This window comes from Catenulispora rubra (genome assembly GCF_015356825.1).
Classification (GTDB): domain Bacteria; phylum Actinomycetota; class Actinomycetes; order Streptomycetales; family Catenulisporaceae; genus Catenulispora; species Catenulispora rubra.
In genome coordinates this window covers 57,672-110,483 of sequence record NZ_JAACYW010000006.1, presented here as the reverse complement: position 1 = coordinate 110,483, position 52,812 = coordinate 57,672, and the positions used below count along the sequence as shown (strand labels likewise).

The following is a 52,812-nucleotide window of genomic DNA, read 5'->3' as shown; positions in this document are numbered from 1 at the left end:
TCGGGATGCACCCCGAGCTGCTCGGCCAGACGCCGGACCACCGGCCGGGGCCGGGTGCTGCGATACATCTGGACTGCGCGTTCCCGCAACTCCGGCGGGTACTTCCTCGGCGGTGCCATCGGATCGGTTCCTCTCACGGGATCAATCACCACATGATCTTGAACCTCCGGCAACTCGGGGGACACTCACCCACCCCACCCCAAACTCTCGACGACGGGTTGAGGGTTGACCGGAAACGCCAGGTCAGAGCCGGAACATCAGGCCGCTGCCTGGACCACCGGCCGGGGCACCTGCGCGACCGGGTGCGCGAGCCCGTACGCCGCGAGCATCGCGGCGATCAGCGCGGCCGGGAACCCCTGTTCGGGGTCGCCGGTCCGCGCGATGCACGTCTGTTCCCGCACGGTCTTGGTCGTGGCGGCCGACAGCGCCGAGTCAAGGCGCTCAGACGAGCGATGCAGCACGGTCCCCTCAATCAGGCCGGAGGTGAACTCCGCGTCCGCCTGGAGAAGATCAGCAGCCGTGAAGGGCTCCGACAGCGGCACCGCCGTGTGGTGCTGCTCGGCCAGCTTGGCGTGAATCGACCGGGCCGGGCCGTAGGGGTCGATCACCACCGCCACCGGCCGGTGCCGCCGAACCAGCTCGATCACCCGCGCCACCGCCCAATTCATCTGCCCCCGGAACTCGACCACCTCCACGGCCGCCCGGCCGTCCGGGAGGTACCCGGCGGCGGCGATGACCGCGCCGGAGTGGTCGGGGTAGACCTCCAGCGCGAACGCCACTGGGGAGTCCGGGCCGATCGTGAGGTGAGTCCGGCCGCGTTCCCAGATCGGCGGGGCGATGTAGTACGAGTCCGCAGACACCCACACGTTGCCGTAGGCACGGGCGTACTCGGCGGCGTTCATCACCGCCGGGTCGTGCGCCAGCGCCCGCGAGCTGCGGATGGTGTGGCCGAACGCCGGGTGGTGCGCGCACAGCGTTTCCAGGTCCAGCGGGTCGGCGTCATCAGGCATCGACCACTCGAAGTACGCGGTTCTGCCGGCGGCGCCACCTGCATCACGGCACGCATTCACGATCGGGCGCATGAAGGTGCTGCGAGAAGTGCCGGCGGTGGACACCATCCAGGTCTGCGACAGCGGCCGGGTCACCTGAGTGGGGATGATGGCCTGCATCAAGGCAGCACCCTGGTCCGCGGTGAGGGCCCAGATCTCATCCAAGAACGTCAAGTCACAGGTCTTGCCGTGTAGCGCGTCCTCGGCCGGGGCGAAGATGCGGATCTGCCCGCCGTTGGGGAACTCAATCCCCTCCGACCCGTTGGAGCGCCGGATGGTCGCCGCGCGAGCCAGCGGCGAGCGCTCGATACGGCGCACCGTGGCCATGAACGTGTCCCGCACGTCATTGCGGGTCTGCGCGGACATCCACACCCCGGCCTCCGGCACCAGCAGCGCGCGGTGCACCATCACCGGCCGTAGGAGCGTGGTCTTGCCGGACTGCCGGGGGACCGAGATCAGGACCCGGTCGAACCGGAACGCCCCGCCGGGCTCGATCTCCAACGCGATGTCGGCCACGTGCCGCTGCCAGGGCATGAGAGGCGTCCCCAGCAGCTCGGCTATTCGTCCCACCACCGGGCCGTACGTCGGCGCCCCAGGGGTCCGCAGCGGGCTATACCGGGGGGCCGGAGAGGGCAGAGAGCAGGTCGCCGAGTCCATCGGTTGCCGTCTTGGTGTCGGGGGTGAGCTTCAGCCGCTCCAACAGGTCGATCATGCGCGGGGTCAGCTGCGCGACTGCGTACCGGTCGTCAGCGGCCACGGCCGCGTCCAGCACATGCGCGATGTTCAGCGCCAGCACCTCAAGCGCCGCGTGCGACGGGTCCCGCCGGTCGGCCGACGCCTTCAGCGCCCGCTCAATCGCCAGCTCACCGCGCCGCTTGCGGTTCGCCACGCTGGCCCCCCGCTTCGGTGCCGGGCCCCGTTGCTTCGGCATGTGCGAATCCTTCGATTCGAAACGGTCTTCGGCCGGTTCTCGCGGCGATTACCCCCGGTCCGCCGTCCGGAGAGAGAACAGAAGGGCGCGGGGTGTAGAGGTCTCATCACCTTTCAAAGAAAACGACTTCGTTCACAGTTGTCACAGTCATTCGAGCGCTGATCGTCTCTTCGTTCGTCTCGATCTTCACTCGCGTTCGAACTCGTCGCGACTTCGCGAGCGAACTCACCACGCGCGAGACGGCGGAGCGTTGGGCCCCCCATCCCCCCGCGCCAGGTTGCACGGCGTGCAGCTGGACACCAGGTTCTCGGGGTCGTCGGTGCCACCTCGGGCGCGGGCTATGAGGTGGTCCACGCAGTCGGCCGGGGCCCCGCACCAGTGGCACAGGGGGCTCGCGGCCAGGACGGTAGCCCGGATACGCCGCCAAGCGGGGGTGCTCCCGGACGGGGTGAGGGCAGAGGGGGTCACAGCCCGCCCAGGGGGTGCTCCGGCGGGAAGCCCTCCCCCGGAGGCGGGTAGCCCTGCGGGTGATAGCCCGGCGGGAAGTCGTCCGGCCGGGGCAGCGGCACGGGCGCGGAGGGCACAGGCGGACGCTGGACGCTCCGGAGGATGGTGAGCAGGGTCGCGGTCGGGACGATGGCCAGCAAGGCTAGCGCGATCACTGCCAGGGCTGCGATGAACGTCATGTCGATCTTCATCCCCCATATGCCAGGGCCCGCATGCGGTAGCACACGGGCCCTGTCCCCCACCCGGCCTAGCGGGCGGTGCGCCCTAACGTGGGATTCCTCGTGCTCAATCGGGCGGGGCAGTTTGCACCGGACGTCGCGTTCTGTGAATCTGTGGCGAGGCGTCACGGGGCCGACGGCCCAGCAGTCCTCGGGCAATGAGGACACAGGTCGCGACTCCCAAGACGCTACGAAAAGCCGCTCGGCGGCCGAGCCTCGGGCAATGGGGTTCGGACGCCGGGCGGCGTCATTTTCTTTGCGTCGTTAACTAACTATGTCAGGGCATAGATACCTTGACGGCGTGGCGCGCGGTGAGCTGCGAGTAGTAGCTACCGGGGCGGCCGGTCTGGGACCCGCGCATCGGGGCGAGGTACGTCCACGTGGTGTGTGGGTCAGCGTGGCCCAGCAGGTCCGCGACATCCAGCAGGTTTGCGCCAGGTTCCCGGAAGCGGCGGACGGCCGCAGCACGCCGGAATGAATGGGTACCGAACCGTGGAACGCCCTTGGAGGCAGCCCAGGCGCGAATATGCCAGTAGCCGGAGATGTTCCCGCCGTTGGGCCGCTTGCGCCAACTCGGCGGCGTCAGCGGACAGCCGTGCCGCCTCAACCGTTCGTAGAGCTCGGGATTTACCCGCTTCCACACGGGCGTGCCGTCGCTTCCCTTGGCCCAAGCTACGCACACCTCGAACACGTCGTAGCCGTCACGGTCTACGTATGTCCGCAGCTTGTCCGGCGAGCCGTCGAGCTGGATCGCCTCGGAGACGCGTAGAGCGCAGTCGGCCATGGCGACGAGGATGATTTCGATCATGGCGCCGAGGCCCCGCAACTCGGGGTCGTCCGCGTTTGCATCGTCCTGCGCAGCCAGGATCAGAGACGTGATCTCGAACTCCGAGGCAACCGCCTGCATCGGCATCTCGCCGAAGCCGTCCGCCTTGCCCCGCCGCTCAACACCTGCCGTGGGATCTGTGATCTTCGCCCATTGCGCGAACTGACGCACGGACCGCAGCTTGTCGTCATAGGCCGAGTGGCTTATCTGCCGCACCTCCTCGACCACGTCGAGGAAGTCCAAGACGTCAGCCTGAGTGATCTTCTTCGGGTTGGTCTTGCCCGCCAGTTCCATGCATCGCTGGACGTCGCGCGCCTTGCGCTGGGCCGCCGCCTCCCCGCACGTCTTAGGGACCTCCGCGCCCCGGAAGCTGGTAAGCGATCCGACGCGCCGAAGGTGTTTCTTCCACTCCAGCAGCAGCGGGCAGAGCTTCGGCCCATCAGTGGCGCGCGCCGGGGCCATCAGCTCGTCTTGCACGTAGGGAATCCAGCTGGCGAACGCGCGCCGGAGGTTGTCGTACGACGCGCCGCGTAGCGGCTGTCCGGCGTCGGACTTAGCAAGTGTGAACCGGTCGTAGTCGTCCCAGGTGATCGAGCGGGGATCGTCGATACCTAGTTCGTTCTGGACTGCGCGAATCCATATGGCGCGGGAGTTGGCCGTAGAGGCTTTCAGGCCGTGGCGGTCAGCCGAGTCGCGTCGCATTTGCGCGTTCGCTGCGAGCCACGCCACCAGTTCGGGGTGGAACGGTTTCTTCGGGGCAGCCATGATCGGCTGACTCTCCTTTCAGGGGCAATCTGAATGGACGAGCCGGGCTCACGTTCCGGGGGCATCCGTACCGTGAACCTTGCTGACCTGCGACCCTACCATCTACGACCTACAATCCCGGTGAAGTCGAAGTCGTCGTTGGCGCCGATGGTCAGCACGACCATCTTCACGCTGTCCGTCTTCGCGATGGCGGCCAGCTGCGTGTCCTGCTTCGGCTCGCCGTAGTCGCCGCCGCCGCTGCCGGTGACCGCGGAGTACTGCGGGAGCGAGGCGACGTCCCCGGTCTGCGCGCCGGAGCAGGCGACGTCGAACGGGGTGAGGCCGGACAGCCCCGTGTCGAAGATCTCGGACTTGGTGCTGCGGTGGCAGTAGTCGCCGGGGCCGTCGGTGCCGGCGACGTAGTCGTCGCCGGTGTCGGTCCCGGCGCCCTCGCCGGAGATCGCGCTGTCGCCCATCGCGACGATGGCCGCCGGGCCGGCGTGGGTGGTGGCCTGAGCCGTCCCGCTCCAGGCGGAAACCAGCGCGGCGGTGAGGGTTGTCGCCGCGAACAGGGCGATGACAGGTCTGTTCACAAAGTGCTCCTAGCAGGTGGGAGGTGCTACGGAGGTGGAACATGACGATTCCTCAAATATGACTTACCTGCGGGTAGCTAACAAGGGGCATCGACCGCGCGCCGCGCGCCGCCTCAGGATGGGGGCTACCAACCGGTCACAATGGTGCGAACCGTTATGAATGGACTGATGCTGTGACCGAGAACCCGAATACCCAGCCGGACCCGAACACCGGCCAGCCGCCGGGCGGTCCGGTCGGCGAGCCGACGACGCCGGCTGAGTCGTCCGGGACCGCGAAGGCCGCCAAGGCTGCCGGGGCCGCCGGGGCTGCTACGGCTGCCGGGGCCGCGAAGCCCGCCGAGTCCGTGGAGTCTGTCGAGGCCGCGATGAGCGAGGCGACTGCGCGCACCGCCGACCAGCCCAGCGCCGAAGCTGCGGTGGCGCAGAACCCGGCGACCGGCGCCTTCGCCGAGGACACCTGGGTCTCCCCCACCGACGGAGAGCCCGAGTTCGCCGAACCGGCCGACCCGAACGCGCCGAACACCGGCGTCGCGGCGACCTTCCTGCCCGGCATCGACGCCGCCTCGATCCTGGCGCTGCTCGTCGCGGCCCTGGCCGCCGGCGCCTACCTGCTGGTCTACCCGCTGGTCCAGGCGCACGACGCGGCCCGCACCTGGTCGGACTTCAAGAACAACGTCCCGCGCGCCAAGCAGGACCCCTTCGGCGTGCAGCGCGACTGGGTCTCCTACCAGTCCTGGGCGCACATCATCCTGGGCCTGCTCGCGGTGCTGCTGGCGCTGCTGGTCCTGGGCCTGTGGACGGCGCGCAAGAACAAGCTGCGGTCGCGCTCGTTCGCGCAGGCGGCGCTGGTGCTGGGGCTGGCGGTCGTGCTGTACGGCATCCTGCTCAAGACCGGCGCGGTCGGCTCGGAGATCCCGAGCATGAAGGACATCAGCTCGGGGCTCAGCTCCACGCAGTAGCGCTCGCGGCACGGCTCACAGCAACGCTCCCGCGATTCGCAGCAGCGCTCGCGGGGGCGTCTTGCGCGCTCCGGTGACCCTTCGGTCGCCAGCCCCGCGGCCGTCAGTCGTCAGTCGTCAGCCCGCCAGCCCGGCGCCGCGATCCGTCCGCGGCTCCGGGCGCTCGGCGCTTTATCAGATCTTTGATACCGCCGGTCGATACCGCCGGTCGATACCGCTAGTTCAGATCAGGATCCTCGGTCCAGTTCGCGACCATCGCGATGGTCCCGCCCTGGCGGCGCAGCACCCGGCGCCACAGGTCCTCGGGCTCGGTGGTGAACACGTCGGCCAGTTCCGGCTCAACCACGTACCAGGCCCGCTGCGCGAGCTCGCCGGCCAGCTGCCCCGGGCCCCAGCCGGCGTACCCGGCGAAGATCCGCAGCGCGGTCAGGTCCGGGGCCAGCACCTCGGGCGGCGCGTCCAGGTCCACCAGGCCCAGGCGGCCGGAGAACTGCCGCCAGCCCAGCGGCTCCTCGCCCGGGACCGCCGCTTCGGGGCGCACGCAGGCGATGCCCAGCGCCGAGTCCAGGGCGACCGGGCCGCCCAGGAACACGGTCGGGGGCTCGGCCGCCAGCGGCGCCCAGGTCTCCAGCACGTCCTCGACGTCCAGGCTCCCGGGCCGGTTGAGGACGACGCCCAGGGTGCCGTCGTCGTCGTGGTCGACGACCAGCACCACCGTGCGGTCGAAGTTGGGGTCGACCAGGACCGTGGTGGCGACCAGCAGTTTGCCGGTCAGCCGTTCCAGCGGCACTCTGCCGCCGTCCTGCTCCCCCGCGTCGCGCCCTGCGTCCGTCATGGCACACATGATCCCGCACCCGGACCCCCGCTGGCGCCTTTTGCCCCAAGGCCCGCGCGTCCGCGACCGCCTCTTGACGCTCTGTTGACCTTCCGCCACCCGGCGGGACGGCGATCGGCGACCCTCAGCGTTCGAATCAGTACGTCCTGTTGCCCACACAGGGCTTCCGAGCGAGTGCGGCGCTCGCACCAACTGCGATCTTCGCGAGCTTCGACCGCATGCGCCCCGTGTTCGAGTACCCTGGACCAGCCGCCGACCCGTCCCGCCCTGCGAAGTCCCACGCAAAGGCGGTCCGAAGCACACACCTGTGGAGAACCATGGCCCTGAGCACCGCCTCCGACGTCCTGACAGTGCACGGCGGTGCCGCCCTGTCCGGTGAGGTCCGGGTCCGTGGCGCGAAAAACCTGGTCCCCAAAGCGATGGTGGCCGCGCTGCTCGGACACGGCACGTCGGTGCTGCACAACGTGCCGTCGATCTCGGACGTGCGGATCGTCACCGGCCTTTTGGAGGCGCACGGCGTCTCGGTGACCCGCGGCGCCGCCGGGCCCAACGGGGAACCGAGCGACACGCTGATCCTGGACCCGGTCTCGGTCGAGCGCGCCAGCGACGCCGCGGTCGAGGCGCACGCCGGCACCAGCCGCATCCCGGTGCTGCTGTGCGGGCCGCTCCTGCACCGCCTGGGCCGTGCCTTCATCCCGGACCTGGGCGGCTGCAAGATCGGCGACCGGCCGATCGACTTCCACCTGGACGCGCTGCGGGCCTTCGGCGCCGTGGTCGAGAAGCGCCCCGAGGGCCTGCTGATCTCGGCCCCCGAGCGGCTGCGCGGCACGCAGATCCGGCTGCCGTACCCCAGCGTCGGCGCCACCGAGCAGGTGCTGCTGACCGCGGTGCTGGCCGAGGGCGTGACAGAGCTCTCCAACGCGGCCACCGAGCCGGAGATCGTGGACCTGATCGCGGTGCTGCAGAAGATGGGCGCCATGGTCTCGGTCCACAACGACCGCGTGATCCGCATCATCGGCGTGGACCGCCTCGGCGGCTTCACGCACCGCGCCATCCCGGACCGCCTGGAGACGGCGTCGTGGGCCTGCGCGGCCCTGGCCACCGGCGGCGACATCCGCGTGGTCGGCGCCACCCAGGGCGAGATGATGACGTTCCTCAACGTCTTCCGCCGCATAGGGGGAGACTTCGAGGTCGACGACACCCGCGGCGAGCCCTCGATCCGCTTCTGGCACTCCGGCGGCCAGATGCGCGCCCTGGCGCTGGAGACGGACGTCCACCCGGGCCTGTCCACCGACTGGCAGCAGCCACTGGTGGTGGCGCTGACGCAGGCCCAGGGCCTGTCGATCATCCACGAGACGGTCTACGAGCAGCGGCTGGGCTTCACCGAGGCGCTGAACCGCATGGGCGCCCAGATCCAGCTGTACCGCGAATGCCTCGGCGGCAGCGCCTGCCGCTTCGGCCAGCGCAACTTCATGCACTCGGCGGTCATTTCCGGCCCCACGAAGCTGCACGGCGCCGAGCTGACCATCCCCGACCTGCGCGCCGGCTTCAGCTACCTGATCGCGGCGCTGGCGGCCCAGGGGACGTCCACCGTGCACGGCATCAGCCTGATCCACCGCGGCTACGAGGACTTCGAGGCGAAGCTCTCGGCGCTGGGCGCGGACGTGGAGATGGAGATTCCGGCCTGACCGGGATTCCTCTGAATTCCAGGCCCGGGACGGATTTCCACGTGCACAACCACTTACCAACCCCCGATACTGATGCAGCCGAAGAACGTATCGGCGAGAACTCGGGGGTGACCATAATGAACCTGCGTCGCGAAGCGACACCTCAATGGGTGGCGGTGGGAGACGGGCGGGCGAAAGTGGCTGAAGCACTGGCCCTGCGCGCCGACGCGGCACGCCGCATCGAGCAGCTGAAGGCCCGCATCGTGGCCAACGCGCGCTACCAGGAGGGCGAGGAGCCCTCCGAGGACGCCGCGGCCCTGCTGGCCGAAGCCGGCACCGCCCTGGACCACCTCGAAGACCTGATCCGCCGCATCAACCGCACCAACGCGGCGGCGGCCATCGGCCCCGACGGCACCCTCAGCGACGCCCTGGCCCGCCGCGACACCCTGCGCCTGCGCCACTCGGTGGTCACCGCCGCAGCCGACGCCGCCGCCGGCAAGAACGCGGGCTACCAGCGCCAGCTCCGCTCGGAACTGAAGATGCTGTCAGCCCTCCCGGTCGCATCCCTCCGAGCCCAAGGCGACGCCCTGAGCCGCGAAATCCGCGAACTCGACGTCCGCATCCAACGCGCCAACTGGGAGGTCGACCTTCTGGACTGACCCCGCCCAAAAAAGGCGAGGTCCACCGTGTGAAGCAGGTAGCCGCCGCGGAGGCGTTGCACGACCCCGACGAGCCGACGGGGAAATCTCGGCTCTCCATGGTGCACGGAGGGCAGTGCCGGGGTTCGATTCCCCACCACACAACGCAGCCCAGCACACCGCACAGGTAACAGCGCACAGCGCACACCTCACCACCACGTGCAGATCCGCGACGGCGAGGGCGGGCAAGGGGCACTTCACACGGTCCGCGCGGCGGTCGCGAATTGGGTCGCGACCGCCGCGCTTTGTGTTTCGCGGGGTGCTGCGCTCGGCTCGGCGACCATGCAGCTTCTGCGGCTGATAGCTCGGCGGCGCATAACTCGGCGGCCCGGCTACTCCGCAGCCTGGCGGTTGGGTTGCTTGGTTACTCGGCGGCGAGCTCACCCAACCTGCGGCGTCAACAAAACCGCCCGAGCCCCCAGCCGCACAGCCTCCCGCACCGCCTCCGGATCCGGCGTGCCCGCACCGTCGAAGCCGATGTTGTGGAACTTCGCGAAAGCGTGGTTGTCCCGGCACATCAGCGTGTACAGCTCCGCCACCCGGTCGGCGTCCTCGACCACCTCGACGTCGGCCGAGCGCAGCTTGCCCTTGTACCGGACCTGGATCGGGTCGCCGGTGCGCAGGTTGCGGCTCCAGCCGAACTGGGTGCCGATCAGGACTTTCCCGTCGTGCTCCATGTAGGCGATCGGGATGGCGTAGCGCTTGCCGCTGCGGCGGCCGAAGACGTACAGCAGTATCAGCCTGCGGCCGATCCCCTTGGCCACGCCCGGTGTGCTCAAGGCCGCGCGTGTGAAGGCGTTCACCAGGCCCTGCATCGGCAGCGTCTGAGCACGCCCCGCCGCACGCCCTGCCGGTTTCGTCCCAGTACCCATGGTGCGGACGCTACTCCTGCATCCGCACCACGACCACGCTGACCACGCCGACCACGCGCTACTCCCCCTGCTGGCCCTTCACCGCCGCCACCACGGCCTCGGCCACCGTCTTGGCCAGGTCCTTGTGGAACACGCTCGGGACGATGTAGCTCGGGTTCAGATCGCTGTCGCCCACCGTCGAGGCGATCGCCCGCGCCGCCGCCACCAGCACCTCCGGCGTGACGTTGTTCGACTGCGCGTCGATCAGGCCGCGGAAGACGCCCGGGAAGGCCAGCACGTTGTTGATCTGGTTCGGGTAGTCGCTGCGGCCGGTGGCCACCACGGCCGCGTGCGCCAGGGCGTCGTCCGGGTCGACCTCGGGCTCCGGGTTCGCCAGGGCGAAGACGATCGCGCCCGGCGCCATGGTGGCGATGTCGTCGCCGGTCAGGATGCGGGGGGCAGAGACGCCGATGAAGACGTCCGCGCCGGCCAGTGCCTCCTTCAGGGTGCCGCTGAGGTTGCCGGGGTTGGTGTGCTCGGCGACCCAGCGCAGGTCCTCGCCGCCGTCGCCGTCGTCCCCGGCGGCGCCGTTGACGTCGTCGCGGCCGACGTGCACCACGCCGTGGTAGTCGGCGACCGTGATGTCGGTGGCGCCGGCGGCGATCAGCAGCTTCAGGATCGCGGTGCCCGCGGCGCCCGCGCCGGAGCCGACGATGCGCACGTCCTGCAGCTTCTTGCCGACCACCTTCAGCGCGTTGGTCAGCGCCGCCAGCACCACGATCGCGGTCCCGTGCTGGTCGTCGTGGAAGACCGGGATGTCCAGCTCCTGCCGCAGCCGGCGCTCGATCTCGAAGCACCGCGGCGCGCTGATGTCCTCCAGGTTGATCCCGGCGAAGCCCGGCGCGATCGCCTTGACCACCTTGATGATCTCCTCGGTGTCCTGCGTGTCCAGGCACAGCGGCCACGCGTCCACCCCGGCGAACTGCTTGAACAGCGCCGCCTTGCCCTCCATCACCGGCAGCGCCGCGATCGGGCCGATGTTGCCCAGCCCCAGCACCGCCGAGCCGTCGGTGACCACGGCGACCGTGTTGCGCTTGATGGTCAGGCGCCGCGCGTCCCCGGGGTTCTCGGCCAGCGCCAGCGACACCCGCGCGACGCCCGGCGTGTAGGCCATGGACAGCTCGTCGCGGTTGCGCAGCGCGACCTTGGAGGTCATCTCGATCTTGCCGCCGAGGTGCATCAGGAAGGTCCGGTCGGACACCTTGCCGACCTCGACCCCCTCGATCTTGGTCAGCTCGTCGGTGATCGCCTTGGAGTGCTCCTCGCTGCTGGCCGCGATCGTGACGTCGACCCGCATCCGGTCCCGGCTCGACCCGGAGACGTCCAGACCGGTCACCACACCGCCGGCGTCCTCCACCGCCCTGGTGATCCCGCTCACCGCGTTGCCGTAGGAGGGAGCCTCCAGACGGACGGTGATCGAATAGGACACGCTGGGTGAGGCGGACACGGGCGGTTCTCCTTTGGACTGCCGACTTTCTTCATGTCAAGGGTAGACGCATCCACGCCGACGCCGGGGTGTAGATCGGCCAGTCCGCGGTGCGCATTATGAGCAGAACCGGCCTTCGATGTGATCTAGTCGTGGCTGCATCGTGATCTGAGCGATGATCCACACTCTCGCCGAGGCCGGAATGATCGCGTACACTCGCAGCCAAGGTCGTAGTTCGCGGTGTTAAAAGGCCCAGCGGATCGCATTCCGCCGGGCCCTTCTCGTCTAAGACCACAGACCGACAATGGTTCTTCAAGCAGGAAATGAGAGCAGGATGGCTCAGGGGACAGTCAAGTGGTTCAACTCCGAGAAGGGCTACGGCTTCATCTCGCAGGATGAGGGCGGCCCGGACGTGTTCGTGCACTTCTCCGCCATACAGTCGAGCGGCTACCGCTCGCTGGAGGAGAACCAGCGCGTCGAGTTCGAGGTTACCCAGGGCCCGAAGGGCGCCCAGGCGGAGAACGTCCGTCCGGTCTGAGGGATCCTCTTCGGCAATAACGCGAGCCGCATTCGGAACACCGCTTCCGAATGCGGCTTTTCAGTGTCCGGAAACACCACACTGGATATCAGCCCTGGAAATCGCCCAAGGCCCGATATGAGCGACTAACGACGATAGAAGGCCCAGGCGTCCGCGACGGTCTCGGCCAGCTCCGTCCGCTCCGGGCTCCAGCCCAGCACGGTCCGCGCCCGCTCCGCCGAGGCCACCAGCCGCGCCGGATCGCCCGCACGCCGCGGCTTCTCCGCCGCCGGCACCGCCGCTCCGGTCGCCTTGCGCACGGCCTCCAGCACCTCGTAGACCGAGAACCCGGTCCCGGTGCCCAGGTTGCAGATCAGGTGCTCGCCCTTCGTTGCCGCGCCCAGCGCCAGCAGGTGCGCCTCGGCCAGGTCCCGCACGTGGATGTAGTCGCGGATCGCGGTCCCGTCCGGCGTCGGGTAGTCGGTGCCGAACACCGAGGCCTCCGGCGCGTTCCCGGCCGCGACGTCCAGCAGCCGCGGGATCAGGTGCGTCTCCACCTCGTGCCGCTCGCCCTGCGGGCCGTAGGCGCCGGCGACGTTGAAGTACCGCAGCGACACCGCGGCGATGCCGTACGCGGGAGCCGCGAACGTCAGCATCTGGTCGGCCGCCAGCTTCGAGGCCCCGTAGGGGTTGGTCGGCACCGTCGGCATGTCCTCGGTGATCGGCGTGGCCTCCGGCTCGCCGTAGCAGGCGGCGGTCGAGGAGAAGACGATCGTCCCGATCCCGTGGTCCCGCATCGCCTCCAGCAGATTCGCCGTGGTGGTGATGTTGTGCCGGAAGTAGCGCGCCGGCTCGGCCACCGACTCCCCGACCAGCGAGCGCGCCGCGAAGTGCAGGATCGCGTCGATCGGGCCCTGTTCGGTGACGGCCCGCAGCACGTCCCCGAGCTGCCGTTGGTCCAGCACGTCGGCGTGCCGGAAGGCGGCGCCGGCGGGCACCGCGTCCCGGTGCCCGGTGGACAGATCGTCGACGACGGTGACTTCGTGCCCGGCCTCGACCAGCACCGCGGAGGTGACCGAGCCGACGTACCCGGCGCCCCCAATGACCAGCAAACGCATGCTTGTTCAGACCTCCGCTAAGACCGAGTTGGACAGCCCCAGCCTAGCCGAAGTCCCAGAAATAAACAGACTCACCCAGAAATCAACACAACGGCAAGCGTCCGCGGCCCGTGCACGCCCTCGACCCGGTCCAGCTCGATGTCGGAGGTCGCCGACGGCCCCGAGATGAACGTGGTCGGCCGCTCCGGCACCAGCGTACGGATCGCGAGCGGCACGTCGGCGGCGACCTGCGAGGCCCGGACGACGCACAGGTGCAGGTCCGGCACCAGCGAGAGCGCCCGCCGCCCCTGTCCCGGCCCGGCATCCAGCACGATGGTCCCGGTCAGCGCGATCCCAAGCGCGGCAAGGGTGATCACGCCGTCCGACGCGTCCAGTTCGGCCGGAGTCAGCGGCGGATCGTCCGACAACCGAGAACCCTGATACGCAGCCAACAGCTCGTCCGGGAAGCCCGGCGGCACGACCAGATTCTCGACACCGCGCTCGCCAAGGATCCGCGCGATCGCAGCCGGCGCGTCGGACTCGCCGACCCGCGTGACCGTGGCCCGGTAGTCCTCGACGCGTTCCACGAACAGGTCGACGACGTCCCCGGTCGCATGGCTGTCGACATAAGCGCGAGTGACCTCGACGTCCTCGGGACGTTCGTCACCAGGCACATCGCGCAGCGCCGAGCGAATACGCCCCAGGATCGCCGCCTTCGCCTCGCTCATCCCCGTCCCGCCTTCCGCCACCACGTCCGGAACGACTCCCGCGCCGGCACCGGCACGTCCCGCGCTCCCGTCCACTTCCTCGCCGGCCCCGGCAGCCACCGTCCCCCGCGGATCCCCACGAGCCGACCGCCGATCGCCCCCAACCGCTCGGCCACCGCCAACCGCCGCGGCGAGCCGAACACCATCTGCGCGCCCTTCATCGCCAACGCCTCGGGCTTCGGCACGCCGCCCCGGTGCGAGTCCACAACCTTGGCGCGCAGGTGCACCAGCATCTCGGGGATGTCGATCCGCACCGGACACGCGTCGTAACAAGCACCGCACAGCGTCGAGGCGAACGGCAGCGAATCAGCATGCTCAGACGTCCCGACCCCGACCAACTGCGGCGTCAGCACCGCCCCGATCGGCCCCGGATACACCGATCCGTACGACCGACCTCCGGTCCGCTCATAGACGGGGCACACGTTCAGACACGCCGAGCACCGAATACAGTGCAGCGCCGACCGGCCTTCGGTGTCGGCCAACGTCTTCGTCCGGCCGTTGTCGAGCAGGATCAGGTGGAACTCCTGCGGCCCGTCGCCGGGGGTGACACCGGTCCACAGCGACGTATAAGGGTTCATACGTTCCGCCGTCGACGACCTCGGCAGCAGTTGCAGAAACACTTCCAGGTCGCCGAACGACGGCAGGACCTTCTCCAGCCCCATCACCGTGATCAACGTCTCCGGCAGCGTCAGACACATCCGGCCGTTGCCCTCGGACTCCACGACCCCGACGGTCCCGGTGTCCGCACAGGCGAAGTTCGCCCCGGAGATCGCCACCTTCGCCCGCAGGAACTTCTCCCGCAGGTGCACGCGCGCCGCCTCGGCCAGCACGCGCGGCTCGTCGGTCAGATCGTCCGGCGCGGCGACGCCGTGCTTGCCCATCTCCCGCTTGAAGATGTCGCGGATCTCGGTCCGGTTGCGGTGGATGGCCGGGACCAGGATGTGCGAGGGCCGGTCGTCGTTCAGCTGCACGATCAGCTCGGCGAGGTCGGTCTCGGTGGCCTCGATGCCCTCGTCTTCCAGCGCCTCGTTGAGCCCGATCTCCTGGGTGGCCATGGACTTGATCTTCACGACCTCGGTCGCGCCCTTGGCCCGCACCAGCCGGCTGACGATGGCGTTGGCCTCGCGCGCGTCCTCGGCCCAGTGCACGACGCCGCCGGCCGCCGTGACCGACGCCTCCAACTGAAGCAGGTACTCGTCCAGGTGCCGCATCACGCGGTCCTTGATCTGCGAGCCGGCCTCGCGCAGCGTCTCCCAGTCATCGAGCTCTGCCACAGCCTTCAGCCGCTTGTCGCGGATGGTGGTGGTCGCGTGCTTCAGGTTCCGGCGCAGCTGGGTGTCCTGCAACGCATCGTGCGCGGCCTTGGGAAACGTCGGCGACCCCAGCCACACCACGTTCACTTCATCGCGGCTCATCGCGTCGCCGCCAGGATCTCGGCCAGATGCAGGCTCCTGACACCCGACTTGACCCGCCCCAGTCCCCCGCCGATGTGCATCAGGCAGGAGTTGTCGGACGCGCACAGCGTCTGCGCGCCGGTCTTGCGCACGTTGCCCATCTTGTCCTGGAGCATCGCCACCGACGTCTCAGAGTTCTTCATCGCGAACGTCCCGCCGAACCCGCAACACGACTCGGCCTCCGGCAGCTCGACCAGATCGATGCCCTCCACCGCACGCAGCAACTGCAAGGGCTTGTCGCCGACGCGCAGCATACGCAGGCTGTGGCAGGTCGGGTGGTAGGTGACACGGTGCGGATAGTAGGCGCCGACGTCGGTCACACCCAGGACGTCCACCAGGAATTCCGAGAACTCGTACACGTTCGGCGCGGTCTCGGTCTTGTGGTGGTGCCGGACGTGGCCGCCGCAGGAACCGGAGGGCGTGACGATCGCTTCGTAGCCACGGAAGGCGTCGTTGAACGCCCCGACCAGCGAATCGGCCTCGCGCCGGTACCCGGTGTTGTAGTGCATCTGGCCGCAGCAGGTCTGCGCCGCCGGGAACTCGACCGTGTGGCCGAGCCGCTCCAGCACGGCGGTGACGGCTTTGCCGGTGTCAGGGAAGAGCGCGTCGTTGTAGCAGGTGATGAACAGCGCGACGCGCATCTCAGACCTCTGCCCACAACGCGTCGGGGATCGGCGCCCGCGCCATCTCCACGCAGTCGCGCACCTCCTGCGGCGACCGCGCGCCGATCAGCACCGAACGCACCGCCGGATGGCGCAGCGGGAACTGGAGCGCGGCGGCGCGCAGCGGGACGCCGTGCTTCTCGCAGATTTCCTTGAGCCGCAACGCCTCGGCCAGGATCTCCGGCGGGACCGCCGCGTAGTCGTAGGTCGAGCTCGGCTTCGGATCGACCAGCAGCCCGGAGTTGAACGCGCCGCCGATGACGATGTCCACGCCGTGCGCGGCCGCCCGGTCGAGCAGTTCGGTGCCGGACCGGTCGAGCAGCGTGTAGCGGCCGGCGAGCAGCACCACGTCGATGTCGGTCTCGAGCACGAACCGCAGCGGCACCCGCACCTGGTTCATCCCGACGCCGACCGCCCCGATCACGCCCTCGTCGCGCAGCTTCGCCAGCGCCGGGTACGCCTCGCCGATCGCCTGGTCCTCGTGCTCGTCGGGATCGTGGATGAGAACCGTGTCGACGCGGTCCAGCCCGAGCCGCTCCAGGCTGGCCTCGATCGAGCGCCGCACCCCGTCCCCGGAGAAGTCCCAGACCCGCCGGAACGCCGCCGGCACCACGAACCCCTCGTCGTCGAGGCCGACCGGATCGGCCACCGGCTCCAGGATCCGCCCCACCTTGGTCGACACGGTGAACTCCGCGCGCGGCCGTTCCCGCAGCGCCGTCCCGAGCCGCCGCTCGGACAGGCCGAGGCCGTAGTGCGGCGCGGTGTCGAACGCGCGGATGCCGGCGTCCCACGCGGCGTCCACGGCGGCGCGCGCCTCGTCGTCGGTCACCGCGGTGAACAGGTTGCCGAGGGCCGCGGCGCCGAACGACAGCTCGGTCAGCGCGACGCCGCGGCCGATGGTGTTTGACATGCAGTCACTGTCCCACGGGACGCAAGCGCAACCCTGCCATTCCGCCGTCGACGGCGAGCGCGGTCCCGGTGACCGAGGCGGCCGTCGGCGAGGCCAGGTACGCGATCGCCGCGGCGACCTCGTCGGCCGAGACCAGCCGGCCCATCGGCTGCCGCGCCTCCAGCGCCGCGCGCTCGGCGGCCGGGTCGTCGGCGGCGTCCAGGAGGCGGCCGACCCACGGGGTGTCGGCGGTGCCGGGGTTCACGCAGTTCACGCGGATGCCTTCACGGACGTGGTCCGCAGCCATCGCCAGGGTCAGCGACAGCACCGCGCCCTTGGTCGCCGAGTAGAGCGCGCGCTGCGGCAGGCCGGCGGTGGCGGCGATCGAGCAGGTGTTCACGATCGCGGCGTGCTGCGACTCGCGCAGCGCCGGCAGGGCCGCGCGGGTCACGCGCACCATGCCGACCACGTTCACGTCGTAGACCTTCATCCACTGCTCGTCAGGATTGTCCTCGACGGTGCCGGCCGCGCCGATGCCGGCGTTGTTGACCAGCACGTCCAGGCCGCCGAGCGCTTCCCGCGCCGAGGCGATCGCGGCGCGCACCGAGGCGTCGTCGGAGACGTCGGCCTTGAAGCCGTGCAGCCCCGCGCTGACGGCCGCCGCCGGGTCCAGGTCCAGCACCGCGACCGCCGCGCCGCGGTTGGCCAGCAGCCGCGCGGTGGCCGCGCCGATGCCCGAGCCGCCGCCGGTGACGACCGCCTTGAGCCCCTCGAAGTCCCGCATGTCCTGCATCTCAGCCCTCTCCTGTGCCCTCGCCGCGGTCCGCGCGCCAGAACGACCCGTCAGGGAACGAATACGCCTCCAGGGTCGCCGGGAACATCTCCGCGGAGAAGCCCGGTGCCGTCGGGGCCTGATACGCCCCGCCGGTGACCACGGTCGGCGTCACGAAGTGCTCGTGCAAGTGGTCGACGTACTCCACGACGCGGTCTTCGGTGGTGCCGGTCAGGGCCACGAAGTCGAACATGGACAGGTGCTGCACCAGCTCGCACAGCCCGACCCCGCCGGCGTGCGGGCACACCGGCACCCCGAACTTGGCCGCCAGCAACAGGATCGCCAGGTTCTCGTTGACCCCGCCGACCCGCGCCGCGTCGAGCTGGAGGAAGTCGATGGCCTCGGCCTGAAGCAGCTGCTTGAAGATGATCCGGTTCTGCACGTGCTCCCCGGTGGCCACCTTCACCGGCGCCACCGCGGCCCGGATCGCGGCGTGCCCGAGGACGTCGTCCGGCGAGGTCGGCTCCTCGATCCAGTACACGTCGAACTCGGCCAGCGCCTTGACCCACTCGATGGCCTCGCCGACGTTCCAGCGCTGGTTCGCGTCGATCGCCATGCGCACGTCCGGCCCCACCGCGGCCCGCGCGGTGCGGCAGCGGCGCACGTCGTCGGCCAGGTCCGCGCCGACCTTGAGCTTGATCTGGGAGAAGCCGGAGGCGACCGCCTCCAGCGCGAGCCGGGTCAGCTTCTCGTCGGAGTAGCCGAGCCAGCCCGCCGAGGTGGTGTAGGCGGGATATCCCTGGGCGCGCAGGGTGGTCTCGCGGTCGGCCGCGCCGTCCTTGCCGCGCCGCAGCAGCTCCAGCGCCTCCTCGGCGGTCAGCGCGTCGGCGATGTATCGGAAGTCGACCTGGGAGACCAGCCATTCCGGGTCGCCGTCGGCCAGCAGCTTCCACAGCGGGACCCCGGCGCGCTTGGCGGCCAGGTCCCAGACCGCGTTGACGACCGCGCCTATCGCCATGTGCATGACGCCCTTCTCCGGGCCCAGCCAGCGCAGCTGGCTGTCCCCGATCAGGGCCCGGTTCACGATGCCCGGATCGGCGCAGACCTCCTCGACGTCGCGGCCGAGGACGTGGTCGCGCAGCGCCTCGATCGCCGCGACCTGGACGTCGTTGCCCCGGCCTATCGTGAAGGTGAAGCCGTGGCCCTCCAGTCCGTCGTCCGCGTCGGTGCGCAGGATCAGGTAGGCGGCGGAGTAGTCGGGGTCCGGGTTCATCGCGTCCGAACCGTCGAGCTCCCGCGAGGTGGGGAACCGGACGTCGAAGGTCTCGAAACCGACGATCCGGCTCATGCCCGGACCAGATTCGAGCGCTGCGATCCCAGCCCGTCGATCTCCAGCTCGACCACGTCGCCCGCGCGCAGGTAGGGGTGGTCGGCGATACCGAGCGCCACGCCCGCGGGGGTCCCGGTGTTGATGACGTCCCCGGGCTCCAGCACCATGTGCTGCGAGAGGTAGCGGATCACCTCGGCCACTCCGAAGATCATGTTCTCGGTGTTGCCGTTCTGCCGCTGCTCGCCGTTGACCTTCAACCGCAGACCCAGCTTCTGGAAGTCCTCGACCTCGTCGGCGGTGACCAGGTGCGGCCCGAGCGGGTTGAAGGTCTCACACGACTTGCCCAGGTCCCACTGTCCCGAGCGCTCCAGCTGGTACTCGCGCTCGGAGACGTCGTTGCTGACCGCGAAGCCGCCGACGACACCGAGTGCGGCCTCGTGCGACTCCAGGTAGCGGGCCCGCGCGCCGATGACGACGGCGAGCTCCACCTCCCAGTCGGTCTTGACCGAGCCGCGCGGGATGAGGATGTCGTCGTTCGGGCCGACGACCGTATAAGGGTCCTTCATGAAGACGACGGGCCGCGGCGGGATCGGCGCACCGGTCTCCTCGGCGTGGTCCCGATAGTTCAGCCCGATGCACACCACCTTGCCGGGGCGCGCGACGGCCGCGCCGACGCGCGACCCGGCGACTTCGTCGGCCGGGATCTCGGGCAGGGTGCCGGCCTCGGACGCGGCGCGGACCGCGTCCGCGCCCCCGTCCACCCAGAACGCACGGTCCAGGTCGCCGATGACACCGGTCAGATCGAAGTGGCGGCCGTCGGCGGCGAGCAGCACGGGGCGCTCGCGGCCGGGCTCGCCCAGGCGGAGGAGTCTCACGCTCCGGGACTCTAGGCAAACATCGGATCTATCGTCAAGGGATTCAAGATCCTTCTCACTCCCCGGACCCGGGGTCGGCCTGGCGATTCCCGGAGTGGATCTAGCAATTCCCCGTAACGATTATGTTCCACAGTCTTTACAGCCCCCGCTACCAGGGCTATACATCGGATGACTGAACGGCACGTGACACAGAACACACACGCTTCCCCGCACTTATCCGCACCCCTTCACCAGCGAGGACGGTCATGAGGCTGCACCGTACGTCGAGAACAGTTCTGGCCCTCACGGCCGTCGCGGCGCTCGGGCTGAGCGCCGCCGCCTGCGGCCGCAGCAGCTCGAAGTCCGCCTCCGGCGGCGGCAAGAAGATAGGCATCGACTTCCCGAGGTCGGACTCCGACTTCTGGAACAGCTACGCGAAGTACGTCAACAGCGACATCAGCTCCGGCAAGATCAACGCGCTCCCCGCCACGAACTCCAACAACCAGACCGACGTCCTGGTCTCCAACGTCACCACGCTCACCGGCCAGGGCGCGAAGGTCATCCTGATGGCCCCGCAGGACACCGGCGCGATCGCCAGCACCCTGGAGGACCTGGCGGGCAAGCACATCCCGGTGGTCAGCGTGGACACCCGGCCCGACAAGGGGCAGGTGTACATGGTCGTGCGCGCGGACAACAAGGCGTACGGCACCAAGGCCTGCCAGTTCCTCGGCGACAAGCTCAAGGGCACCGGACGGATCGTGGAGTTCGAGGGCGACCTCACCTCGATCAACGGCCGCGACCGCTCCCAGGCCTTCGGCGACTGCATGAAGCAGAACTACCCGAACATCAAGATCGAGGCCGAGCCGACGAACTGGGCCGGCGACGTGGCCGCCTCCAAGCTCCAGGACGCGCTGAACGCGGGCACCGTCAACGGCATCTACATGCAGGCCGGCGGCGTGTTCCTGGCACCGACCCTGTCCCTGCTCAAGCAGAAGAACCTGCTGGTGCCGCCGACCGACCCCAAGCACATCTTCATCATCTCCAACGACGGCATCCCGGCGGAGTTCCAGGCCATCAAGGCCGGGCAGATCGACGCCACCGTCTCCCAGCCGGCGGACCTCTACGCCAAGTACGGGCTCTTCTACGCCCAGGCCGCCGCCGACGGCAAGACCTTCTCCCCCGGCCCGACCGACCACAACTCGACGATCATCCAGCTGCCCAACGGGCTGGAGGACCAGCTGCCCGCGCCGCTGGTGACCTCGGCGAACGTGGGCGACTCCACGCTGTGGGGCAACCAGGTTGGCAAGTGACAGTCCGATGACGACGCACGACCAAAGGGCGGCCGGGACCACCGGCCGCCCCGTCGCCACGGCGATAGCCGTGTCCAAGAGCTTCGGCGCCACCCGCGCCCTGATCGACGTCGGCATCGACGTCGCCCCCGGCGAGGCGCACGCGCTGGTCGGGCGCAACGGCGCCGGCAAGTCCACGCTGGTGTCGCTGCTGACCGGGCTGGCCCGGCCGGAGGCGGGGCGCATCCTGTTCGACGGCGAGGCCGCGCCGCCGGTGTCCGACCGCGCGGCCTGGCAGGCGCGGGTCGCGTGCGTGTATCAGAAGTCGACGATCATCCCGACGCTCTCGGTGGCCGAGAACCTGTTCCTGAACCGGCAGGCCGACGGGCTGCGCCGGATCAGCTGGAAGGCGCTGCGCTCCCGCGCGGCGGATCTGCTGGCCGAGTACGAGATCGACGTGGACCCGGCCGCGGCCGCCGCGACCCTGGCCGTGGACCAGCGGCAGGTGCTGGAGATCGCCCGCGCGCTGTCCTTCGGGGCGAAGTTCATCATCCTGGACGAGCCCACCGCGCAGCTGGACGGCGCGAAGATCGCAGGGCTCTTCGACCGGCTGCGGCGGCTGCAGGAATCGGGCGTGGCGTTCCTGTTCATCTCGCACCACCTGGCCGAGGTGTACGAGGTCTGCCAGACGGTGACCGTCTACCGGGACGCCCGGCACATCCTCACCGCGCCGGTCGCGGGCCTGGACAAGGACGCCCTGATCGAGGCCATGACCGGCGAGGACCGCTCGGAACGGGCCCAGTACGCGGTCGACACCTACACGCCGACGGCCGACTCCGTCCCGGCGCTGGAAATCAGTGACCTGACTCTGCCCGGCGCCTACTCCGACTTCTCGGTCTCGGTGGGCCGGGGCGAGATCGTCGGCCTGGCGGGGGCCGGCGGCTCGGGCGTGGTCGCGCTCGGCGAGACGGTCGCCGGGCTGCACCGCCCGAGCGCCGGGACCGTGGCGGTCGCCGGGAAGAGCGTTCGGACCGGGAGCGTCCCGGACGCGCTGCACGCCGGGCTCGGCTTCGTCCCCGAAGACCGGCACGCGCAGGGCGTGGTCCCGATGCGCCCGATCGCCGAGAACATCACGCTCACCGCGATGGACCGGCTGGGCCGCCACGGCTTCTTCACCGGCGACTCGCTGCGCCGCGCCGGCAGCGTCCTGATGGCCCGGCTGGACGTCAAGGCCGAAGGACCGGACCAGCCGGTCGGCGCGCTGTCCGGCGGCAACCAGCAGAAGGTCGTGATGGGCCGCGCGCTGGCCAACTCCCCGAAGGCGCTGGTGCTGATCCGGCCGACCGCCGGGGTGGACGTCAAGTCGAAGGAGTCGCTGCTCGGCACGGTGCGCCAGGCCGCCGACGAGGGCTGCGGCGCGCTGCTGGTCTCCGACGAGCTCGACGACCTGCGGATCGCCCACCGGGTGGTGGTGATGTTCAAGGGTGCGATCGTCGGGGAGTTCCCGAGCGGTTGGAGCGACGCCGAACTCATCGCCGCCGTGGAAGGACTCAGCGGCCTGGAAGGGCCCAGCGACGCGGAAGGGCCCAGCGACCCCGCGCCGGACCCCTCCCCCGAAGACCAGACCATCGCGAACGAAAGGCCCGGCCATGAGTGAGGCCACGACGATGACCGACGCGGCCGAGACCCTCCCGGCCGGCCGGACCGGGCGGTCCGGCCGCCCGAGCACCCGCTGGCTGCGCGAGTTCTCGCTGCTGCCGGCGATGGCGCTGCTGATCCTGATCGGCTTCATCGAATCGCCGGACTTCCTGACCTCGGACAACTTCCTGGCGATGCTCCAGCAGTCCACCGAGCTCAGCGTCCTGGTCCTGGCCGAGGCGCTGATCCTGATCAGCGGCCGGATGGACCTGTCGCTGGAGTCGACGGTGACGCTGGCCCCGGTGATCGCGCTGTGGCTGGTGCTGCCGACCGCCGGGAACCGCTTCAACGGCCTGGGCTTCGGCGCCGAGTGGCTGGCGATCCCGGTGTGCCTGCTGGTCGGGGCGGCGGTCGGGGCCGTGAACGGCTTCCTGATCCTGAAGATGAACCTGAACGGCTTCGTCGTCACCCTCGGGATGCTGACGATGCTGCACGGCCTGGTGATCGTCATCGACGGCGGCCAGACCATCTTCACGCTGCCCCCGTCGTTCGCCTACCTCGGGCACACCATCTGGTTCGGACAGCCGGCGTCGGTGTGGATCTGCGGGCTCCTGTTCGCCGTCGGCATCATCGCCCTCGGCTGGTACCGGCACGGCCGCGCGGTGTACGCGATCGGCGGCAACCCGGGCGCCGCCAAGGCCGCCGGCATCCGCGTGGAGCGCACGGTCTGGATCGTCCTGATCATCGGCTCGATGCTCGCCGCCTTCGCCGGCATCCTCTACACCGGCCGCCTGGGCTCCGCCTCGGCGAGCGCCGGCACCGGGAAGATCTTCCAGGTGTTCGCCGCGACCGTGATCGGCGGCGTGAGCATGAACGGCGGCCGCGGTTCGCTGTTCGGAGCGCTCACCGGCGTCCTGACGCTGCGGCTGATCGAGAACGTGCTGACGTTCGGGCACGTGTCGCCGAACGACATCGAGTTCTTCGACGGCCTGGTGATCCTGGTGGCGCTGGTCGTCTCGCGCTACACCTCGGGCGCCGCGCAAGAATGAGTGGGAGCGGTCGGGTATCCGGTTCTCGCAGAACCGGATACCCGACCGCTCTGCTTGTTCACTGGTCCGTGGACCGTCTCTCGCTCAGCGTGTTCCGCAGCCACTGCTCGATGCTCACGATGTGGATCGTCGCCCACGCCCGGGCGCCCTCGGAGTCCCGCTCGGCCAGCGCGTCGAGGATCGCCGTGTGCTCCATCAGCGTCCGGGTCAGCGCGCCCTCCTGCGTCAGCCCGCGCCAGACCCGCGCGCGCGTCGTCGGCCCCGACAGGCTGTCCAGCAGCGAGCCCAGCACCACGTTCCGCGAGCAGGCCGCGATCCGGCTGTGGAACTCCAGGTCGTTGCGCACCAGGTCCTCGACCGTCGGGGCGTTGCCGATCAGCGCCAGGTGCGCGCGCAGGTCGGCCACCTCGTCGTCGGTGATGCGCTGCGCGGCCATCGCGGTGGCGGCCGGCTCCAGGATGCGGCGTACCTCAAGGAATTCCAGAACGGTGTCGTCGCGGTGGAAGTCCACCACGAAGCTCATCGCCTCCAGCAGCCGCGCCGGCTCCAGGCTGGTGACGTAAGTACCGTCGCCCTGCCGGACGTCCAGCACGTGGATCAGCGACAGGGCCCGCACCGCCTCCCGCAGCGAGCTGCGGGAGAGCCCCAGCTCCGCGGCCAGGTCCGCCTCCTTGGGCAGGCGGTCGCCGGGCCGCAGCCGGCCCTTGATGATCATCTCTTTGATCTTCTCGATCGCCTCGTCCGTGACCGCCATGCGGTCATTGTGCCAGCGCCGGGAGCCGGTGGCCTGCGGCGGTTGGATAGGCGACCCTTACCCGGAACTGACGGCACCCCCGCGAAGATCGAGCCCGTGGACGTGTCGTTGCTGGACGGCTGGCTGCCGTGGACCCTGCGGGTGCTCACCGTGGCGCTGGTCGTCGTCACGATCGGACGCAGGCGGCTGCGGGACCGGAAGTTCCTGCTCAAGCGCCTGCCGATCGTGCTCGGGGGTTCTGTTCTGTTCGGCGTGCTGTGCGTGGTGCTGGTCCGGACGGTCGGCGGGATCTCCGATCCGTTGCCGCTCGGGCTCTGGTTCTGGCTCGCGGTCTTCGCCCTGGCTCTGGGCCTGGCGATCGTGTGCTGGCGCGGCTCACGCTGGTGGCAGCGGACGGCGGCGCCGCTGGCGATGCTGCTGGCCGTGCTCACCGCCGCCGACGCGCTGGACGCCGGACTCGGCTACTACCCGACGCTGGCGGACATGTACGGCGAGCTCACCAACCAGGCGCTGCCGCAGCAGGTCACCCTGGCGCAATTGGGCAGCATCCACGGCAACACCAAGACGGGCCGCATCGTCGAGGTCGACATCCCGGACACCGCCAGCGGTTTCCAGCACCGCAGCGAGTACGTCTACCTCCCGCCAGCCTGGTTCCGCTCCACGCACCGTCCCAAGCTCCCGGTCGTGGAGATGATCGGCGGCGAGTACGCGGTTCCCGACAACTGGATCCGCGCCGGCAACGCCATCAAGACCGCCGACGCCTACGCCGCCGCGAACCACGGCTTCGCCCCGGTGCTGGTCTTCGTCGACGCCTCCGGCGGCTTCAAGGTCGACACCGAGTGCGTGAACGGCCCCGCCGGCCAGGCCATGGACCACCTGGTGAAGGACATCCCGCCCTACGTCGAGAAGACCTTCGGCACCGCCACGATCCCCGCCAAGTGGGCCGCCGCCGGCTGGTCGATGGGCGGCACCTGCGCCATCGACCTCGCGCTCACGCATCCCACGGTCTTCGGCCACTTCCTGGACATCAGCGGCGACCTGGGCCCCAACAAGGGCGACAAGAACTCCACCATCGCCGCCCTCTACGGCGGCAACGCGGCCGAGTACGCCACCGACGACCCCCTGACCATCCTGACCAAGCACAAGAAGTGGCCCAAGACCTTCACCGGCATGTTCGCAGTCGGCGACCAGGAGTCGGCGCAGCCAAAGCATGCCCAACAGCTGTCCGCCGCGCTGAACAAGGACCACGTCCCGAACCAGATCTGGACCGGCTCCGGGAAGCACTCGTGGACCTTCGCGCAGGCGGCGTTCACGCAGGAGTTGCTTTGGTTGGCGAAGGCGGTTCAGGTGCCGGGGGCGAAGTAGGCCTCACGACGCCCGCATCACCGCGGATCCGCCCGGATAAGCAGGCGCCATGGAAAACTGATCGCATGACCGTCGAGTACATCCGCTACCGCATTCCCGCCGAACGCGCCGCCGAGTTCGAGGCCGCCTACGCCGATGCGGCCAAGGCGCTGACCGCCACGCCGGAATGCGTCGGCTACGAGCTGACCCGCGGCATCGACGAACCCGACCAGTACGTCTTCCGCACCACCTGGAACTCGACGAAGGCTCCGGCGACCCCGGACGAGGACCACCTCAAGGCCTACGAAGCCGACATCACCGACCGGCGCCACTACGAGAACACAGCCGTCCGAGGCGACGGCGGCGCCGTCCCGAGCCTCTACGAATGGCTCGGCGGCGAAGAGGCCCTCCTGCGCCTGACGGAGGCCTTCTACCGCAAGGTCCTGAAGGACGACCTGCTCCATCCCCTGTTCGCCGGCATGAACCCAGAGCACCCGCAGCACGTCGCGCTCTGGCTCGGCGAGGTCTTCGGCGGCCCCAGCACCTACACGGACTCGCACGGCGGCTACCGCCACATGATCCGGCAGCACCTCGGCCGCGGCATCCAGGAGAAGCAGCGCCGCCGCTGGGTCAGCCTCCTGATGGACGCCGCCGACGAGGTCGGCCTCCCGGACGACCCCGAGTTCCGCGCCGCCTTCACCGGCTACATCGAGTGGGGCACCCGGCTCGCCGTCATCAACTCCCAGCCGGGTGTGAAGGAGTACGACGCCCCGATGCCGAAATGGAGCTGGGGCGGGCACCCTCCGTACCGCGGCTGAGCGGCCGGAGCGGTCTACTTCACGGTCTGCTTCACGGTCTGCTTCACGAACGTGATCGGGTACTGCGACGCGCCACGGCCGTCGAGCAGGTGGTTGTCGTGGCCCTTCAGGAACCGGTCGAAGAACGAGTCCACCAGGGCCCGGTCGGCGGCCACCGCGCGCTGCGCGTCGACGGTCCCGTTGTCGTAGGTCAGCGTCGAGTGCGGAACCTTGCCCTCCAACTGCGCCAGCAGGGGCTCGGCGTCGGTGAACGACTGGTGCTGGGAGTCGTTCAGGGTGATGTCGGCCTTCCACCCCTTCTGGTGCTGCCAGAACGACGCCCACGACGGCTCGATGTGGATGCTGCTGGGGTAGCGGCCGGTGCTGCCCATCAGCAGGAGCGGCTGCTTCAGACCGTGCTGCGCGACGTCGCTCAGGTGGGTGCCGTCGGGGTTCTCGGTGAACTCCAAGGTGCCGTCCAGATTGACGCCGGCCTTGACCCGCGGATCGTGGTACATCGTCTCCGCTGCCGTGAACCCGCCGGCGGAGTGCCCGAACATCCCGATGTCGTTCAGGTTCATCCCGGCGATCAGCCGGTGCGGCAGGCTCGACAGCCGGTTCAGCACGAGCTGGGTGTCGGCCAGGCGGACGTCCATCACCTTGGTGAGCAGGACGGTGGCCGCCGCCTGGTCGTCCCCGACCTGGGCGAAGGCGGCAAGCAGCGGTGCGTTGTCGACCACGTGGCCGTCCGGGAACTCCGTGCCCGGCGCTTCCCCGGTGTGGTCGATGGTGACCACCACATAGCCCTGCGACGCCAGGTTCTCCACCAACGTGATGTTCGAGTCACGCGAGTCCCCGGCCCCGGGCGAGTACAGCACGACCGGGAAGTGGCCCGGCGCCATGGCGGCGTCCTGCACCGAGTGCGTCTTGGTCGCGGCCCAGTTCACCAGCCCGGCGGGCAGGCTGTTGCCGCTGTCCATGCTGGCGCCGATCAGAGCGGACGCCGCGGCCGGGAACTGGTTCGTGAAGGGCTTGCCGCCGGTGTGCACGGCCGGGTAGAAGACGCTGATCATCAGCTCGCGGTAGGGCTGGTTCGGCACCCACGGGTCCGACCGCGAGTTGTCGACGAGCCGGAAGGTCGACTCGCCGGTGGCGTAACGGCCGGTCGGCGCGGGCAGCTTGAGCGTCTCCCCCTGGGCCGGCTTCGAGGACGACGCGGTCGACACGGCCGATGCAGCCGACGCCGGGAGCGTGGTCGAGACGACGAGACCACAAGAGACGGCCCCGGCCAGAGAAGCGGCGACGAGACGAGAAGTTCGCATGAGACGTTCCTTCGGATGCGGTGGCGCGTTGTTCTGACACCTTGATCCTCGCAATTCGCGCACCCCACGAGCCACGGTGCTACCAGGCGTTTCACCCTTCGTGAGAGCCGTACCCGGCATAGGGCGGATAACCGCCCTATGACAGCGCCCGTATTACCGTGCCGGCCCCGCCGATCGCGCTGGCCGCGTCGACCACGCCGACCGCGCCGCTCGGATCAGCCGATCCCGATCCCGTTCAGCATCGCCTTGATCGCCGGACCCGCCTTGTCGTTGCCGAATCCGCCGTTGAGCACCAAACAGGCGACGGCGATGTCGTGCTGCGGGTCCATCGCGATCATCCAGCTGTCCAGATCCCCGTTCTGCCGCTCGGCCGTGCCGGTCTTGGCGCCGAGCGTCGGGCTGACGCCGCGCAGCGAGGTGGCCGTGCCATCGGTGACGACCCCGCGCATCAGAGTCTTGAGATCGTTGTCGACCCCGGCGGGCAAAGGCGTCGCCGCGACCTGCTTCTGCCCCGGCACCAGGATCGGCTGCTTGAACGTCCCGGTCGCGACCGTCGCGGCCACCGACGCCATCGTGAGCGGACACATCGTGATGTCGCCCTGGCCGAAGGTCTCGGCGGCGAACCGCTCCTGGCCGTCGCCCGCGGGGACCTGCTCGCCGCCCGCCGTGCAGTACGTCGCCGAGCCGAGCCCCATGTCCCACGGCTGGTTCAGGCCGAACTGCGTCTTCGCCTCGTTCTCCAGCGCGCCGAGGCCCGACAGGCGGTTGCGCAGGCCGACGTAGGAGGTGTTGCAGGACTGCTCGAAGGCGTCGGCCAGGGTGGCGTTCGGGTAGCCGTTCTTCAGGCCCTCGTCGTTGTGGTAGTGCTGCGACCCCACGATCGCGATCGCCGGGCACGGCGCGGAATCCGAGGGCTTGACGCCGGCCTGGAGCAGAGCCGCCGTCGTGATCGCCTTGAACGTGGAACCCGGCGCCCGCAGCGCGTGATAGGCCAAGCCCGCCGTGCTCTGCGAGTTGCCGGCCATCGCCAGAACGCCGCCGGTACTCGGCTTGATGACCACCATGCCGGACTCCGGGTACGCGGCCAGCGCGTGCTCGGCGGCGCTCTGGACTCGGTTGTCGAGTGTCGACGTGATCTGCAACGCGGCGCCGCCGCTCGGCGCGCCCAGGTTGACCGGCTGCGTCCCGCCGAGCGTCGCGCCGGTGTTGGCGTCGACGAAGTTGATCTGGAGCGCGGTCGGGGCCGGGGCGCCGGACGGCTTGGCGGTCGCCAGATGCGTGAGCACGGTCCCCAGGGTGGGATGCGCCGACGCCTGCAACGGCAGGCCGGTGTCGTCGACGACCGTCGCAGCCGGCGGGGTCGCGGTGAGATTCGCAGCGCCGCCGAGTTGCGGATTGATGACGGCCGAGGACCAGTGGACCAGCGGGGTGCCCGCGTTCCCGCTCGCCGGGACGACCGCGAGGATCGAGTTGTAGGTCCACTGCAAGCCGCCGTCGAAGGTGTCCACGACGCTGAAGTTGTAGTGGGTCGCCGGGTCTGGTGTGGCACCCGTCGCAGGGATCTGCGATCCGAGGGTGAGCTGTGTGGACTTGGGGTTCAGCGACTTCATGACCGATTGCAGCCGCGGGCCGGCGGCGGTCGTGTTGTCGGTGAAGGAGCCGGCCTTGGTGTAGTCGCCGGACGCCCACGCGGCCAGGAAGTCCTTCGCCACCGCGTCCGGCGTCGAGGGCGCGGTGCCGGATCCTGACGCCCCCGCCGACCCCGACGCTCCCGATGACACCGCGCCGCCGCCCGGCCCGGTCTGCGCCGCCGGTGAGGTGCCGGTGCCGTTGCTGTTGTGGTCGGACCGCAGCCAGAGCGCCACGGACGCGGTCGCCACCACCGCGGCCGTGACGACCGCCGCGGTGACGGTCCTTGAAGTGCGGCGTCCCCGCCGTTGCATGCCTGCCATAGTTCGCAAGGAAAGCGTGCGGTTCGCGACTCTGTCCAAGAGTCGTATGGGAAACACTTCCATAGCGAAGTGGCTATGATCCAATGTCATGGACCTCTTGGCGCACCTCCGGTACTTCCGCGTGGTCGCTGAGGAACAGCACTTCGGGCGGGCCGCAAGCCGGCTGCGGCTGGCGCAGCCGTCGCTGTCGCAACGGATCCAGCGGCTGGAGCGGGAGTTCGGGGTGCGGCTGTTCGACCGGGGGCGCGGCGGCGCCGTGCTGACCCCGGCCGGGCAACTGGTGCTGGCGCAGAGCGAGGCCGTGCTCGACGCTGCGGATCGGCTGCGGTCGGTGGTAGAGCGGTTACAAGATGGCGAGGCCGGGACGTTGCGCGCCGCGGTACCGGCGCATCTCGGCGGCGCGGCGGTAGCGGCGCTGCTGACGGCGTTCCAGGAGCGCAGTCCCGGCAGTGAGCTCGATCTACGCGAGCTCACGACGGCCGAGCAGACTGCGGAGTTGGCGGCGGGCACGTTGGACGCGGGGATCGTGCGGCATCCGTGTCTGGCCGCAGGGCTGTCGTTCGGGCCGATGCTGCATCAACCGCTGGGTGTGTTGCTGCGTGAGGACGATCCGCTGGCGGCCCAGCCGGAGGTCGATCTCAGAGCCCTGACGGGGCGCGGACTGGCCATGCCGCCGCGCACGAACAGCCCGGCGCTGCACGACGAGACGCTGACCGCGTGCGCGCGCCACGGTTTCACGCCGACCGCGATCCGCACTGTCGAAGGGCTCGAATTCACCCGCGCGCTCATCCTGTCCGGGGCCGACCTGGTCGCGCTGATCCCCGAGCCGCCGCCGGAGCCCGGCACCACCTGGCGTCCGCTGGCCGGTCGTCCGCTGTCCTGGCGCACGTCCACGGCCTGGCGTGCGGGGCATGACGGGCCGGCCGTGCGTGTCTTCGCCGAGGCCGCCGACCTCGCGCTGCGCGTTCATGCCGGCATGTACGCGGCGTCCGCCGAACATCCGCGTCCGCGCGTCGCCCGACCGGAAACGGAGTTCGCGTTGTGAGTGAAGCCGTTTCGCCTTCCAGCGCCGCTACTCGGCGCGCCGTGACGCGCATCAACGCCGCGTTCGCCGACGCCGGCGTCACCGGCCAACTGCACGCGCTGGACATCGACTCCGGTGCCTCGGTCTCCGTGGCCGCCACGCAGCTGACGCCGACCAGCAGTCTGCACAAGGTGTGCCTGCTCGCGACTCTGTACCGGGAAGCCGCCGCCGGCCGCCTGGACCGTACGCGCCAGATCGACATCCCCGCTGCCGAGCGCACGCCAGGCTTGTCGGGCATTGCCGTGATGCGTGACGCCGTGCGCATGTCCTTGCGCGACCTCGCGACCCTTGTCGTCGCCGTCAGCGACAACGCCGCCGCCGACGCCCTGTGGCGCGAGGTCGGCTTCGACGTCGTCAACCGCACCATGGCCGAGCTCGGCCTGGCCGACACGATCGCGGTCCACGACATGGCGGCCATCAGGGACGCGCTGCGGGCCCACCCGAACCTGACCGATCCCGCCGCCATCGCGAATATCAGTGTCCTAAACCCGTCGCAGACCAACCGCTCCACGGCCCGCCAGATGGCCGAGCTGTTCGCCGCCGTATGGCGCGACGAGGTCTGCACCGGCGACCTGGCCGAAGAGCTGCGCTCGCTGCTCGGCCTCCAGGCCTGGACCCACCGCATGGCCTCCGGCTTCCCATTCGACGACGTCCGAGTCAGCGGCAAGACGGCCACCCTGCCAACCCTGCGCCACGAAGCCGGCCTCATCGAGTACCCCGACGGCGGCCGCTACGCCGTAGCCGTCTTCACCCGCGCCGCCTCCACCGCCTCCATCCTGCCCGCCGCCGACGCCGCCATCGGCACCGCCGCCCGCATCGCGGTGGACGCGCTGCGCTCAGTGTGAGACTCGGTCGAACGGCCACATAGCTGACTCAGAATATTGATTCATCCTTTTCGGCGCATTTCACAACACCTGCGAGCTCCCCGAAACACCGCGCCGCAGGCTGCGGCAAGTCGAATTGTTAGGAACCTTGACAGACCTCTGGTCTAGTCCAATGATGTCCTCCAGGGCGGCCGCCTCTTTCAAGATCCAGTCCTGCTCAACGCCCTGCCATCTGGGAGCAACATGAAACGGACAGGCCGTCATATCCGCGTGCTCGCGACCGCCGCGGCGACGCTGGCCGCGAGCGCCGGCGCCCTGCTGGCGTCGAGCGCCGCGGGCCATGCCGCCACGGCGGTACCGGCCGCGTCGACCGGCACGCCCATTCCGGCGCACGTCTTCGCGCCCTACTTCGAGGCCTACAACGGCCAGGACCCGGCGACGCTGAGCCAGCAGTCCGGGGCCAAGTACCTGACGATGGCGTTCGTCCAGACCGCCAGCGCGGGTTCCTGCACGGTCGACTGGGACGGCGACACCTCGACGCCGATCTCGTCCTCGACCTACGGGTCCTCCATCGCCACGATCCGGTCCGGCGGCGGCGACATCATCCCGTCGTTCGGCGGGTACGCCGCCGACCACGGCGGCACCGAGATCGCGGACAGCTGCACCAACGTGAGCTCGATCGCCGCGGCGTACGAGAGTGTCATCACGACGTACAACGTCACCCGGCTCGACCTGGACACCGAGGACAACTCGCTGACCAACACCGCGGGCATCGACCGCCGCAACAAGGCCATCAAGATGGTCGAGGACTGGACCGCGGCGAACGGCCGCACCGTCCAGTTCAGCTACACGCTGCCGACCACCACGAGCGGCCTGGCCGGCTCGGGGCTGGCGGTGCTGCAGAACGCGGTCTCCAACAACGCCCGCGTCGACGTCGTCAACATCATGACGTTCGACTACTACGACGGCGCCACGCACCAGATGGCGAACGACACCAAGACCGCCGCCACCGGTCTTGAGGGTCAGCTCGCCTCGCTCTACCCGGGCAAGTCCGCCTCGCAGCTGTGGGGCATGGTCGGCGTCACCGAGATGCCGGGCATCGACGACTACGGCGCGGCCGAGACGTTCCAGACCTCGGACGCGGCGCCGGTGCTGAGCTGGGCCAACTCCATGGGCATCGCCGAGATCTCGTTCTGGGCGCTGCAGCGTGACAACGGCGGCTGCGTCGGGACCGGCGGCTCGGACAGCTGCTCGGGCATCGCGCAGAGCACCTGGTACTTCAGCAACACCTTCGAGCCGTTCACCAGCGGCGGAAGCACTCCGCCGCCGCCGACGAACGACTTCTCCGTGGGCGTCTCGCCGACGTCGGCCTCGCTGGCTCAGGGCGGTACCGCCAAGGCGACGGTGTCCACGGCGGTCACCAACGGCAACGCGCAGAGCATCGCGCTGACGGCGAGCGGGGCACCCTCGGGCGCGACCGCGAGCCTGAGCCCGACCTCGGTGACGGCCGGCGGCACCTCGGCGCTCACCGTGGCCACGTCCTCGACCACCCCGGCCGGCACGTACCAGATCACCGTCACCGGCACTGCGGCCTCAGGAAGCCACAGCGCCACGTTCACGCTGACGGTGACCGGTCCGGGCGGCGGGGGCGGCGGCGCGGTGGCCAACGGCGGCTTCGAGTCCGGCTCGTTCAGCCCCTGGACGTGTCAGAGCACTGACGCGGTCGTCAACAGCCCGGTGCACTCCGGGTCGCACGCCGCGAAGGTCTCGCCGAGCGGCAGCGCGACCGGCGAGTGCGACCAGGCGGTGAGCGGGCTGACGCCGAACCACGCGTACAAGCTCACCGCGTGGGTGCAGGGCGACTACGCCTTCATCGGGGTCAGCGGCGGCGCCAGTGCCAGCACTTGGACCTCGGCGTCGAGCTGGACCCAACTGTCGGTGCCGTTCACGACCGACTCCACCGGGAAGGTGACGGTGTTCGTCCACGGCTGGTACAGCCAGGGCGACGTCTACGCGGACGACTTCGCCATTTCCTAGCGGGTTCCCCCCCGCGCCCGCGTGGCGCCCCGGCGGATCAGGGCTCTCATAAGGCCCGCGACCCGCCGGGGCGCCGCGTCAATCCCGGCCGGTGGTTATCACTCGATGTAACGAAGTAACAAACCCGCATATTGCCCGGAGAAGAAGGCCGTTGGTTAGTTGGAGGCATGCCGACCACGGATTCCACGCCCCAGGACCTCGTCCCGCTGGACATCGTCCCGGACAGCCAGCTCAGCCTCAGCACGGCCGCCGCCCGGAACCTGGCGACGACCACCAAGACCGTTCCGCAGATGCAGGGCATCACCTCCCGGTGGCTGCTCCGCAAGCTGCCCTGGGTGCAGGTCTCCGGCGGCACCTACCGGGTGAACCGCCGGCTGTCGCACGCGATGGGGCGCGGCCGGGTCGCCTTCGACCAGGCCGGCGAGGACATCAGGGTGCTCCCCGCCACGCTGACCGAGCTGCCGATCCTGCGCGGCCTGGACGACGACGCGCTGCTGGCCGAACTGGCCGGCCGCTTCGCGCAGCGCCGCTTCGCCGCCGGCGAGCAGCTGGCCGAGGCCGGGCAGCCGGTGACCGAGATCCTGGTGGTCGGGCACGGCAAGGTCGCCAAGGTCGGCACCGGCAAGTACGGCGAGACCACGGTCATCGGGTCGTTCGCGGGCGGCGACCACCTCGGGGACGAGGCCGTGGCCGGCGGCGTCGTGGACTCGGTGCCGTGGGGCTACGGGGCCCGCGCCACCACCTCCGGCGTGCTGCTGGCGCTGCCGCTGAGCGCGTTCCAGGAGCTGCTGGACCGCTCGGAGGCGCTGCGCACGCAGCTCGCCTCGCACGTGACGCGCCGGGCCAGGCCGGTGAACAAGAAGGGCGAGGCGGAGATCTCGCTGGCCGCCGGCCACGAGGGCGAGGCCGACCTGCCGGGTACGTTCGTGGACTATGAACTGCGGCCGCGCGAGTACCAGCTCTCGGTGGCGCAGACGGTGCTGCGCATCCATTCCCGCGTCGCAGACCTCTACAACGACCCGATGAACCAGACCGAGCAGCAGCTGCGGCTGACCGTCGAGGCGCTGAAGGAGCGACAGGAGAGCGAGCTGCTGAACAACCCGGAGTTCGGTCTGCTGCACAACGCCGCCCACGAGCAGCGGATCCACACCCACAGCGGCCCGCCGACCCCGGACGACATGGACGAGCTGCTGTCGATGCGGCGCTCCACGAAGTTCTTCCTGGCGCACCCCAAGGCCATCGCCGCCTTCGGCCGCGAGTGCACCAAGCGCGGTGTGTACCCGACGTCCGGCAACGTCGACGGGAACCGGGTGTTCGCCTGGCGCGACGTCCCGATCTACCCGTGCTCCAAGATCCCGATCACCGACGGCCACACCACCTCGATCCTGGCCATGCGCACCGGCCAGGACGAGCAGGGCGTGGTCGGCCTGCACCAGACCGGCCTGCCGGACGAGTTCGAGCCGAGCCTGAACGTCCGCTTCATGGGCATCGACGACAAGGCGATCATCTCCTACCTCGTCAGCGCCTACTACTCGGCCGCGATCCTGGTCCCGGACGCGCTCGGCGTGCTCGAGAACGTCGAGCTCGACCGCCCGCGCGGCTAGCACCGCGGCGACGGCGGGGTCCTCGGTGGCTCGTGCGGCGAGCCGCCGGGGACGTGTGGGGGCGGCGTGTGGTTTGTGGGCGACACTCAGCTGTCGAACAGCAACGAGTCCAGCCCACGCCGCACCCCGACCGCGTCACCGACATGGCGCACCGCGAGCAGCGTGCCGGCGACGTAGGGGGCGGGATCGGGGCCCGCGTCATGCTGCATGACCAACCGCTCGCCGGCACCCCCGAAGATGATCTCGGTGCTGACCACATAGCTCGGCAGCCGCACCGAATGGACGCGGGTCCCCTCGACGTCGGCACCACGCGCCTCAACCGGCCCCCGCAGCTCGTCGAGCGGAACCGCAGACACCGGACGCCGAATCGCACCCAGCGTCTCGGCCAGCTCGCGGGCCGTCCCACTCGGCACGTCAGGCTTCCCGGCACTGGCGTAGTCGATGATCTCCCAACGATCCAGGTGCTCCGCAGCGAGCGCCGCAGCCTTGCGCAACACCGCAGCCATCACCGAGAAGTTCCCGGCGGCGATCACCCCGACCTCACGATCCCGCGCCGCCTCATCGAGCTCGGCATAGTCCTCGGCGCTGAGGCCGGAGGAACCGATCACCACATGCGCGCCGCCACGCACGGCCCCGAACGCGTTCTGCTTCACGGCCGCCGCACTCGTGTAGTCGACCACGACATCAACCGGCTCCGCAGCCACCGCCTCGGCCACCGACGCATAAACCCGCCCCGAAGCCGCACACCCGACCGCCTCCGCCAGCGACTTGCCCGCCGCCGACCGGGACACCCCGGAGACGAGAACAAGGTCGGCCGAGTCCTCGATCGCCGCCACGACGGCCGACGCGGTCCAGCCCGTGACGCCGGAGAAGCAGATCCTGATCATGTGCTCAGGCTACGGCGAGACCCCCGTTCCTGCCCGCCGCACTGCACCGCGCCATGCCTGCCCTGCGGCTTGCAACGCGCAGCCGCTCTCCCGTTGCGCCGCGCCGCACGATGCCGCGCCGTGCTACATGCACACGCCACACTGCCGACCCGCGTCGCATCGCGCCCTGCCATGCCTGCCGTGCAGCGTGCACCGCGCCGCCGCTCTCCCATTGCGCCGCGCCGCACGATGCCGCGCCATGTTGCATTCACGCGCCGCACTACCGACCCCGCGCCGCCGAGCGCCATGCCGCATGACCCAGCCACCCGGGCTGCATCACGCCGCTCAGTGCCAATCGCGCTGTCGCTCCAATGTGGCGCCGTGCCATGCCGCATGCGCCTGCGCCTCACTGCCGAGCCCGCGCGGCTGAGCACCATGCCGCATGCCCCAGTTGCCCTCGGCCACATCGCGCCGCGCAGTCCCGATCGCGCTGCCGCTCCTACCTTTCGCCGGCGCCGTGCCGCATGCCGCGCGGCCGTTCCCGCGCCACCGCGCCATCGTGCAGCGCACCGCGCCAGCCGATCAGCTCCCTGCAACCCGCAGCACCCCCGACTCCAGCGGCAGCCCGGCAGCGGCCCAGTCCTCGATCCCCTCCCGGTACTTCCGCACGTTCGTGTACCCCAGCGCCTCCAACTTCCCGGCCACCGCCTGGCTGTTCTGGCAGGCCGGGTTCGAGCAGTAGGTGACGATCAGCGCGTCGCGGTCCGGCAGCAGTTCCTCGTGCACCTCCTCCACGTGGTCGGCGTGCAGTGGGATCGCGCCGGGCAGGTGCTGCTGCTCCCAGTAGGCGCCGGCGAGGGCGTCCAGGACGGTGACCGCGCCGCCGTCTATCGCGGCCTTGAGCTCGTCGCGGGTGATGAGGGTGGTCATGGCTGGGCCTCCTGTTTCGTGCGCTAAGTGGACCTGAGTCCGGTTGACTGGTTCCAGAGTATGCGGACCGGGGTCCACTTGTCTACAATGAATCCATGTCCGAACCGTCCAGGCCCGAACTCCCCCTCGCCGGCGAGCCGCCCCGGGAGCGCGCCGACGCCGCCCGCAACAGGGCCCTGGTGCTCCAGGCCGCCTGGCGGCTCTACACGCATGGCGGCGTCGAGGCGCTGACCACTGACGCGGTGGCGCAGGAGGCCGGTGTCGGCAAAGGCACCGTCTACCGGCGCTTCCGGGACAAGAGCGGCCTGGTCGCCGCACTGCTGGACGACCGGGAGAAGGAACTCCAGCTCGCGATGATCAGCGGCCCCGCACCCCTCGGGCCCGATGCGAGCCAGACCGAGCGCCGCGTGGCCTTCGTGCTGGCGTACCTCGACTACCTGCAGGCCCACCTGGATCTCCTGCTCGCCTCGGAGACCGCCGCGCCCGGCGCCCGCTACCGCCTGGGCGTCTATCAGTTCTGGAAGACCCACCTGACCATGCTCTTCACCGAAGACCGCGACCCGGAGTTCCGCGCCTACGCCATCCTGGCGCTCCTCGACGCGGGCCTGGTCAGCCACCTCCTCGCGGACGACTGGCCCTGGGACCGCATCCGCGCCGGCGTCGAACAGGAGGCCCGCCGATGATGCGCGAGCTTGTCATCCTCGGCACCGCCTCCCAGGTGCCGACGCGCTACCGCGCCCACAACGCCTACTTCCTCCGCTTCGACGAGCAGGGCTTCCTCTTCGACCCCGGCGAGGGCACGCAGCGCCAGATGCAGTTCGCCGGCCTGTCGGTCAGCGACGTCACCCGGCTGTGCGTCACCCACTTCCACGGCGACCACGCCCTCGGCCTGCCCGGCGTCCTGCAGCGCATGTCCCTGGACGACGTCCCGCACGAAGTGGTCTGCCACTTCCCCGGTGAACACGAGGAGTACTTCGAACGCCTCCGCTTCGCCACCCCGCACCACGCCCGCGCGAAGATCGCGACGCAGCCGGCCACCGGCGTGCGCACGTACCCCCTCGACGGCGGCCTCACCCTCACCGTCGCCCCGCTGGACCACGGCATCCCCTGCCAGGGCTACCGCATCGACGAGGCCGACGGCATCAGGATGCTGCCGCAGAAGCTGAACGCGGCCGGCATCAAGGGCCCGGACATCGCACGCCTGCGCACCGAAGGCCGCCTCGGCGACGTCCGGCTGGAGGACGTCAGCATCACCAAACCCGGCCAGAGCTTCGCCTTCCTGATGGACACCCGCCGCTGCCCCGGCGCCGAACAGCTGGCCACCGGTGTCGACCTGCTGGTGATCGAGGCGACGTTCCTCGACTCCGAAGAAGCCCTCGCCGGCCAGTTCGGCCACCTCACAGCCCGCCAGGCCGCACGCCTGGCGGCCGACGCCGGCGTCCGCGAACTCGTGCTCACGCACTTCTCGCAGCGCTACCCCATCGACACCGCCCCGGCGCGCTACCTGGCCGAGGCCGCCGAGGAGTTCAGCGGCCGGATCCACATCGCCGAGGACCTGATGCGCATCCCGTTCCCGAAGCGTGTGGAGGCTAAAGGTTCCTGATAATCACCGGCGGCCTGTCGGATCCGGAGCGAGCCGTTCGTGGAGTAGATGAGAGGCGGCCGCGCGAAGCCGCCGGGACAAGGAGGAGACATGACCGAGTACCTCATCGCCTTCAACGAAGAGTGGGTACCCGACCACACCGTCGAGGAGCTGCAAGAGAAGGCCAAGGCTGTCAAGGAACTGGTGGCGGAGATGAAGGCGGCCGGTGTCTTCGTCTTCACCGGCGGCTTGGACGACGCCGCCCCGGTGTTCAGCGTCGACGCGTCGAGCGGCACACCGATGTTCACCGACGGCCCGTACGTCGAGTCCAAGGAGTACCTCGGCGGCTTCGCCGTCGTGGACGTGGCCGACGAGGAGGCGGCGCGGCTGTGGGCCGGAAAGATCGCGGTGGCCTGCGGCTGGCCGCAGGAGGTGCGACGCTTCCGGGTCCCCAAGAACTGATGTGGGCCCGCCGCCGGTCTTGCCCCGGCCCACCGGGGCCGGGCAGGACCGGGCCGGACCCAAACGGACCCGACCGAGTCGGACCGGACCGGCACGTCACAAACTCGCGAAAGGCTTCCCCTCCAACGCAAGCCCCGCCATCGCCTCGCTGAGCCCGATCGCCTCATACACATGCGCCGCCACATCCACATGCCGCAGCGTCCCCATCTCCACACCCGCCACGATCCCCGGCCCGCTCGCGGCGATCCACGCCGTCCGCTCCAGATCGCTGTCGCCGCCGTGCCCGCCCCCGTCGACATGCCCGTGGTCCGTCACCGCGATCACCGTCCACCGCTCCTCGGCATACGAAGACCGGGCCCGCACTGTCGCCAGCAAACGCCCGACCCGCGCGTCGGCACGCTCCACCGCCGCGGTGTACTCCGCCCCGACGCCGAGTTCGTGCCCGGTCTCGTCCACATCCCCCAGGTACACGAACGCCACGTCGTAGTCCGCCGCCAGCAGTTCGCGTTCCGCATCGACCGTCGCCGCCTCGTCCCCGCGCTCGCAGTCCAGACCGTAAGACGTGAACGTCACCCGATCCGGCGCCGCGAACAACGGTCCCCCGCAAGCCGCCGTCGCCAACGGCTCCCAACTCCCGACCGACAGATACGTCCGCTTGCCGGCCAACGAAGCCAGCGTCAGGAAATCCGGGTGCTCCGCGAGCCGGTGCCCGGTGAAGACGTTGTGCATGATCCCGTGCTTGGCCGCCGAGACGCCGGTCGCGACCGTCGCCCAGCACGGCCCGGACCACGTCGGCGTGGCGTCGTCGATGCGCACCGGCGCGAGGAAACCCGCGGCCGCGATCGCGTCGAGGTGCGGGGTGGACACCTCGCGGAGCACGTCGAGACGGACCCCGTCGATGCCGATGACGAGGACGCGTGATGGTGAAGTCATTGGTCCCGATCTACCTGTTCCTTTTAGCGGACGCCGCGAATCCTGTTGATGCACACCGCGCCGGCCACCGAAGCGATCGCCGACGCCCAGAACAGCGCAGCATACCCACCCGCGAACTTGATGAGCAGCGCCGCGATCGGCGGCACCAGCGCGAACGGGATGATCGTCATCAAGTTCGCGAAACCCATGTCGCGCCCCCGGTCGGCACCGGAGGGCAGGGTCTGCGTGACCAACGCGCCGTCCACGCTCAGGTAGACGCCGTAGCCGAGACCGAGCACCGCACCGGCGGCGAGCATCATCCCCCAGGTCTGGTGCACCGCGATCATCGCCGCCGCGACCGCCATCACCGCGGATCCGGCGGCCACCAACGGCTTGCGGCGTCCCCAGCGGTCCGACAGCCAGCCGGCGATCACGACCAGCGCGACCGTCGAGACGCTGTTCACCGCGACCACGATCAGCAGGTGGCTGTCGTTGCTCTTGTCGGACCCGACGTTCTTGAATCCGAGCACGTCGCTCAAGAAGTACGGCGTGTACAGCGTCCCGAGGCCGTAGCCGAGCACCATCAGGAACCGCGTGGCGAGCGCCCACCCGAAGTCGGGGTACTGCCGCACCTGGATCCGGTAGTTGGCCAGATAGGCCTGGAAACTGAACGGCTCACGCCGCTCCCGCGGCAGCTGCGGATCCCCGACCCGCCACGCGAAGAGCAGCACGAACACCATCAGCGAGGCCAACGCCGCGTACTGCCCGACGTACCCCTTCGACAGCGAGACCAGCACCCCGCCGACGATCAGCGCGGCGGCCTGCGGCACCCCGCCCCAGCCCAGGACGATGCCGCGCTGCCCGGTCGGCACCTGGTCCGGGACGATCGTCACCATGCCGGCGGCCAGCGCGGCCACGAACACTGTCTGCAGCAGGTAGCCGAGGCCGACACCCCACACAGAGTTCTGCGTCCCGCTGAAGACCAGCGCACCGGCGCCGGCGACGCCGCCGAAGGCGATCCACGGCCGCCGCCGCCCGAAGCGCGAGACCGTCCGGTCCGACAGCATCCCGAACAGCGGCCCCAAAAACAGGATCGACAGCGTCCCGATCGTGTTCACCCACGCGAAGTCCGCGACGTGCCCGGCCGGGTCGATGTCCTTGATCTGCTGCGGCACCGTGAAAGTGCTGGGCACCTGGCTCGCGACCTGCCAGCCGAGCCCGGCGAACACGAAGCCGGTGATCCACGGCGCCCGCACTTTCGCCGTGGGCTCCGCGTCGAACGAGGATGACGTGGTGCCGGGGCCGGGCGAAGTCTCGGTGGACAAGGCGCGCTCCAGATATATGAATCATCTTCACGTTCTTGGGACGCTCATCGTAGGCGCGTGCGAGTCATCCAACAAGAGGTGAGGCCCTGGCGGGAAGTACCGGCGGGGCATCGATTCCTTCGAATACAAGGGAAAATGGCTGCGGCTTCGCCGCCGGCTTGGTTGGATCAGCCCCGACACTGACATCTGCCGCCCGGAAGGCACAGCGACGGCACATCACAGAGGGGAGTCCCGGCCATGCTGACCCCCGCCGGCCTGTCAGCCTTCGACGAATCGGTCCTGCGCCGCCTGGTCGCCACCGGCGACCCGCACACGCCGGCCACCCTCGCCGCGGATCTCGACGCGCCGCCGGAGCAGGTTCGGCGCAGCGTGCGACGTCTGATCGAGCTCGGGCTGGCCTCGCGCGACGGCCTCGCGGTGCTGCCGGTCGATCCGCGGGTGGCGCTCACCGGGCTGGTGAAGGAGCGGCGGACCGAGTTGGACCGACTGACTCAGACCATTGACGAACTCTCGGCCAGCTTCCACGACCGGGCGATGCGCACCGGGGCGGCGCGGCCGGTGGAGGCGATCGTCGGGCGCTCGGCCATCGCCGCGCGGTTCCACGATCTGGTGGCGCGCGCCGACACCGAGATCCTGGCCTTCGACACCCCGCCCTACGCCGCCTCCGACTACGGCGACTCCGAGGCGGAGATCGGCGCGCTGGCCCGCGGCGTCGCCGTGCGCGCGGTCTACGCCACCGAGGTGCTGGACCACGCCGAGCGCACCAGCCGGGTGCGCGCGCTGGTGGAGCTCGGCGAGCAGGCGCGGGCCGCCCCGACGGTGCCGACCAAGCTGGTCGTCGCCGACCGGCGGGAGGCGATGCTGCCGCTGTCCGAGCCGGGGGCCGGGGACGCCGACTCGCGGTGCGCCGTCGTGCACGCCTCCGGGCTCTGCGAGGCGCTGATCGCGCTGTTCGAGGCGGTGTGGACGCAGGCGGTGCCGTTGTTCGTGCCGCGGGCGCGGGCGAATCCGGATCTACTCGCCGAGGACCACGCGATCCTGCAATGCCTGAACGCGGGGATGAAGGACGACGTCATCGCGCGCCAGCTCGGCATCAGTGAGCGCACGGTGCGCCGTCGCGTCGCCGATCTGGCCGCCCGGCTCGGTGCCGCCTCCCGCTTCCAGATCGGCGCTCAGGCGGCGCGCCGCGGTTGGGTATGAGTTACTGACCGCATGGACATCGCGCAGCTCACCGCCAAAGTCGACGCCCTGATGCCCGGTGTCGCCGCCGATCTCAAGCGTCTGGCCGCCATCCCCTCGATCGCCTTCCCCGGCTATCCGAAGGAGAAGGTCGTCGAGTGCCACGACCTGCTGGTCGACCTACTGCGCGAGGCGGGCGTCCAGGACCTGGCGGACCTGCGGCTGCCCGACACCTCCCCGATCATCACCGGCCACATCCCGCCACCGACGCCGGACGCCCCGACCGTCCTGCTCTACGGGCACTACGACGTCCAGCCGCCCGGGGACGAGGCGGCGTGGGTCTCTCCGCCCTTCACCCCGACGGAGTACACCGATCCCGAGCACGGCCCGGCGATCCGGGGCCGCGGCATCGCCGACGACAAGTCGAACCTGGCCGTGCACCTCGGCGCGCTGCGCGCCTTCGACGGCCGTCCGCCGGTCGGCATCCGCCTGGTGCTGGAAGGCCAGGAGGAGTACGGCAGCGTCCTGGACGACTACCCGCCGCAGAACCCGGACGCGTTCGTCTGCGACGCGATGATCATCGCCGACATGGGCAACATCCGCCCCGGCACCCCGACCTTGACCACCGCCCTGCGCGGGGACGCCGAGGTGCTGGTGGAGGTCCGCACGCTGAAGGAGGCGCGGCACAGCGGCCTGTACGGCGGCGCCGCCCCCGATGCGCTGCTCACGCTGATCGCCGCGCTGGCCACGCTGCACGACGACAAGGGCGACGTCGCCGTCCCGGGACTACTGCGCGAGCCGTGGTCCGGCACCGCGTACACCGACGAGGAGTTCCGCGCGCTGGCCACCGTCGAGCCCGGCACGCCGCTGCTGGGCACCGGCGGCCTCGGCGAGCGGCTGTGGAGCGGCCCGGCGGTCACGGTGGTCGGCCTGGACGCGCCGGCGGTCGACACCGCGGCGCTGGCCGTCGTGCCGTATGCCAGGGCTCTGGTGAACCTGCGCATCCATCCCCAGCAGGACCCGAAGGAGGCGCAGCAGGCTCTGGTGCGCCATCTGGAGGCGGCCAAGCCGTTCGGCGTCGAGCTGATGGTGACGCCCCAGGACGCGGGCCCCGGGTTCGCCGCGCGGACCGGCGGACCTGCGTATCAGGCTGCTGCGACCGCGCTGGAGGCGGCGTGGGGTTCGGCTGCGACACAGGCCGCGAGCGGCGGCGCCATCCCGCTGGTGAACGGGCTCGCGAAAGCCGTTCCGAATGCCGAGATCCTGTTGTTCGGGGCCGAAGACGCAGCGTGCCAGCTGCACGGACCCAACGAACGGGTACTGCTGTCTGAACTGCGGAGTTCGGTGCTGGCGGAGGCAGCTTTCTTCGAGGCTTACGCCAGGGATTATGCGAAGCTCTCCTCATGACCTTCACTGCGTTGGATCACGTAGCGACGCCCGTTCTCGACATCGCCTATGAACACGCAGGGGACCCCTCGGGGATTCCCGTCGTCCTGCTCCACGGGTTCCCCTATGACGTCCGCGCCTACGACAAGGTCGCCAAAGCGTTGGTGGCGCACGGTGGCTACGCGGTATACGCACCGTATCTGCGGGGCTTCGGCCGGACGCGCTTCCTGTCCGAGGCCGATCTGCGGTCCGGGCAGCAGGGCGCCATCGGTCAGGACCTGGTCGACTTCATCGACGCGCTCGGGCTGGTCCGCCCGATCGTCGGCGGGTACGACTGGGGCGGGCGGGCGGCGTGCATCGTCTCGGCGCTGTGGCCGGAGCGGGTGCGCGGGCTGGTCACGGTCGACGGGTTCAACGTGCAGGACATCGCGCACTCCGGCGAGCCGTCGAAGCCGGCGTGGGAGGCGACGTACTGGTACCAGTACTACTTCCACAGCGAGCGCGGGCGGCGCGGGTTGGAGCGGAACCGCGAGGAGCTGTGTGAGCTGCTGTGGCGGACGTGGTCGCCGACGTGGCAGGCCGCTTCGGCCGAGTTCCCGGCGAGCGCGCCGAGTCTGCACAACCCCGACTTCGTGGAAGTGGTCGTCCATTCCTACCGGCATCGGTACGGCCTGGCCGAGGGCGATCCGCGGTACCAGGCGATCGAGGAGCGGCTCGCGTTCGGGACCGAGATCGCGGTGCCGACCGTGGTGATCGAGGCCGGGGCGGACGGCGTCGGCGGGCCGACGTTCGCCGATTCCGGGGAACGGGAGTTGTTCACCGGCCGGTTCGAGTACCGGAAGGTGGAGGGGGTCGGGCACAACGTGCCGCAGGAGGCGCCGGAGGCTTTCGCCGAGGCGGTTCGTTTGCTCGCGTGACCTGCTGATCACGACTCGGCCTCGCCTGCTGATCGTCAAGGACAAAACCGGTCGGCGCCTATTACCCTCGGGGATGTGAGCAGCACCGTTCCCCTCAACCGCACCACGGCTGGCGTCCTGTTCGGCGTGGTCTCCTCGGTGGCCTTCGGGGCCGGCGGTCCGTTCGCCAAGGCCCTGATCGCCGCCGGGTTCAGCCCGCTGCAGGCGGTGTGGGTGCGGTTGATCGGCACGGTCGTGGTGCTGGTCGCGCTGTGTCTGGCGCTGCGGCGGCCCGGGCAGCTGACGACGATGGCGCGGTACAAGTGGCCGATCGCGCTCTACGGGCTGGTGGCGGTCGCGGCGTGCCAGGTGCTGTATTTCGTGGCGGCGTCGCGGCTGCCGGTCGGGATCGCGATCCTGCTGGAGTTCACCGGGCCGGTGCTGGTGGTCGGCTGGGAGAAGCTGGTGCGGCACGCGCACGTGGCGCGGGAGTCGGCGATCGGCGTCGGGGTGGCGATGCTGGGGCTGGCGATCGTGGTGCAGATCTGGTCCGGGGTGCACCTGGACGCGGTGGGCCTGGCGGCCGGGCTCGGCGCCGGCGCCGGGAACGCGACGTACTTCCTGCTGATCGACCGCCTCGCCGGCACGGTCGACCCGCTGACGCTCACCACCGGCGGCATGACCGTCGGCATGGTGGTGCTGACGCCGCTGGCCGCGCCGTGGTCCGCACCCTGGCACGTGCTGGGGCACTCGGTGCCGCTGGGGTCGCACCACCTGCCGGGCTGGACGCTGGCCGCTTTCGTCGTGCTGATCAGCACGATCCTGTCGTACCTCACCGGCGCGGCGGCGGTGCAGCGGCTGTCGGCGACGGTGGCGGCCGGACTGGCGTACGTCGAGCCGGCGTCCGCGACCGTCGTGGCCTGGGTCACACTCGGCGAGCGGCTGTCGCCGACCCAGCTCGCCGGCGGCGTGATCGTGCTGGCGGGCGCGTACCTGGCCCAGCGCGGAATCGGGCGGAACACCGGTGCCGAAGGAGATTCCACCCGGTCTATCCTGGGAACCACGGTCACCACGGAAGCGTTGATCCCATGAAACGTCCCTACTCTGCCGTACCCCGGCCCCGGCTCCCACGGAGCTCGGGCCGTGCCATGCGTAGGGGCCCAGGTATCGAAGGGGGCGGGGAGCGTCTATGAGCGGCGTCATGAAGCGGATGAAGCTGGTCGTCGAGGCCAAAGCCAACGCGGCCCTTGAACGCCGCGAGAATCCGGTCGAACAGCTCGACCTGTCCTACGAGAAGCAGCTGGAGCTGCTGCAGAAGGTGCGCCGCGGCGTCGCGGAGGTGGCGACGAGCCGCAAGCGCCTGGAGATCCAGCTCAAGCAACTGCAAGCGGACTACGACAAGCGCGGCGAGCAGGCCAAGCGCGCCCTCGAGGTCGGCCGCGAAGACCTGGCCCGCGAGGCCCTGGTCCGCCGCGGCCCGCTCCAGCAGCAGATCGAGGACATGACGCAGCAGTACAACGCCCTGCAGGCGGAAGAGGAAAAGCTCGTCCGAGCCTCCCAGTCCCTGCAGGCCAAGGTCGACGCCTTCCGCACCAAGAAGGAGACCATCAAGGCCACCTACGCCGCAGCCCAGGCGACCACCCAGATCGGCGAAGCCTTCAGCGGCATCTCCGAAGAAATGGGCGACGTCAACATGGCCATCGAGCGCGCCGAGAACAAAACGGCCCAACTCCAAGCCCGCGGCGCAGCCCTCGACGAACTCACCGCCTCCGGCGTCCTGAACGACCCAACCGGCTACGGCAAGGACGACATCACCCGCGAACTCGAAGCCCTCTCCGCCGGCCCAGGCGTGGAGAACGAGATGGCGCGCCTGCGCAACGAGATCGCAGCAGGTGACAGCAAGAAGCAGATCGGACCGGGCGCCGGGGCTTAGGCTCAGCGGACGGTTCGACGGCTGGCGCGGCAGGCTTCGGCCTGCCGCGCTTTCGCGTGTCAAGCGCCCACACCTGACGCAACCGGCAGTGTCGGAACCAGGCATCGTCGGCGATCCCCAAGCCTTGTAAAGTGAGCGTTCATTCAGGTAAGACTGAACGTCCATCCCGGGGAGGAGAGGGGATGCCAGGACAGCCGACCATGCGCAGCGTCGCGGAGCACGCGGGCGTCTCGCACCAGACGGTCTCCCGCGTGGTGAACGGCGACTCGACCGTCACCGACGCGGTGCGCGAGCGCGTCGTCACCTCCATGTCCGCGCTCGGCTACCGGCCCAGCGCCGGCGGCCGCGCCATGGCCCGCGGCCGCACCGAGGTTGTCGGCCTGGTGATCCCGCACGACCCCGGCTTCGCCTTCGCCAACGACCACCTGATCCGCATGATGACCGGCGCGGAGCAGGAACTGGCGGCCCGCGGCTACGGCATGCTGCTGTCCACGCGCGAGACCTCCAAGGACCCCGCCTCCGCCTACCGCCGCTTCGACCGGCGCCGACTGGTCGACGGCCTGATCGTCGAGGGCGGCGGCGGCACGGCCGCGCTGCCGCGCCTGGTGGAGCTCGGCTACCCGGTCGTGGTGATCGGCTACACCGAGGACGACCTCGCCATGGTGCACCCCGACGACGAAGGCGGCGCCTACGCCGTCGCGCAGCACCTGCTGGCGCTGGGCCACCGCCGGATCGGCGTGGTCAACGGACCGCAGGAGAGCCGGCTGGCGATGGCCGCCCGGCGGCGCGGCGTCCAGCGCGCCTTCGCCGACGCGCGCCTGGAACCCCCGACTGGCCTGGAGGTCGAGGGCGACTTCACCCTCGAATCCGGGCACGCCGCCGCGCGGCACCTGATGACCCGCCCCGAGCCGCCGACCGCCGTCTTCGCCTTCAACGACGCGATGGCCCTGGGCGTCATGCGCTGGATGCGCGAGAACGGCAAAGACGTGCCCGGCGACGTCTCGATCGCAGGGTTCGACGACACCTCCGCCGCCGTGCTCGGCGAGACCCCGCTGACCAGCGTCGCACTGCAGAGCGTGGACCTCGGACGACGCGCCGCCCAGATCCTGCTAGACCTGCTGGACGGCAAGAACGCGCAGAACACCGAGACGGTCATGGCCGGCCGCCTGATGGTGCGCGCGTCCACGGCCCCGCCGCGCACTGTCATCTGAGAACCCTGATCGATCAAAAGGATGTGGCCGACTCGATGACCCCTCAGACCACGCTCAACCAGCACTTGCCCTTCAAACAGCACTGCGCGTACGTCGAAGACCGCTCCCCCGGCACCGGCCGCCTCGCCCCGCGCGCGGCGTTCGCCTCCGACGCCGCGGTGCTGGGCCTGGACGGCCGGTGGCGGTTCCGGCTGGCCGCCGGGCTGCACGACACCACCGACGGCTTCCACGCCCCGGACTTCGACGACGCCGGCTGGGACCTCATCGCCGTCCCGTCGTGCTGGCAGCTGGACGGCGTGCCCGGTGAGCCGCGCTACGGCGCCCCGGCGTACACGAACGTCACCTACCCGATCCCCCTGAACCCGCCGCACGTCCCGCGCGAGAACCCGACCGGCGAGTACCGGTACGCCTTCGACGTGCCCGCCGACTTCCACGCCGACGGCGCGCGGCTGCGCTTCGAGGGCGTCGACTCCTGCTTCGCGGTCTGGCTGAACGGCACGCCGCTCGGCGACGGCAAGGGCTCGCGGCTGCCCACCGAGTTCGACGTCTCGGCGGTCCTGAACCCGGGGCGGCAGAACGTGATCGCGGTGCGCGTGCACCAGTGGTCGGCCGGCACCTACCTGGAAGACCAGGACATGTGGTGGCTGTCCGGGATCTTCCGGTCGGCGGCGATCCTGGAGCGGCCGCGCGACGGGATATCAGACTTCTTCGTCCACGCCGACTTCGACCCGGCGACCGGCGCCGGCACACTGCGCGTCGACGTCCACACTGCCGCCGGCGCGGCCCGGCTCACCGTCCCGGACCTCGGCATCGCCGACGCCGACCCGGCCGGCCCGTTCGTCATCGCGCACGTCGAGCCGTGGAGCGACGAGCGGCCGCGGCTGTACACCGGCGAGCTGGTCAGCGCCGGCGAGCGCGTCCCGGTCCGGATCGGCTTCCGCCGCGTCGAGACCGCCGACGGCGTCCTGCTGGCCAACGGCAAGCCGCTGAAGTTCCGCGGCGTGAACCGGCACGAGTGGCATCCGCTCACCGGCCGCACGCTGAGTCCGGAGACGATGCTGGAGGACGTGCTGCTGATGAAGCGGCACAACATCAACGCGGTCCGCACCTCGCACTACCCGCCGGACTCCCGCTTCCTGGACCTGTGCGACGAGTACGGCCTGTGGGTCGTCGACGAGTGCGACCTGGAGACCCACGGCTTCGCGCTGGCCGACTGGCGCGGCAACCCGGTCGCCGACCCGGAGTGGCGCGAGGCGCTGCTGGACCGCGCCGAGCGGATGGTCGAGCGGGACAAGAACCACCCGAGCGTGGTGATCTGGTCGCTGGGCAACGAGTGCGACAGCGGCGAGAACCTGGCCGCGATGGCCGCGTGGATCCGGGAGCGCGACCCGGACCGGCTGATCCACTACGAGGGCGACCGGGATTCCTCCTACGTGGACTTGTACTCGCGGATGTACTCGGACTACGACCACGTGGCCGCCACCGGCGTGTATCAGGAGCCGATGACGGTCGACCCGACCGTCGACGCGCACCGGCGGTCGCTGCCGTTCGTCCTCTGCGAGTTCGCGCACGCGATGGGCAACGGCCCCGGCGGCCTGCTGGAGTACCGCGACCTGTTCGAGTCCCATCCCCGGCTGGCCGGCGGGTTCGTCTGGGAGTGGATCGACCACGGCATCGCACAGGGCACGCACTACGCCTACGGCGGCGACTTCGGCGAGCGGGTGCACGACGGCAACTTCGTCGCCGACGGCCTGCTGTTCCCGGACCGCACGCCCTCGCCGGGCCTGCTGGAGTACGGCAAACTCTGCGAGCCGGTGCGCGTCGAGGGCGACGCGATCCGCAACCTGCACCACAGCCGGGACACCGGATACCTGCGCTGGAGCTGGCGGCTGGAGATCGACGGCGACCTCATCGCGCAGGACGAACTCCCGGTGCCGCCGATCCCGCCGGGGGCCACGTACCGCTTCCGGCATCCGGTGGAGCTGACGAAGGCCGCCGACGCCGCGGGCCCCGGCGAGCGCTGGCTCACCGTCGAGGCCGTGCTGGCCGCCGACGAGTCCTGGGCGCCGGCCGGGCATGTGGTGGCCTGGGGCCAGGTCGAGCTGGAGGACGCGCCGTTCAGCGACGCCGATCCGTTGGTGGACCAGGCCGTCGCGCTGGCCGCCGACGCGCTGCTGGCGGCCTCCACGCCCGGCGGCACGTCGTTCGGCAGCGCCACCATCGACCGCGGCGACGCGGCCGCGGACTACCTGACGCCGCAACGCCTCGGCGACACCGTCACGCTCGGCGCGGCGACCTTCGACGCCTCCTCCGGGGAGCTGCTGGGCCTGGCCGGGCTGGCGATCGAAGGCTTCGCGCTGGACCTGTGGCACGCCCCGATCGACAACGAGCGCTGGTCCTCCTTCACCGCACCGCCGTTGCTCCAGGCATGGCAGGCCGCCGGGCTGGACCGGCTGGTGCACGACGTGCGCGGCGTGGAGTGCGAGCCCGACGCCTTCACCGTCACGACCCGCGTCGGGCCGGTCGGCCTGGACCACCACCTGGAGGTCGCCTACATCTGGGCGGCGACCGACTCCCGGCTGAGCCTGACCGTGCACACCGCGCCGAACCGGCCGTGGCCGTGCCCGATCCCGCGCTTCGGGGTCTCCTTCCAGCTGCCCGGCGAGCTGGACACCGTGAGCTGGTACGGGCTCGGGCCCGGCGAGGCGTACCGGGACAGCCGGTCGGCGGTGCGCGTCGGCCAATATCAGAGCTCTGTCGCCGGCATGCAGACGCCCTACCTGTTCCCGCAGGAGAACGGCAACCGGCACCAGGTCCGCCGGGCCTCCTTGACCCGCGCGGACGGCACCGGCCTGCTGCTCTCCGGGGCCCCGCACTTCGACCTCGCCGTGCGGCCGTGGAGCACCGCGGCGCTGGAAGCCGCACGCCATCCCGACGAGCTGGTCCCCTCCGGGCGCCTGCACGTCCAGGTGGACCACGCCCACCACGGCGTCGGCAGCGCGTCCTGCGGCCACCCCCTGCAACCCCGTCACCGTCTGGAGGCCACGCCCGCCAGCTTCACGTTTACCCTGGAGGCGCTACAGTAGCGACACGAGACAACGTAGGCACCGGGCCCGGCGCCGTGTCGCCGGAAGGAACCGGACCGCCTTGAGCATGAGCACGCCCAGCGCGGGCGGGGAAGCACGCCGCCCGACGATGGCGGACGTGGCGCGGATCGCCGGCGTCAGCCTGAAGACCGTCTCGCGGGTGGTGAACAACGTCCCCACCGTGGACCCGCAGCTGGCGGTCAAGGTCAACGCCGCCGTCGCCGAGCTCGGCTTCCGCCGCAACGACATGGCCCGCAACCTGCGGGCCGGCAGCAGTTCGGCGACGGTGGGCCTGCTCATCGAGGATCTGGGGAACCCGTTCTACGCCGGGATAGCCGCGGCCGCCGCGCAGTACGCGCTGGACCGCGACACCCTGCTGATCACGGCCAGCTCCGAGGAGGACGCCGACCGCGAGCGCAAGCTCCTGCTGGAGCTGTGCGAGCGCCGGGTGGACGGGCTGCTGGTGGTCCCGGCCGCCGACGCCGACCACGTCTACCTGCGCCCGGAGATCGAGCGCGGCACGCCGATCGTGTTCCTGGACCGGCCGCCGCGCAACCTGCGCGCGGACACGGTGCTGATCGACAACGCGGCCGGGGCCCGCACGGCGATCGAGCACCTGGCCGCCGCCGGGCACACCCGGATCGGGGTGGTCGCGGACTGGCTGAGCATCTCCACCATGGCTGAACGGCTGGCAGCCGCGGAGAAGGCGCTGGAGCAGGCCGGGCTGCCCTACCGGCCGGACCTGATCAAGTACGGCGTGCACACCGTCGCCGACGCCACGGCCGCGGTGAACGCGATGCTCGACGGCCCCGAGCCGCCGACCGCGGTCTTCGCGCTGAACAACCGGCTGGTGCTCGGCGCGCTCAGCGCGCTGAACGGCCGGTCGACGAAGGTGGAGCTGGTCGGGTTCGACGATTTCGAGACCGCCGCGTTCGTACCGTGGCCGCTGACGGTGGTCTCCTACGACGTGCGCGAGATCGGGCGCATCGGCGCCCAGCTGCTGTTCGACCGGATCGCCGGGGACCGGTCGCGGCCCAAGACGATCGTGGTGCCGACCGAGCTGGTAGTGCGCAGCGCCGGCTGAGACCGGCACGGCGTAGCCGACGCGCGCACTCCCGATTAAATCAGACCTCGAATATACCTGCCGGCACTCCGCGCACTCCGGCTTCGACGGCGAAAACCGAGCCCGCCAAAGGCTCGCGAGCTGCGTCGGTACCTTCAAGGGCCGAAGTCACGTACAGTACACCGTCCGCGCCGAAGGCGCACGACGACGGCTGCGAGACCGGAAAACGCACGGTCGCGAGGTGTCTGCCGCGCGGATCGTATCGCCGCACTTCAGCGGCTCCCCAGACGGCGAGCCACAGGCAGCCGTCTTCGTCGACGCACAAACCGTCCGGGAGTCCGCCGCCGATGCGTATCAGCTCCCTGAGAGTCCCGAGGGCCCCGGTGCGCACGTCGAAGTCAGCGGCCAGCACCACGCGTCGCATGCTGTCGGCCAGGTAGAAGACACTGTCGTCGGGGCTCCAGCCCAGGCCGTTCGGCAGGGTCAGTCCTTCGACGACGGTCCGGACTCCGTGCCGCGGGCCCCAGCAGTGCAGCGCTCCGCGCGGCGGGGCCACCGCGCCGAGGCTCATCCCGATCCTC

At 70.2% G+C, this 52,812-nt stretch carries 49 protein-coding genes (1 of these 49 cut by a window edge); 24 read left to right on the top strand and 25 right to left on the bottom strand.

Features of this window, described 5'->3' with window-relative positions:
* Positions 1-257: 257 nt before the first annotated feature.
* The 6 genes from GWK61_RS03975 to GWK61_RS03950 form a co-directional block, all read right to left on the bottom strand.
* Positions 258-1,619: a terminase large subunit domain-containing protein gene (locus GWK61_RS03975; protein WP_194905018.1), complete on the bottom strand. Its 1,362-nt coding sequence runs from the start codon at positions 1,617-1,619 to the stop codon at positions 258-260.
* A gap of 40 nt (positions 1,620-1,659) precedes the next feature.
* Entirely contained in the window at positions 1,660-1,938 is a 279-nt protein-coding gene (locus GWK61_RS03970) for a hypothetical protein (protein WP_194905015.1), read from the bottom strand.
* A gap of 267 nt (positions 1,939-2,205) precedes the next feature.
* A complete protein-coding gene (locus GWK61_RS60565) occupies positions 2,206-2,448 on the bottom strand; it encodes an HNH endonuclease (protein ID WP_194905013.1) in 243 nt (80 codons plus the stop codon).
* Entirely contained in the window at positions 2,445-2,678 is a 234-nt protein-coding gene (locus GWK61_RS03960; RefSeq protein ID WP_194905011.1) for a hypothetical protein, read from the bottom strand. The genes GWK61_RS60565 and GWK61_RS03960 overlap by 4 nt, the downstream gene beginning before the upstream one ends.
* 304 nt (positions 2,679-2,982) lie before the next feature.
* The gene (locus GWK61_RS03955) at positions 2,983-4,296 is read right to left on the bottom strand and encodes a site-specific integrase (protein ID WP_194905008.1); all 1,314 of its coding nucleotides are present in this window, start codon (positions 4,294-4,296) and stop codon (positions 2,983-2,985) included.
* 95 nt (positions 4,297-4,391) lie between these two features.
* Positions 4,392-4,868 (bottom strand): SGNH/GDSL hydrolase family protein, encoded by a 477-nt coding sequence (locus GWK61_RS03950; protein WP_194905006.1) that lies wholly within the window; start codon positions 4,866-4,868, stop codon positions 4,392-4,394.
* 173 nt (positions 4,869-5,041) lie between these two features.
* Between GWK61_RS03950 and GWK61_RS03945 the strand changes: the two genes are divergently transcribed.
* Positions 5,042-5,827, top strand: coding sequence for a hypothetical protein (locus tag GWK61_RS03945; RefSeq protein WP_194905004.1), 786 nt, complete (start codon positions 5,042-5,044; stop codon positions 5,825-5,827).
* Positions 5,828-6,044: 217 nt separating this feature from the next.
* Here GWK61_RS03945 and GWK61_RS03940 read toward each other — a convergent pair whose 3' ends face one another.
* Entirely contained in the window at positions 6,045-6,662 is a 618-nt protein-coding gene (locus GWK61_RS03940; RefSeq protein WP_194905001.1) for a YqgE/AlgH family protein, read from the bottom strand.
* A 317-nt stretch (positions 6,663-6,979) separates the two neighbouring features.
* Here GWK61_RS03940 and murA point away from each other — a divergent pair, with 317 nt between their 5' ends.
* Positions 6,980-8,350, top strand: a complete 1,371-nt coding sequence (gene murA / locus GWK61_RS03935) for a UDP-N-acetylglucosamine 1-carboxyvinyltransferase (RefSeq protein ID WP_228561691.1) — start codon at positions 6,980-6,982, stop codon at positions 8,348-8,350.
* A gap of 116 nt (positions 8,351-8,466) precedes the next feature.
* A complete protein-coding gene (locus GWK61_RS03930) occupies positions 8,467-8,988 on the top strand; it encodes a DIP1984 family protein (protein WP_194905000.1) in 522 nt (173 codons plus the stop codon).
* A 419-nt stretch (positions 8,989-9,407) separates the two neighbouring features.
* On the opposite strand, the gene GWK61_RS03925 is transcribed toward GWK61_RS03930, so the two are convergent.
* Both GWK61_RS03925 and GWK61_RS03920 read right to left on the bottom strand, forming a co-directional pair.
* Positions 9,408-9,899 (bottom strand): nitroreductase/quinone reductase family protein, encoded by a 492-nt coding sequence (locus GWK61_RS03925; RefSeq protein ID WP_194904997.1) that lies wholly within the window; start codon positions 9,897-9,899, stop codon positions 9,408-9,410.
* Positions 9,900-9,957: 58 nt separating this feature from the next.
* Positions 9,958-11,385, bottom strand: coding sequence for an NAD-dependent malic enzyme (locus GWK61_RS03920; protein WP_194904995.1), 1,428 nt, complete (start codon positions 11,383-11,385; stop codon positions 9,958-9,960).
* A 313-nt stretch (positions 11,386-11,698) separates the two neighbouring features.
* Between GWK61_RS03920 and GWK61_RS03915 the strand changes: the two genes are divergently transcribed.
* Entirely contained in the window at positions 11,699-11,902 is a 204-nt protein-coding gene (locus GWK61_RS03915) for a cold-shock protein (RefSeq protein ID WP_194904993.1), read from the top strand.
* A 125-nt stretch (positions 11,903-12,027) separates the two neighbouring features.
* Here the strand turns inward: GWK61_RS03915 and galE are convergent, their stop codons facing one another.
* From galE to GWK61_RS03875, 8 genes are all read right to left on the bottom strand, one after another.
* Complete coding sequence (gene galE, locus GWK61_RS03910; RefSeq protein WP_194904991.1) at positions 12,028-12,999, bottom strand: UDP-glucose 4-epimerase GalE; 972 nt, start codon at positions 12,997-12,999, stop codon at positions 12,028-12,030.
* A gap of 71 nt (positions 13,000-13,070) precedes the next feature.
* Positions 13,071-13,706, bottom strand: coding sequence for a LutC/YkgG family protein (locus GWK61_RS03905; RefSeq protein ID WP_194904989.1), 636 nt, complete (start codon positions 13,704-13,706; stop codon positions 13,071-13,073).
* Positions 13,703-15,160, bottom strand: coding sequence for a LutB/LldF family L-lactate oxidation iron-sulfur protein (locus GWK61_RS03900; protein ID WP_194904987.1), 1,458 nt, complete (start codon positions 15,158-15,160; stop codon positions 13,703-13,705). Before GWK61_RS03900 ends, GWK61_RS03905 begins: the two co-directional genes overlap by 4 nt.
* Complete coding sequence (locus GWK61_RS03895; protein ID WP_194904985.1) at positions 15,157-15,840, bottom strand: (Fe-S)-binding protein; 684 nt, start codon at positions 15,838-15,840, stop codon at positions 15,157-15,159. The genes GWK61_RS03900 and GWK61_RS03895 overlap by 4 nt, the downstream gene beginning before the upstream one ends.
* Position 15,841: 1 nt before the next feature.
* Positions 15,842-16,771: an aldo/keto reductase gene (locus GWK61_RS03890; protein WP_194904983.1), complete on the bottom strand. Its 930-nt coding sequence runs from the start codon at positions 16,769-16,771 to the stop codon at positions 15,842-15,844.
* A 4-nt stretch (positions 16,772-16,775) separates the two neighbouring features.
* Positions 16,776-17,534 carry an SDR family NAD(P)-dependent oxidoreductase gene (locus GWK61_RS03885; protein ID WP_194905028.1) on the bottom strand — a complete coding sequence of 253 codons (759 nt, stop codon included), beginning with the start codon at positions 17,532-17,534 and terminating at the stop codon, positions 16,776-16,778.
* Positions 17,535-17,544: 10 nt separating this feature from the next.
* On the bottom strand, positions 17,545-18,870 hold the full coding sequence (locus tag GWK61_RS03880) for an L-fuconate dehydratase (protein ID WP_194904981.1): 1,326 nt from the start codon (positions 18,868-18,870) through the stop codon (positions 17,545-17,547).
* Entirely contained in the window at positions 18,867-19,727 is an 861-nt protein-coding gene (locus GWK61_RS03875; protein WP_194904979.1) for a fumarylacetoacetate hydrolase family protein, read from the bottom strand. The genes GWK61_RS03880 and GWK61_RS03875 overlap by 4 nt, the downstream gene beginning before the upstream one ends.
* Positions 19,728-19,972: 245 nt before the next feature.
* On the opposite strand from GWK61_RS03875, the gene GWK61_RS03870 reads away from it, so the two are divergent.
* The 3 genes from GWK61_RS03870 to GWK61_RS03860 are packed head-to-tail and all read left to right on the top strand — an operon-like array spanning position 19,973 to position 23,682.
* Complete coding sequence (locus GWK61_RS03870) at positions 19,973-21,016, top strand: sugar ABC transporter substrate-binding protein (protein WP_194904977.1); 1,044 nt, start codon at positions 19,973-19,975, stop codon at positions 21,014-21,016.
* A 7-nt stretch (positions 21,017-21,023) separates the two neighbouring features.
* Positions 21,024-22,652 (top strand): sugar ABC transporter ATP-binding protein, encoded by a 1,629-nt coding sequence (locus tag GWK61_RS03865; RefSeq protein WP_194904975.1) that lies wholly within the window; start codon positions 21,024-21,026, stop codon positions 22,650-22,652.
* A complete protein-coding gene (locus tag GWK61_RS03860; protein WP_194904973.1) occupies positions 22,645-23,682 on the top strand; it encodes an ABC transporter permease in 1,038 nt (345 codons plus the stop codon). The genes GWK61_RS03865 and GWK61_RS03860 overlap by 8 nt, the downstream gene beginning before the upstream one ends.
* Positions 23,683-23,740: 58 nt before the next feature.
* On the opposite strand, the gene GWK61_RS03855 is transcribed toward GWK61_RS03860, so the two are convergent.
* Complete coding sequence (locus tag GWK61_RS03855; RefSeq protein WP_194904970.1) at positions 23,741-24,436, bottom strand: FadR/GntR family transcriptional regulator; 696 nt, start codon at positions 24,434-24,436, stop codon at positions 23,741-23,743.
* Between the two features lie 96 nt (positions 24,437-24,532).
* On the opposite strand from GWK61_RS03855, the gene GWK61_RS03850 reads away from it, so the two are divergent.
* Together GWK61_RS03850 and GWK61_RS03845 are read left to right on the top strand one after the other, a co-directional pair.
* A complete protein-coding gene (locus GWK61_RS03850; RefSeq protein ID WP_194904968.1) occupies positions 24,533-25,801 on the top strand; it encodes an alpha/beta hydrolase in 1,269 nt (422 codons plus the stop codon).
* A gap of 65 nt (positions 25,802-25,866) precedes the next feature.
* Entirely contained in the window at positions 25,867-26,598 is a 732-nt protein-coding gene (locus GWK61_RS03845; RefSeq protein WP_194904966.1) for a group II truncated hemoglobin, read from the top strand.
* 14 nt (positions 26,599-26,612) lie between these two features.
* Here GWK61_RS03845 and GWK61_RS03840 read toward each other — a convergent pair whose 3' ends face one another.
* Complete coding sequence (locus GWK61_RS03840; RefSeq protein WP_194904964.1) at positions 26,613-27,899, bottom strand: alpha/beta hydrolase family protein; 1,287 nt, start codon at positions 27,897-27,899, stop codon at positions 26,613-26,615.
* A gap of 215 nt (positions 27,900-28,114) precedes the next feature.
* Positions 28,115-29,842 (bottom strand): penicillin-binding transpeptidase domain-containing protein, encoded by a 1,728-nt coding sequence (locus GWK61_RS03835; RefSeq protein ID WP_194904962.1) that lies wholly within the window; start codon positions 29,840-29,842, stop codon positions 28,115-28,117.
* Between the two features lie 97 nt (positions 29,843-29,939).
* Here GWK61_RS03835 and GWK61_RS03830 point away from each other — a divergent pair, with 97 nt between their 5' ends.
* The 4 genes from GWK61_RS03830 to GWK61_RS03815 all read left to right on the top strand — a co-directional run bounded on the left by GWK61_RS03830 (position 29,940) and on the right by GWK61_RS03815 (position 35,400).
* On the top strand, positions 29,940-30,896 hold the full coding sequence (locus GWK61_RS03830; RefSeq protein WP_194904961.1) for a LysR family transcriptional regulator: 957 nt from the start codon (positions 29,940-29,942) through the stop codon (positions 30,894-30,896).
* On the top strand, positions 30,893-31,780 hold the full coding sequence (locus GWK61_RS03825; RefSeq protein ID WP_194904959.1) for a serine hydrolase: 888 nt from the start codon (positions 30,893-30,895) through the stop codon (positions 31,778-31,780). The genes GWK61_RS03830 and GWK61_RS03825 overlap by 4 nt, the downstream gene beginning before the upstream one ends.
* A gap of 222 nt (positions 31,781-32,002) precedes the next feature.
* Positions 32,003-33,796, top strand: coding sequence for a carbohydrate binding domain-containing protein (locus GWK61_RS03820; RefSeq protein WP_194904957.1), 1,794 nt, complete (start codon positions 32,003-32,005; stop codon positions 33,794-33,796).
* A 167-nt stretch (positions 33,797-33,963) separates the two neighbouring features.
* Positions 33,964-35,400, top strand: a complete 1,437-nt coding sequence (locus GWK61_RS03815; protein WP_194904954.1) for a family 2B encapsulin nanocompartment shell protein — start codon at positions 33,964-33,966, stop codon at positions 35,398-35,400.
* Positions 35,401-35,486: 86 nt separating this feature from the next.
* On the opposite strand, the gene dapB is transcribed toward GWK61_RS03815, so the two are convergent.
* Entirely contained in the window at positions 35,487-36,287 is an 801-nt protein-coding gene (dapB, locus tag GWK61_RS03810) for a 4-hydroxy-tetrahydrodipicolinate reductase (protein WP_194904952.1), read from the bottom strand.
* 561 nt (positions 36,288-36,848) lie between these two features.
* On the bottom strand, positions 36,849-37,196 hold the full coding sequence (locus GWK61_RS03805; RefSeq protein ID WP_194904951.1) for a rhodanese-like domain-containing protein: 348 nt from the start codon (positions 37,194-37,196) through the stop codon (positions 36,849-36,851).
* 95 nt (positions 37,197-37,291) lie between these two features.
* On the opposite strand from GWK61_RS03805, the gene GWK61_RS03800 reads away from it, so the two are divergent.
* The 3 genes from GWK61_RS03800 (at position 37,292) to GWK61_RS03790 (ending at position 39,240) form a co-directional block, all read left to right on the top strand.
* Positions 37,292-37,879: a TetR/AcrR family transcriptional regulator gene (locus tag GWK61_RS03800; protein ID WP_194904948.1), complete on the top strand. Its 588-nt coding sequence runs from the start codon at positions 37,292-37,294 to the stop codon at positions 37,877-37,879.
* Positions 37,876-38,799, top strand: coding sequence for a ribonuclease Z (locus tag GWK61_RS03795; protein WP_194904946.1), 924 nt, complete (start codon positions 37,876-37,878; stop codon positions 38,797-38,799). Before GWK61_RS03800 ends, GWK61_RS03795 begins: the two co-directional genes overlap by 4 nt.
* Positions 38,800-38,889: 90 nt before the next feature.
* Positions 38,890-39,240, top strand: coding sequence for a YciI family protein (locus GWK61_RS03790; RefSeq protein ID WP_194904945.1), 351 nt, complete (start codon positions 38,890-38,892; stop codon positions 39,238-39,240).
* Between the two features lie 96 nt (positions 39,241-39,336).
* Here GWK61_RS03790 and GWK61_RS03785 read toward each other — a convergent pair whose 3' ends face one another.
* Positions 39,337-40,173: an alkaline phosphatase family protein gene (locus tag GWK61_RS03785; protein ID WP_194904931.1), complete on the bottom strand. Its 837-nt coding sequence runs from the start codon at positions 40,171-40,173 to the stop codon at positions 39,337-39,339.
* 23 nt (positions 40,174-40,196) lie between these two features.
* On the bottom strand, positions 40,197-41,477 hold the full coding sequence (locus GWK61_RS03780; RefSeq protein WP_194904929.1) for an MFS transporter: 1,281 nt from the start codon (positions 41,475-41,477) through the stop codon (positions 40,197-40,199).
* A 237-nt stretch (positions 41,478-41,714) separates the two neighbouring features.
* On the opposite strand from GWK61_RS03780, the gene GWK61_RS03775 reads away from it, so the two are divergent.
* From GWK61_RS03775 to GWK61_RS03740, 8 genes are all read left to right on the top strand, one after another.
* Positions 41,715-42,677: a LuxR C-terminal-related transcriptional regulator gene (locus tag GWK61_RS03775; RefSeq protein ID WP_194904927.1), complete on the top strand. Its 963-nt coding sequence runs from the start codon at positions 41,715-41,717 to the stop codon at positions 42,675-42,677.
* Between the two features lie 12 nt (positions 42,678-42,689).
* Positions 42,690-44,063 carry a M20/M25/M40 family metallo-hydrolase gene (locus GWK61_RS03770; protein ID WP_194904926.1) on the top strand — a complete coding sequence of 458 codons (1,374 nt, stop codon included), beginning with the start codon at positions 42,690-42,692 and terminating at the stop codon, positions 44,061-44,063.
* Positions 44,060-44,959, top strand: coding sequence for an alpha/beta fold hydrolase (locus GWK61_RS03765; RefSeq protein ID WP_194904925.1), 900 nt, complete (start codon positions 44,060-44,062; stop codon positions 44,957-44,959). The genes GWK61_RS03770 and GWK61_RS03765 overlap by 4 nt, the downstream gene beginning before the upstream one ends.
* Before the next feature lie 75 nt (positions 44,960-45,034).
* Positions 45,035-46,030: an EamA family transporter gene (locus GWK61_RS03760; RefSeq protein ID WP_194904923.1), complete on the top strand. Its 996-nt coding sequence runs from the start codon at positions 45,035-45,037 to the stop codon at positions 46,028-46,030.
* Positions 46,031-46,127: 97 nt separating this feature from the next.
* Entirely contained in the window at positions 46,128-46,871 is a 744-nt protein-coding gene (locus GWK61_RS03755) for a PspA/IM30 family protein (protein ID WP_194904921.1), read from the top strand.
* 182 nt (positions 46,872-47,053) lie between these two features.
* Positions 47,054-48,082, top strand: a complete 1,029-nt coding sequence (locus GWK61_RS03750; protein ID WP_194904919.1) for a LacI family DNA-binding transcriptional regulator — start codon at positions 47,054-47,056, stop codon at positions 48,080-48,082.
* A gap of 35 nt (positions 48,083-48,117) precedes the next feature.
* Complete coding sequence (locus GWK61_RS03745) at positions 48,118-51,168, top strand: glycoside hydrolase family 2 TIM barrel-domain containing protein (protein ID WP_194904917.1); 3,051 nt, start codon at positions 48,118-48,120, stop codon at positions 51,166-51,168.
* Positions 51,169-51,235: 67 nt separating this feature from the next.
* The gene (locus GWK61_RS03740) at positions 51,236-52,252 is read left to right on the top strand and encodes a LacI family DNA-binding transcriptional regulator (protein WP_228561689.1); all 1,017 of its coding nucleotides are present in this window, start codon (positions 51,236-51,238) and stop codon (positions 52,250-52,252) included.
* 40 nt (positions 52,253-52,292) lie between these two features.
* Here the strand turns inward: GWK61_RS03740 and GWK61_RS03735 are convergent, their stop codons facing one another.
* Positions 52,293-52,812, bottom strand: partial view of an SMP-30/gluconolactonase/LRE family protein gene (locus GWK61_RS03735; protein WP_194904915.1) — the 3' portion only. Its footprint extends 101 nt past the window's final position; 520 of the gene's 621 nt are visible here — the last part of the coding sequence; its start codon lies off the right edge, out of view; the stop codon is at positions 52,293-52,295.

What these genes read in the sequence shown, in the direction of transcription:
- GWK61_RS03960 (WP_194905011.1), bottom strand. Translation starts at nt 2,678, where the DNA reads ATGAAGATCGACATGACGTTCATCGCAGCCCTGGCAGTGATCGCGCTA.
- GWK61_RS03765 (WP_194904925.1), top strand. Translation starts at nt 44,060, where the DNA reads ATGACCTTCACTGCGTTGGATCACGTAGCGACGCCCGTTCTCGACATC.
- GWK61_RS03755 (WP_194904921.1), top strand. Translation starts at nt 46,128, where the DNA reads ATGAGCGGCGTCATGAAGCGGATGAAGCTGGTCGTCGAGGCCAAAGCC.
- GWK61_RS03795 (WP_194904946.1), top strand. Translation starts at nt 37,876, where the DNA reads ATGATGCGCGAGCTTGTCATCCTCGGCACCGCCTCCCAGGTGCCGACG.
- GWK61_RS03925 (WP_194904997.1), bottom strand. Translation starts at nt 9,899, where the DNA reads ATGGGTACTGGGACGAAACCGGCAGGGCGTGCGGCGGGGCGTGCTCAG.
- GWK61_RS03955 (WP_194905008.1), bottom strand. Translation starts at nt 4,296, where the DNA reads ATGGCTGCCCCGAAGAAACCGTTCCACCCCGAACTGGTGGCGTGGCTC.
- GWK61_RS03860 (WP_194904973.1), top strand. Translation starts at nt 22,645, where the DNA reads ATGAGTGAGGCCACGACGATGACCGACGCGGCCGAGACCCTCCCGGCC.
- GWK61_RS03895 (WP_194904985.1), bottom strand. Translation starts at nt 15,840, where the DNA reads ATGCGCGTCGCGCTGTTCATCACCTGCTACAACGACGCGCTCTTCCCT.
- dapB (WP_194904952.1), bottom strand. Translation starts at nt 36,287, where the DNA reads ATGATCAGGATCTGCTTCTCCGGCGTCACGGGCTGGACCGCGTCGGCC.
- GWK61_RS03940 (WP_194905001.1), bottom strand. Translation starts at nt 6,662, where the DNA reads ATGACGGACGCAGGGCGCGACGCGGGGGAGCAGGACGGCGGCAGAGTG.
- GWK61_RS03915 (WP_194904993.1), top strand. Translation starts at nt 11,699, where the DNA reads ATGGCTCAGGGGACAGTCAAGTGGTTCAACTCCGAGAAGGGCTACGGC.
- GWK61_RS03750 (WP_194904919.1), top strand. Translation starts at nt 47,054, where the DNA reads ATGCCAGGACAGCCGACCATGCGCAGCGTCGCGGAGCACGCGGGCGTC.
- galE (WP_194904991.1), bottom strand. Translation starts at nt 12,999, where the DNA reads ATGCGTTTGCTGGTCATTGGGGGCGCCGGGTACGTCGGCTCGGTCACC.
- GWK61_RS03905 (WP_194904989.1), bottom strand. Translation starts at nt 13,706, where the DNA reads ATGAGCGAGGCGAAGGCGGCGATCCTGGGGCGTATTCGCTCGGCGCTG.
- GWK61_RS03775 (WP_194904927.1), top strand. Translation starts at nt 41,715, where the DNA reads ATGCTGACCCCCGCCGGCCTGTCAGCCTTCGACGAATCGGTCCTGCGC.
- GWK61_RS03870 (WP_194904977.1), top strand. Translation starts at nt 19,973, where the DNA reads ATGAGGCTGCACCGTACGTCGAGAACAGTTCTGGCCCTCACGGCCGTC.
- GWK61_RS03800 (WP_194904948.1), top strand. Translation starts at nt 37,292, where the DNA reads ATGTCCGAACCGTCCAGGCCCGAACTCCCCCTCGCCGGCGAGCCGCCC.
- GWK61_RS03890 (WP_194904983.1), bottom strand. Translation starts at nt 16,771, where the DNA reads ATGTCAAACACCATCGGCCGCGGCGTCGCGCTGACCGAGCTGTCGTTC.
- GWK61_RS03805 (WP_194904951.1), bottom strand. Translation starts at nt 37,196, where the DNA reads ATGACCACCCTCATCACCCGCGACGAGCTCAAGGCCGCGATAGACGGC.
- GWK61_RS03820 (WP_194904957.1), top strand. Translation starts at nt 32,003, where the DNA reads ATGAAACGGACAGGCCGTCATATCCGCGTGCTCGCGACCGCCGCGGCG.
- GWK61_RS03855 (WP_194904970.1), bottom strand. Translation starts at nt 24,436, where the DNA reads ATGGCGGTCACGGACGAGGCGATCGAGAAGATCAAAGAGATGATCATC.
- GWK61_RS03815 (WP_194904954.1), top strand. Translation starts at nt 33,964, where the DNA reads ATGCCGACCACGGATTCCACGCCCCAGGACCTCGTCCCGCTGGACATC.
- GWK61_RS03845 (WP_194904966.1), top strand. Translation starts at nt 25,867, where the DNA reads ATGACCGTCGAGTACATCCGCTACCGCATTCCCGCCGAACGCGCCGCC.
- GWK61_RS03865 (WP_194904975.1), top strand. Translation starts at nt 21,024, where the DNA reads ATGACGACGCACGACCAAAGGGCGGCCGGGACCACCGGCCGCCCCGTC.
- GWK61_RS03880 (WP_194904981.1), bottom strand. Translation starts at nt 18,870, where the DNA reads ATGAGCCGGATCGTCGGTTTCGAGACCTTCGACGTCCGGTTCCCCACC.
- GWK61_RS03830 (WP_194904961.1), top strand. Translation starts at nt 29,940, where the DNA reads ATGGACCTCTTGGCGCACCTCCGGTACTTCCGCGTGGTCGCTGAGGAA.
- GWK61_RS03785 (WP_194904931.1), bottom strand. Translation starts at nt 40,173, where the DNA reads ATGACTTCACCATCACGCGTCCTCGTCATCGGCATCGACGGGGTCCGT.
- GWK61_RS03835 (WP_194904962.1), bottom strand. Translation starts at nt 29,842, where the DNA reads ATGCAACGGCGGGGACGCCGCACTTCAAGGACCGTCACCGCGGCGGTC.
- GWK61_RS03740 (WP_228561689.1), top strand. Translation starts at nt 51,236, where the DNA reads ATGAGCACGCCCAGCGCGGGCGGGGAAGCACGCCGCCCGACGATGGCG.
- murA (WP_228561691.1), top strand. Translation starts at nt 6,980, where the DNA reads ATGGCCCTGAGCACCGCCTCCGACGTCCTGACAGTGCACGGCGGTGCC.
- GWK61_RS03885 (WP_194905028.1), bottom strand. Translation starts at nt 17,534, where the DNA reads ATGCGGGACTTCGAGGGGCTCAAGGCGGTCGTCACCGGCGGCGGCTCG.
- GWK61_RS03745 (WP_194904917.1), top strand. Translation starts at nt 48,118, where the DNA reads ATGACCCCTCAGACCACGCTCAACCAGCACTTGCCCTTCAAACAGCAC.
- GWK61_RS03930 (WP_194905000.1), top strand. Translation starts at nt 8,467, where the DNA reads ATGAACCTGCGTCGCGAAGCGACACCTCAATGGGTGGCGGTGGGAGAC.
- GWK61_RS03790 (WP_194904945.1), top strand. Translation starts at nt 38,890, where the DNA reads ATGACCGAGTACCTCATCGCCTTCAACGAAGAGTGGGTACCCGACCAC.
- GWK61_RS03840 (WP_194904964.1), bottom strand. Translation starts at nt 27,899, where the DNA reads ATGCGAACTTCTCGTCTCGTCGCCGCTTCTCTGGCCGGGGCCGTCTCT.
- GWK61_RS03900 (WP_194904987.1), bottom strand. Translation starts at nt 15,160, where the DNA reads ATGAGCCGCGATGAAGTGAACGTGGTGTGGCTGGGGTCGCCGACGTTT.
- GWK61_RS03770 (WP_194904926.1), top strand. Translation starts at nt 42,690, where the DNA reads ATGGACATCGCGCAGCTCACCGCCAAAGTCGACGCCCTGATGCCCGGT.